General features: G+C 54.2%; 58 protein-coding genes and 1 tRNA gene. 29 read left to right on the top strand and 30 right to left on the bottom strand.

Annotated features, from left to right (window positions below; translation table 11 throughout):
* Positions 1-260: 260 nt before the first annotated feature.
* From proS to AC16KF_RS00840, 11 genes are all read left to right on the top strand, one after another.
* The gene (gene proS, locus AC16KF_RS00790; protein WP_484035375.1) at positions 261-1,700 is read left to right on the top strand and encodes a proline--tRNA ligase; all 1,440 of its coding nucleotides are present in this window, start codon (positions 261-263) and stop codon (positions 1,698-1,700) included.
* A gap of 131 nt (positions 1,701-1,831) precedes the next feature.
* Positions 1,832-2,632, top strand: a complete 801-nt coding sequence (locus AC16KF_RS00795; RefSeq protein WP_484035376.1) for a DNA alkylation repair protein — start codon at positions 1,832-1,834, stop codon at positions 2,630-2,632.
* 20 nt (positions 2,633-2,652) lie between these two features.
* On the top strand, positions 2,653-3,150 hold the full coding sequence (locus AC16KF_RS00800; protein ID WP_484035377.1) for a hypothetical protein: 498 nt from the start codon (positions 2,653-2,655) through the stop codon (positions 3,148-3,150).
* A 19-nt stretch (positions 3,151-3,169) separates the two neighbouring features.
* Positions 3,170-3,652 carry an alpha/beta fold hydrolase gene (locus AC16KF_RS00805; RefSeq protein WP_484035378.1) on the top strand — a complete coding sequence of 161 codons (483 nt, stop codon included), beginning with the start codon at positions 3,170-3,172 and terminating at the stop codon, positions 3,650-3,652.
* 64 nt (positions 3,653-3,716) lie between these two features.
* Complete coding sequence (locus tag AC16KF_RS00810) at positions 3,717-5,000, top strand: NAD(P)/FAD-dependent oxidoreductase (protein WP_484035379.1); 1,284 nt, start codon at positions 3,717-3,719, stop codon at positions 4,998-5,000.
* Positions 5,001-5,055: 55 nt separating this feature from the next.
* Complete coding sequence (locus AC16KF_RS00815) at positions 5,056-5,499, top strand: universal stress protein (protein WP_484035380.1); 444 nt, start codon at positions 5,056-5,058, stop codon at positions 5,497-5,499.
* 51 nt (positions 5,500-5,550) lie between these two features.
* Positions 5,551-6,024 (top strand): hypothetical protein, encoded by a 474-nt coding sequence (locus tag AC16KF_RS00820; RefSeq protein ID WP_484035381.1) that lies wholly within the window; start codon positions 5,551-5,553, stop codon positions 6,022-6,024.
* A gap of 34 nt (positions 6,025-6,058) precedes the next feature.
* On the top strand, positions 6,059-8,011 hold the full coding sequence (gene acs / locus AC16KF_RS00825; protein WP_484035382.1) for an acetate--CoA ligase: 1,953 nt from the start codon (positions 6,059-6,061) through the stop codon (positions 8,009-8,011).
* Between the two features lie 111 nt (positions 8,012-8,122).
* Positions 8,123-8,347: a hypothetical protein gene (locus AC16KF_RS00830; RefSeq protein ID WP_484035383.1), complete on the top strand. Its 225-nt coding sequence runs from the start codon at positions 8,123-8,125 to the stop codon at positions 8,345-8,347.
* A gap of 39 nt (positions 8,348-8,386) precedes the next feature.
* Positions 8,387-8,602, top strand: coding sequence for a type II toxin-antitoxin system RelE family toxin (locus AC16KF_RS00835; RefSeq protein WP_484035384.1), 216 nt, complete (start codon positions 8,387-8,389; stop codon positions 8,600-8,602).
* Between the two features lie 82 nt (positions 8,603-8,684).
* On the top strand, positions 8,685-9,503 hold the full coding sequence (locus AC16KF_RS00840) for a DUF1684 domain-containing protein (RefSeq protein WP_484035385.1): 819 nt from the start codon (positions 8,685-8,687) through the stop codon (positions 9,501-9,503).
* 168 nt (positions 9,504-9,671) lie between these two features.
* Here the strand turns inward: AC16KF_RS00840 and AC16KF_RS00845 are convergent, their stop codons facing one another.
* From AC16KF_RS00845 to AC16KF_RS00860, 4 genes are all read right to left on the bottom strand, one after another.
* Positions 9,672-10,550, bottom strand: coding sequence for an energy-coupling factor transporter transmembrane component T family protein (locus AC16KF_RS00845; protein ID WP_484035386.1), 879 nt, complete (start codon positions 10,548-10,550; stop codon positions 9,672-9,674).
* A 4-nt stretch (positions 10,551-10,554) separates the two neighbouring features.
* Complete coding sequence (locus AC16KF_RS00850) at positions 10,555-11,103, bottom strand: ECF transporter S component (protein WP_484035387.1); 549 nt, start codon at positions 11,101-11,103, stop codon at positions 10,555-10,557.
* Between the two features lie 86 nt (positions 11,104-11,189).
* Complete coding sequence (locus AC16KF_RS00855; RefSeq protein WP_484035388.1) at positions 11,190-12,830, bottom strand: ABC transporter ATP-binding protein; 1,641 nt, start codon at positions 12,828-12,830, stop codon at positions 11,190-11,192.
* An 8-nt stretch (positions 12,831-12,838) separates the two neighbouring features.
* Positions 12,839-13,636: an SAM hydrolase/SAM-dependent halogenase family protein gene (locus AC16KF_RS00860; protein WP_484035389.1), complete on the bottom strand. Its 798-nt coding sequence runs from the start codon at positions 13,634-13,636 to the stop codon at positions 12,839-12,841.
* Positions 13,637-14,071: 435 nt separating this feature from the next.
* Here AC16KF_RS00860 and AC16KF_RS00865 point away from each other — a divergent pair, with 435 nt between their 5' ends.
* Positions 14,072-14,566 carry a ferritin gene (locus AC16KF_RS00865; RefSeq protein WP_484035390.1) on the top strand — a complete coding sequence of 165 codons (495 nt, stop codon included), beginning with the start codon at positions 14,072-14,074 and terminating at the stop codon, positions 14,564-14,566.
* A 43-nt stretch (positions 14,567-14,609) separates the two neighbouring features.
* Here AC16KF_RS00865 and AC16KF_RS00870 read toward each other — a convergent pair whose 3' ends face one another.
* Together AC16KF_RS00870 and AC16KF_RS00875 are read right to left on the bottom strand one after the other, a co-directional pair.
* Positions 14,610-14,834, bottom strand: coding sequence for a YbbN family protein (locus AC16KF_RS00870; protein WP_484035391.1), 225 nt, complete (start codon positions 14,832-14,834; stop codon positions 14,610-14,612).
* A gap of 15 nt (positions 14,835-14,849) precedes the next feature.
* On the bottom strand, positions 14,850-15,146 hold the full coding sequence (locus AC16KF_RS00875) for a hypothetical protein (protein WP_484035392.1): 297 nt from the start codon (positions 15,144-15,146) through the stop codon (positions 14,850-14,852).
* Positions 15,147-15,300: 154 nt separating this feature from the next.
* Here AC16KF_RS00875 and AC16KF_RS00880 point away from each other — a divergent pair, with 154 nt between their 5' ends.
* From AC16KF_RS00880 to AC16KF_RS00915, 8 genes are all read left to right on the top strand, one after another.
* A complete protein-coding gene (locus AC16KF_RS00880; RefSeq protein WP_484035393.1) occupies positions 15,301-16,956 on the top strand; it encodes an aldehyde dehydrogenase family protein in 1,656 nt (551 codons plus the stop codon).
* 145 nt (positions 16,957-17,101) lie between these two features.
* Positions 17,102-17,860 (top strand): methyltransferase domain-containing protein, encoded by a 759-nt coding sequence (locus AC16KF_RS00885; RefSeq protein WP_484035394.1) that lies wholly within the window; start codon positions 17,102-17,104, stop codon positions 17,858-17,860.
* A gap of 2 nt (positions 17,861-17,862) precedes the next feature.
* On the top strand, positions 17,863-18,117 hold the full coding sequence (locus AC16KF_RS00890; RefSeq protein ID WP_484035395.1) for a hypothetical protein: 255 nt from the start codon (positions 17,863-17,865) through the stop codon (positions 18,115-18,117).
* Positions 18,114-19,016, top strand: coding sequence for a CoA transferase subunit A (locus tag AC16KF_RS00895; RefSeq protein ID WP_484035396.1), 903 nt, complete (start codon positions 18,114-18,116; stop codon positions 19,014-19,016). Before AC16KF_RS00890 ends, AC16KF_RS00895 begins: the two co-directional genes overlap by 4 nt.
* A 140-nt stretch (positions 19,017-19,156) precedes the next feature.
* Entirely contained in the window at positions 19,157-19,936 is a 780-nt protein-coding gene (locus AC16KF_RS00900) for a CoA-transferase subunit beta (RefSeq protein ID WP_484035397.1), read from the top strand.
* Entirely contained in the window at positions 19,933-20,835 is a 903-nt protein-coding gene (locus AC16KF_RS00905; RefSeq protein WP_484035398.1) for a lysostaphin resistance A-like protein, read from the top strand. The genes AC16KF_RS00900 and AC16KF_RS00905 overlap by 4 nt, the downstream gene beginning before the upstream one ends.
* A 146-nt stretch (positions 20,836-20,981) precedes the next feature.
* The gene (locus tag AC16KF_RS00910; RefSeq protein WP_484035399.1) at positions 20,982-21,794 is read left to right on the top strand and encodes a hypothetical protein; all 813 of its coding nucleotides are present in this window, start codon (positions 20,982-20,984) and stop codon (positions 21,792-21,794) included.
* A 255-nt stretch (positions 21,795-22,049) separates the two neighbouring features.
* Positions 22,050-22,508: a GNAT family N-acetyltransferase gene (locus tag AC16KF_RS00915; protein ID WP_484035400.1), complete on the top strand. Its 459-nt coding sequence runs from the start codon at positions 22,050-22,052 to the stop codon at positions 22,506-22,508.
* Positions 22,509-22,715: 207 nt separating this feature from the next.
* On the opposite strand, the gene AC16KF_RS00920 is transcribed toward AC16KF_RS00915, so the two are convergent.
* The 14 genes from AC16KF_RS00920 to AC16KF_RS00985 all read right to left on the bottom strand — a co-directional run bounded on the left by AC16KF_RS00920 (position 22,716) and on the right by AC16KF_RS00985 (position 33,949).
* Positions 22,716-23,027: a DUF167 domain-containing protein gene (locus AC16KF_RS00920; protein WP_484035401.1), complete on the bottom strand. Its 312-nt coding sequence runs from the start codon at positions 23,025-23,027 to the stop codon at positions 22,716-22,718.
* 2 nt (positions 23,028-23,029) lie between these two features.
* Complete coding sequence (locus tag AC16KF_RS00925; RefSeq protein ID WP_484035402.1) at positions 23,030-23,290, bottom strand: YggT family protein; 261 nt, start codon at positions 23,288-23,290, stop codon at positions 23,030-23,032.
* Positions 23,278-24,033, bottom strand: coding sequence for a YggS family pyridoxal phosphate-dependent enzyme (locus AC16KF_RS00930; RefSeq protein ID WP_484035403.1), 756 nt, complete (start codon positions 24,031-24,033; stop codon positions 23,278-23,280). The genes AC16KF_RS00925 and AC16KF_RS00930 overlap by 13 nt, the downstream gene beginning before the upstream one ends.
* 202 nt (positions 24,034-24,235) lie before the next feature.
* On the bottom strand, positions 24,236-25,006 hold the full coding sequence (gene pgeF / locus AC16KF_RS00935) for a peptidoglycan editing factor PgeF (protein WP_484035404.1): 771 nt from the start codon (positions 25,004-25,006) through the stop codon (positions 24,236-24,238).
* A 35-nt stretch (positions 25,007-25,041) separates the two neighbouring features.
* Positions 25,042-26,055 (bottom strand): DUF2085 domain-containing protein, encoded by a 1,014-nt coding sequence (locus tag AC16KF_RS00940; RefSeq protein WP_484035405.1) that lies wholly within the window; start codon positions 26,053-26,055, stop codon positions 25,042-25,044.
* 11 nt (positions 26,056-26,066) lie between these two features.
* Entirely contained in the window at positions 26,067-26,792 is a 726-nt protein-coding gene (locus tag AC16KF_RS00945) for a cytochrome c biogenesis CcdA family protein (protein WP_484035406.1), read from the bottom strand.
* A 17-nt stretch (positions 26,793-26,809) separates the two neighbouring features.
* Positions 26,810-27,976, bottom strand: coding sequence for a L,D-transpeptidase family protein (locus tag AC16KF_RS00950; protein WP_484035407.1), 1,167 nt, complete (start codon positions 27,974-27,976; stop codon positions 26,810-26,812).
* A gap of 94 nt (positions 27,977-28,070) precedes the next feature.
* A complete protein-coding gene (locus tag AC16KF_RS00955) occupies positions 28,071-28,766 on the bottom strand; it encodes an alpha/beta hydrolase (protein WP_484035408.1) in 696 nt (231 codons plus the stop codon).
* Positions 28,750-28,977, bottom strand: a complete 228-nt coding sequence (locus AC16KF_RS00960; protein WP_484035409.1) for a hypothetical protein — start codon at positions 28,975-28,977, stop codon at positions 28,750-28,752. The genes AC16KF_RS00955 and AC16KF_RS00960 overlap by 17 nt, the downstream gene beginning before the upstream one ends.
* Positions 28,958-29,851 carry a patatin-like phospholipase family protein gene (locus tag AC16KF_RS00965; RefSeq protein ID WP_484035410.1) on the bottom strand — a complete coding sequence of 298 codons (894 nt, stop codon included), beginning with the start codon at positions 29,849-29,851 and terminating at the stop codon, positions 28,958-28,960. The genes AC16KF_RS00960 and AC16KF_RS00965 overlap by 20 nt, the downstream gene beginning before the upstream one ends.
* Positions 29,848-30,732, bottom strand: coding sequence for a patatin-like phospholipase family protein (locus AC16KF_RS00970; protein ID WP_484035411.1), 885 nt, complete (start codon positions 30,730-30,732; stop codon positions 29,848-29,850). Before AC16KF_RS00970 ends, AC16KF_RS00965 begins: the two co-directional genes overlap by 4 nt.
* A gap of 203 nt (positions 30,733-30,935) precedes the next feature.
* Positions 30,936-31,778 (bottom strand): NBR1-Ig-like domain-containing protein, encoded by an 843-nt coding sequence (locus AC16KF_RS00975; protein ID WP_484035412.1) that lies wholly within the window; start codon positions 31,776-31,778, stop codon positions 30,936-30,938.
* 426 nt (positions 31,779-32,204) lie between these two features.
* Complete coding sequence (locus AC16KF_RS00980; protein ID WP_484035413.1) at positions 32,205-32,789, bottom strand: hypothetical protein; 585 nt, start codon at positions 32,787-32,789, stop codon at positions 32,205-32,207.
* An 11-nt stretch (positions 32,790-32,800) separates the two neighbouring features.
* Complete coding sequence (locus AC16KF_RS00985) at positions 32,801-33,949, bottom strand: aminotransferase class V-fold PLP-dependent enzyme (RefSeq protein WP_484035414.1); 1,149 nt, start codon at positions 33,947-33,949, stop codon at positions 32,801-32,803.
* A gap of 281 nt (positions 33,950-34,230) precedes the next feature.
* Here AC16KF_RS00985 and AC16KF_RS00990 point away from each other — a divergent pair, with 281 nt between their 5' ends.
* The 3 genes from AC16KF_RS00990 to AC16KF_RS01000 all read left to right on the top strand — a co-directional run bounded on the left by AC16KF_RS00990 (position 34,231) and on the right by AC16KF_RS01000 (position 36,839).
* Complete coding sequence (locus tag AC16KF_RS00990) at positions 34,231-35,487, top strand: MFS transporter (RefSeq protein ID WP_484035415.1); 1,257 nt, start codon at positions 34,231-34,233, stop codon at positions 35,485-35,487.
* Between the two features lie 47 nt (positions 35,488-35,534).
* Positions 35,535-35,996: an SsrA-binding protein SmpB gene (gene smpB / locus AC16KF_RS00995; RefSeq protein ID WP_484035416.1), complete on the top strand. Its 462-nt coding sequence runs from the start codon at positions 35,535-35,537 to the stop codon at positions 35,994-35,996.
* A 66-nt stretch (positions 35,997-36,062) separates the two neighbouring features.
* Positions 36,063-36,839 (top strand): hypothetical protein, encoded by a 777-nt coding sequence (locus AC16KF_RS01000; protein ID WP_484035417.1) that lies wholly within the window; start codon positions 36,063-36,065, stop codon positions 36,837-36,839.
* Positions 36,840-36,878: 39 nt separating this feature from the next.
* Here the strand turns inward: AC16KF_RS01000 and AC16KF_RS01005 are convergent.
* Positions 36,879-36,950, bottom strand: a tRNA-Met gene (locus AC16KF_RS01005).
* A 217-nt stretch (positions 36,951-37,167) separates the two neighbouring features.
* On the opposite strand from AC16KF_RS01005, the gene AC16KF_RS01010 reads away from it, so the two are divergent.
* Positions 37,168-37,452: a hypothetical protein gene (locus AC16KF_RS01010; protein ID WP_484035418.1), complete on the top strand. Its 285-nt coding sequence runs from the start codon at positions 37,168-37,170 to the stop codon at positions 37,450-37,452.
* Between the two features lie 57 nt (positions 37,453-37,509).
* Positions 37,510-38,139: a response regulator gene (locus tag AC16KF_RS01015; protein ID WP_484035419.1), complete on the top strand. Its 630-nt coding sequence runs from the start codon at positions 37,510-37,512 to the stop codon at positions 38,137-38,139.
* 119 nt (positions 38,140-38,258) lie between these two features.
* Here the strand turns inward: AC16KF_RS01015 and AC16KF_RS01020 are convergent, their stop codons facing one another.
* From AC16KF_RS01020 to AC16KF_RS01030, 3 genes are read right to left on the bottom strand one after another with little or no spacing between them, the layout of a single operon-like run.
* On the bottom strand, positions 38,259-38,411 hold the full coding sequence (locus tag AC16KF_RS01020; RefSeq protein ID WP_484035420.1) for a hypothetical protein: 153 nt from the start codon (positions 38,409-38,411) through the stop codon (positions 38,259-38,261).
* 7 nt (positions 38,412-38,418) lie between these two features.
* A complete protein-coding gene (locus AC16KF_RS01025; protein WP_484035421.1) occupies positions 38,419-39,105 on the bottom strand; it encodes a peptidoglycan DD-metalloendopeptidase family protein in 687 nt (228 codons plus the stop codon).
* Positions 39,106-39,153: 48 nt separating this feature from the next.
* Positions 39,154-39,675: a TrmH family RNA methyltransferase gene (locus AC16KF_RS01030; RefSeq protein ID WP_484035422.1), complete on the bottom strand. Its 522-nt coding sequence runs from the start codon at positions 39,673-39,675 to the stop codon at positions 39,154-39,156.
* Positions 39,676-39,822: 147 nt separating this feature from the next.
* On the opposite strand from AC16KF_RS01030, the gene AC16KF_RS01035 reads away from it, so the two are divergent.
* A complete protein-coding gene (locus AC16KF_RS01035) occupies positions 39,823-43,731 on the top strand; it encodes a tetratricopeptide repeat protein (RefSeq protein ID WP_484035423.1) in 3,909 nt (1,302 codons plus the stop codon).
* A 4-nt stretch (positions 43,732-43,735) separates the two neighbouring features.
* Here AC16KF_RS01035 and AC16KF_RS01040 read toward each other — a convergent pair whose 3' ends face one another.
* Positions 43,736-44,125, bottom strand: coding sequence for a hypothetical protein (locus AC16KF_RS01040; RefSeq protein WP_484035424.1), 390 nt, complete (start codon positions 44,123-44,125; stop codon positions 43,736-43,738).
* A 51-nt stretch (positions 44,126-44,176) separates the two neighbouring features.
* Here AC16KF_RS01040 and AC16KF_RS01045 point away from each other — a divergent pair, with 51 nt between their 5' ends.
* On the top strand, positions 44,177-44,743 hold the full coding sequence (locus AC16KF_RS01045) for a pseudouridine synthase (protein ID WP_484035425.1): 567 nt from the start codon (positions 44,177-44,179) through the stop codon (positions 44,741-44,743).
* Positions 44,744-44,851: 108 nt separating this feature from the next.
* A complete protein-coding gene (locus tag AC16KF_RS01050; protein ID WP_484035426.1) occupies positions 44,852-45,742 on the top strand; it encodes a formate/nitrite transporter family protein in 891 nt (296 codons plus the stop codon).
* 51 nt (positions 45,743-45,793) lie between these two features.
* Here AC16KF_RS01050 and AC16KF_RS01055 read toward each other — a convergent pair whose 3' ends face one another.
* The 5 genes from AC16KF_RS01055 to AC16KF_RS01075 form a co-directional block, all read right to left on the bottom strand.
* A complete protein-coding gene (locus AC16KF_RS01055; RefSeq protein WP_484035427.1) occupies positions 45,794-46,333 on the bottom strand; it encodes a GNAT family N-acetyltransferase in 540 nt (179 codons plus the stop codon).
* Between the two features lie 111 nt (positions 46,334-46,444).
* Positions 46,445-46,699 carry a Smr/MutS family protein gene (locus tag AC16KF_RS01060; protein ID WP_484035428.1) on the bottom strand — a complete coding sequence of 85 codons (255 nt, stop codon included), beginning with the start codon at positions 46,697-46,699 and terminating at the stop codon, positions 46,445-46,447.
* Between the two features lies 1 nt (position 46,700).
* Complete coding sequence (locus AC16KF_RS01065; RefSeq protein ID WP_484035429.1) at positions 46,701-49,442, bottom strand: adenylate/guanylate cyclase domain-containing protein; 2,742 nt, start codon at positions 49,440-49,442, stop codon at positions 46,701-46,703.
* Between the two features lie 24 nt (positions 49,443-49,466).
* Complete coding sequence (locus AC16KF_RS01070; RefSeq protein WP_484035430.1) at positions 49,467-50,093, bottom strand: histidine phosphatase family protein; 627 nt, start codon at positions 50,091-50,093, stop codon at positions 49,467-49,469.
* Between the two features lie 72 nt (positions 50,094-50,165).
* The gene (locus AC16KF_RS01075) at positions 50,166-51,572 is read right to left on the bottom strand and encodes an AAA family ATPase (protein WP_484035431.1); all 1,407 of its coding nucleotides are present in this window, start codon (positions 51,570-51,572) and stop codon (positions 50,166-50,168) included.
* Positions 51,573-51,662: 90 nt separating this feature from the next.
* On the opposite strand from AC16KF_RS01075, the gene AC16KF_RS01080 reads away from it, so the two are divergent.
* Positions 51,663-53,231 (top strand): IS1182 family transposase, encoded by a 1,569-nt coding sequence (locus AC16KF_RS01080; protein ID WP_484035432.1) that lies wholly within the window; start codon positions 51,663-51,665, stop codon positions 53,229-53,231.
* The last annotated feature ends 54 nt before the right edge of the window (positions 53,232-53,285 follow it).

Raw genomic sequence — 53,285 nt, forward strand, 5'->3', positions numbered from 1 at the left:
CCCATGCGCCAACGCGATGATTTGTTGTTCGCGGAGGATGCACGGAAAGCAGTTCATAGTTTAGATAGTTTGTTAGTAGGATAGTTCGGTGGTCGAGTAGTCCTGAGCGGAGCGATAGCGAAGACGAGGGACGTATCGAGACCACCACGCCGTAAAGCAACTCATGTTGCAAAATTACATTTGAACACCTGTGGTCTCGATACGGGCGAGAAAAACACTCGCCCTACTCGACCACCGAGGTAAACATAAAAGAGGACAAAATGGCTGAAGATAAACTACCCACCCGCGCGGAAGACTTTTCGGAATGGTACAACCAACTCGTTGTAAAGTCTGACCTTGCAGATTATTCTCCCGTGCGCGGATGTATGGTCGTCAAACCCTACGGCTGGGCGCTGTGGGAGAACATCACATCCTGGCTTGATGGCGAATTCAAAAAGACGGGTCACGTCAACGCGGCATTCCCCACGTTGATTCCGCTGTCGTTCTTTGAAAAAGAAAAAGAACACGTGGAAGGATTCTCGCCTCAACTCGCGGTCGTCACGCACGGCGGCGGCGAAGAATTGGAAGAGAAACTGGTCGTGCGCCCCACGTCCGAGACCATCATCGGATACATGTATTCGAAATGGGTCAAATCGTGGCGCGACCTGCCCATCTTGATCGTGCAGTGGGGTTCGGTGATGCGCTGGGAAATTCGCACGAAACTTTTCCTGCGCACGGCAGAATTCTATTGGCATGAAGGTCACACCGCGCACGCGGACGCGGACGAAGCGCTGGAAGAGATGTATCGCATCCTCGACATCTACGAGAAGTTCTGTCTCGAGGAAGCCGCGATCCCCGTGTTCAAAGGTCCCAAGAGCGAATCGGAACGTTTCCCCGGCGCGCAGATCACCACATCCATCGAAGCGATGATGTGGGACAAACGCGCGTTGCAGTCTGGCACGTCGCATTATTTCGGCACGAACTTCGCAAAGGCGTTCGACATCAAATTCCTCGACAAGGGCAACGAACTCCAATTTGCCGAAACAACTTCATGGGCGATCTCGAGCCGCATCATCGGCGCGATGATCATGGTGCACGGCGACGATCAAGGTCTCGTCCTGCCTCCCCGCCTCGCGCCCATCCAAGCCGTTGTCGTTCCCATTTTCAAGAACGACGCCGAGAAAACCAAAGTGATGGAAGTCGCCGACCGCGTCTTCACCGAACTCAAAGCCGCTGGCATCCGCATCAAAATGGACGACCGCGACAACGTCAGCAGTGGATTCAAGTTCAACGATTGGGAGATGCGCGGCGTCCCCGTCCGCGTGGAGATCGGTCCCAAGGATGTGGAAAAAGGATCCGTCGCGCTTGCCCGTCGCGACAAGCCCGGCAGGGATGGCAAGACCTTCGTCTCGCAAACGGGTCTTTCCTCGACGGTCATCCTGCTTCTCAGTGAGATACAGGATTCGCTCCTCAAGCGCGCCACGGAGTATCGCGATGCGAACATCCACGAGCCCAAGGATTACGAAGACCTCAAACGCATCGTCGCCGACGGATGGGCATTCGCCTACTGGTGCGAGTCGCTGGAATGCGAGGCGAAAGTGAAAGAGGAAGCCAAAGCTACCACGCGCAACATCCCCATGAACCAACCTGATTCAGAAGGGACGTGTATCGTCTGCGGCAAGCCTTCCAAGAGGAAAGTGTATTTCGCACGCGCATATTAGTGTTTCAAGTTTCAAGTTCTGAGTTTCAAGTTACGAGTTACAAGTTACGAATCGCACAGGCGCAACCCGTAACTTGTAACTCGTATCCCAATCGTCAATCGCAAATCGTCAATCGTAAATCGTAAATCGCCATGCCCGCCATAGACCTCGCCCGCCTCAAAAAACAGACCGCGCAACTGGCTGACTTGTTCGACCAGCCAGCGGATTTTTTGCGCGAACTGAAAGAGATCCTCGATTTCTACGTCAACCGCACATTGCGGAGTCAGGGCGTGGCGCCATCGTCAGTCTTGCCGACGTATCGAACACCCGCAGTCGTCCTAAGACAAATTGAAACGGAATTAAGTTCTGTTGCGGAAAAGAATCCAATTCAAGCGCTGGAACTTGCCGACGCGCTGTGGGATGAAGGCTGGCTCGAAACGCGCCTGCTTGCCGCATTTCTGCTGGGACGAATCCCGCCGCAAGAAGAACGCCTGCTCGCCCGCCTCACCGCGTGGACGCAAGCCATCCGCGACCCGTCGGTGCGAGCCGCCTTACTGACGACCAGCCTCACCCGTCTAAGAAAAGAAACGCCGGGTCTGTTTCTGGTGTTAGTCAAAGAGTGGTTGTATCCCACGCGCCAACGCATGTGGTCGAACGGATTGCAAGCGCTCGTGCCGCTCATCGCTTCACCAGATTTCGACAACTTGCCGCCCATTTTTGAGATCGTGGAGCCGGTCTTCAAAGCCTCGCCAGCCGCGTTACAATTCGACTTGCAGGAACTCCTGATCGCGCTCCACAATGCGTCACCCGATGAATCGCTGCATTTTATCCAACAAATATTGAAAGAGACCAAGAGCCCACTACCAGCCATCGCCTTGCGGAGAATGTCGCCGGACCTCCCGCTCGATTTGCAATTACAGATCCGCGAGATACTACGCAACATCAAAAACTAAAGCACAATGAAAGGAACGCCATGTTGGTTTTGCGAGGCGTGATCGGCGCGATCATTTTATTTCTCGGCCGCGAACTTAACTTTCTTTTCGCCGCAGGCATGGCGGCGCTGGTCGCGCTCCGCTTTACGCCAAAGCTACCGGCTACTCTCCCCGCCTGGTCGGGGTATGCCTTCATGGCTGGGGTTGCGATCCTCGCCGCCTGGATGGTGATCGTCAACAAACCTGTTGGGTTTTATATTTCAGGTTTTTTTGCGGGCGGGTACGCGCTCATGGAATGGTTCGAACCGGGCATATTAACGTTTCCCATCCTGCCTTTTTTTGTGGGGTCGGTTATCGGCGCGATTATCATTGGCGTGTTTACCGATTGGGCATTGATCGTCATCTCGAGCCTGATCGGCGCCATCTACGCCACCACGCTCTTTCGCCTCAGCCAAACCGCCGAAACTCTCGTTGCGGGAGGGTTATTCGTTCTCGGCGCGATTACGCAAGCCATCCTCATGCGGATGGAAAAACAATAGCGCTGGACGCCCACCGACCATGGATAACACAAGCCTCATCTACCTGCACGGCTCCGAAAGCGACAGCAACAGCGGCAAAGCGCGTCAGTTCCGCGAGTGGTTCCCCGGCATGATCACGCCCGATTTCAAAGGCTCATTCGAGGAGCGCATGATTCAACTTCAACCGATCCTTGTGAACAAATCGGATTGGACGATCATTGGCTCCTCGTACGGCGGCCTCATGGGGACTGTGTACACATGCAAGAATCCGACGCGCGTGCGGAAGTTGATCCTGCTCGCCCCTGCCCTCCTGCGCGAACCCTTCGGTTCTTTCCTCGACGTTCAGCCTGCTTCAGTTCCCGTCACCGTGATCCACGGGACGCGGGATGACGTGGTTCCGCTGGAAGCGGCGCGCGAGGTTGCGCAGACGTTGTTCACAAATCTCAACTACATCATCGTGGACGACGACCATCGCTTGCACAAAACATTGCACCAGTTGGATTGGAAGAAAATTCTAAACTAGGAATGCGGACTTGAGTCCGCATCTTGAAAATTAGCGGACTGAAGTCCGCGTTCCGGGAGTCTGCGTGAATCAACAAATCTACTGGCACACCACCACAAAAATGCCCGGCGAAGAACATGCCGCGACACCGCTTCTCTCCAAAGTGGATGTGGCGGTCATTGGCGGAGGGTTCACGGGGTTATCCGCCGCGCGAACTTTGGCAAAACGCGGCATCAATGTTGCGGTACTCGAGGCGGAGACCATCGGCTGGGGGGCGAGTTCGCGCAACGGCGGGATGACATTGACCGGACTCAAGCCTTCGATGCAAAGCGTGATCAAAAAATATGGGCGCGATCTGGCGAAGCAATTATTTCAAGCCTCGCTCGACTCGGTAGATACGGTTGAGCAAGTTGTGCAAGAAGAAAACATTGACTGCGGTTTCAAACGTTACGGTCATTTGTACGCGGCGAGCAAGCCTCATCACTTCGATTCGTTTTACGATGAGGTGGACTTCATGGCGAAGGAGTTCAACCACAATGTGCGAATCGTCCAGCCGAATGAGTTGAGGGATGAGATCGGCTCGGCGATGTATCACGGCGGCATCGTGGACGAGGTCAGCGGCGGGCTGAACCCGGCGCAATACGTGGCGGGCTTGGCGCGCGCGGCGGAGAAGGCCGGGGCGTCGCTCCATGCCCGCGCGGGCGTCACCAGTCTCACCCGTCGAGGGACGCGGTTCTTCATCCAGACACAAAGAGGCAACCTCGAAGCGGAAAAAGTTTTAGTCGGCACGTCGGGCTACACGGGAAGCGTCACAAAAAAACTGCAACGGAAAATTATCCCAATCGGGTCGTTCATCATCGCGACTGAAAAATTATCCGACGCGCTTACGAGTGAACTCAGCCCAAAGAACCGCATGATCTTTGATTCACTGCACTATCTGAATTATTTTCGGCTGTGGGATAACCGCATGATCTTCGGCGGGCGCGCGGCGTTCTTCCCTGAAAATAAAAACTCAATCGCGCGCAGCGCGGAGATTCTGCGGCGCGAAATGATTCGCGTGTATCCGCAATTGAAAAACGCGAGCGTGGAATTTGTTTGGGGCGGCACGCTCGATTTCGCGTTCGACATGATGACGCACGTCGGCGAAATGGACGGCGTATTTTATTCGCTGGGGTATGCGGGACATGGCGTGGCGATGGCTTCGCATCTCGGAAAAACTGTTGCGGAGGCGATGATAAACGGGAACATCAAAGAGCATCCGTTCGCGCAATTCGATTTCCCCGGTGCGCCGCTGGGATTGTACGACGGCTTCCCGTGGTTCCTTCCGCTCGCCGGCGCGTGGCAAAAAGTTTTGGATTGGGTTGAATAACAGCGAGGTTTATAATCGCAGGTACAGAGTCTCATGAAAGGAATTGCTGTATCGAATGTACAGTAGGATTCTTGTTCCGCTCGATGGATCGCCTTTTGCCGAAGCGATCTTGCCGCATGTGAAAATGATCGCTGGAGGGTTTGGGAGCGAGTTAATTCTGCTCTATGTTATTCCAACCGCAGTACCTGAATTCGCGCCCCCGTCGCGGCCCCTCGGAAAGGAACACGCGCAGGATCAACAACAGAGAAAGAAACTCGCAAGGTATTTGAAGAATATGTGCGCAACACTGGAAGCCGAAAATCTGCGGGCAAACTATTTGTTGAGTCAAGGCGGCGTTGCCGAGACCATTCTTGAAGTTGCCGAATTAATGGAAACGGATGTGATCGCCATGACCACGCGGGGACGGTCGGAGGCGAAAATGTTATTATTGGGCAGTATCACCTATCACGTTGTGCGTCATTCGCCCCTGCCGGTATTGTTGATCCGCGCGAACGAGTAGACGGATCGCGCGCCTGCCGGTGATAAAATCATCCTATTCAAAGAGAGAAGCATGGATACCGACACGTTTTACGCAGTGACCTCAGCGACATGCTTTGCCCTCGTGGGTCTATGGTGGACCGTTGTGAAGGATAGACCTCAATGGTTCAAAGACGAAACGATGAAGCGCATGGCTGGCGGCGTGTATGCCTCTTTCCTGATTCCCGCCCTCATGAGCATGGGCGCGCAAGTCGGAGGCGACAACCCCTTCGTTTGGCAACTCGTGTTCGTGCTGGCGGCTGGAGCGGGAGTCTACTTTTCAGCCCGACTCATGAGCGCGGCAAAGAGATCGAATCCTACCGGCGCGTATGGAAAGAACGGCTGGATCGTACCGGTCATTTATGCGCTCGTTTTGTTCTTTGCCATTTTCCCCGGTTTCGCAGGCTTTCTCGGGCTTCAACCGCTTCAACTGGAAGGATTGTTGTTGACGATATTGATCCTCGCTGGGAACATGCTGGCATGGGAGTTCATTTTTACGCCCGAGTAATGGCGTATGAAAATCTTAATCAGAGGAGTTTGAAATGGCTGTAAAAAAAAGCAAACCTGTCAAGTCAAAAGCGAAGAGTCGCAAACCTGCTTCCGCGAAGAAGAAATTGACAGGCGAGGTTTTCTATCCTTCCAAGCAAGTGATCGCCGAAGCGCGGCTGAAAGATTGGGATAAACTCAACCGCTCCGCGAAAAAGGACTTCCGCGCGTTTTGGGAAGCCGAAGCGAAAGAACTCGAATGGTACGGCAAGTGGAAGAAAGTGCTGGACGATTCCAAAAAGCCATTCTTCAAATGGTTCACAGGGGCGAAAGTTAATATTGTCCATAATTGTATCGATCGCCATCTCAAGACCTATCGCAAAAATAAACTCGCCCTCATCTGGGAAAGCGAAGACGGCAAAGACCACCGCACGTATTCGTATTACGCCATGAACCGCGAGGTGACGCGCATGGCGAACCTCATCAAAGCGATGGGCATCAAAAAAGGCGACCTCGTCACCATTTATATGGGACGGGTTCCCGAAATTGTTTTTGCCATGCTGGCGTGCGCGAAGATCGGCGCGATCCATTCGGTGGTGTTCGGCGGATTCTCCGTCGATTCGCTCGCGGGCCGCATCGAGGACAGCCAGTCGAAACTGGTCATCACCTGCGACGGTTCGTTCCAAAATGGGAAGATCGTGCAACTCAAACAGATCGTGGACGATTCGCTCAAGCGTTGTCCATCCGTTGAAAATGTGATCGTGGTGAAACGCGTCAACAATGATGTGAACATGGAGACCGGGCGCGACCATTGGTATCACGAACTGCTCGAACAGCCGGTTGCCGAAGGCAAATGCGAAACCGAAGTGATGGATGCGGAAGACACACTTTACATCTTGTACACGAGCGGCTCCACCGGCAAGCCCAAAGCCATCGTCCACACGCACGGCGGATACATGGTCGGCATCTATTCAACGCTGAAATATGTTTTCGATGTGCGCGACGATGACCGCTGGTGGTGCACTGCCGATCCCGGCTGGGTGACGGGACATTCGTATCTCGTCTACGGGCCCATGCTCAACGGCGCGACCTCCTTCCTCTTTGAAGGCGGACCCGCGTACCCGGAACCGAATCGCTGGTGGCAGTGCATCGAACGTTATGGGATCACGCTCTTCTACACCGCCCCCACCGCCATCCGCGGACTGATGCGCTTCGGCGAATCGTGGCCCGACAAGCACGATCTTTCGTCCTTACGTCTGCTCGGCACTGTCGGCGAACCGATCAACCCCGAAGCGTGGAAGTGGTATCACCGCGTTATCGGCAAAAATAAACTCCCCATCATTGACACATGGTGGCAGACTGAGACCGGCGCGTTCATGATCACACCGACGCCGGTCGTGCCGCTCAAACCCGGCTCCGGGACGCGTCCCTTCTTTGGGCAGGAAGCCGAGATCGTGGATGAGCAAGGCGCCGTTGTTCCTGACGATACTGAAGGCTACCTCGTGTTGAAGAATCCGTGGCCCGCCATGCTGAGGACGATCTACGGCGACCCGGATCGTTACGTAACTCAATACTGGTCCAAGAACCCGGGCAGATACACCACCGGCGACTCTGCCAAGCGTGACCGCGACGGCTACTACTGGATCATCGGCCGCGTGGACGATGTGCTCAAAGTTTCAGGCCACCGGCTCGGCACCGCCGAAGTTGAATCGGCGCTGGTGAGTCATCCCGCAGTCGCGGAGGCGGCGGCAATTGGTCTACCGCACGACATCAAAGGTCAGGGTATTTACACCTTCGTGATGCTCCGCGCGGGTCAAGTCGCTTCGCCGGAACTGGCGGAGGAATTACGGCAACACGTCGCCACCCACATGGGACCTATCGCCCGCCCGGAGGAAGTCCGCTTTGTGGATAAACTCCCCAAGACGCGCTCAGGCAAGATCATGCGCCGCGTGTTGAAGGCGAGGGCGCAGGGACTGCCGGAGGGAGATATTTCTACGTTGGAGGAATAGAAGAGCAGAGATTAGAGATTAGAGACCAGAGATTAGAGACTGAACAGGCTGAGATGAAAAATCCCAGCCTGTTTTTGTTCGGTGTGATGTAAACTGGAAGCGAGGTGAAACATGCTTGGAGATAAAGTTTCCGATTTGACAATTGACGAATTACGCTCCATCATTCGAGAGACCGTCCGGCAAACTCTGGCTGATATTTTGTCTGACCCTGACGAAGGGCTGGAGTCGCAGGATGGGATTGAAGCATCCTTGCGTCAATCACTCAAAGCCGTTCGCGAGGGCGCATCTACTTATGACGCCAAGGAAGTTGCTGATAAGTTGGGGCTAAATTGGTGATGTACTCCGTAAAATTTTCACAGGAATCCACCGACCAACTTGCAAAACTCGACAAATCAGGCGCACAACAAGTGTTGGAAAGGCTCCGCTGGCTGGCTCGACCAAACAACGCATCATCCATTGACCGGTACTCTCAAGGGGATATTCAAGTTACGCGCGGGGGATTATCGCGCGCTTTACACATTCGACGGCAAGGAGCAAACCATCACAGTTCATATGGTCAAACATCGGCGAGAAGTGTACAAAACCAAATAAAGCAGAGGATGCTCGGAGAAAGGCGATTTTTATAACAAAATTGCAAATTTACTCAGGGATGTCTCACAGTATAATTTCCCGCATGGCAGATACAACCTATGAAAAAGAAGTCCTGCAATGGCGCGCAGAAAAATACAACGCGCTGACCGGCGAAAACGGCTGGGTGGCGCTGGCGGGTTTATACGAACTCAAACAAGGCAGGAACCTGGTCGGTTCGACTACGATGAGTGAAGTTGTTCTCCCGGAACATGCGCCAACCTATCTCGGCGTGGTGGAAGTTTCAAGCAAAACCATCCGTTTTCAACCCGCCAACGGAATCCATGTGAGGGTCAACGGACGCGCGGCGCAGAAGGCAATCCTCAAGCCAGCCCAAGATCCCAAGCCTAGTTTCATCACATGGAATAACCTTCGCATGGTCGTGCACCAACATGGGGAAAAATACTCCATGCGGATTTGGGATAACGACCGCGAGGAGCGTTTCAAACTTCCGCCCTTGAAATGGTTTCCCATTGAAAAAAAATTCCGCTTCAACGCCGCCTATACCCGCTACCCCCAGCCGAAAGCCTCCCCGCAAGATAACTCATTGGGCGACGTGGTTAACGACCAGATACACGGGTTCGTGTCGTTCCGCTTCGAGGAAAAAACCTACAAACTCGATGTCTCCGAAACAAGCGCGAAGAAACTATTCGTCAAATTTCGAGACGGCACCAGCAGTAAAGAATCCTATCCGCCCAGCCGGTACCTTTACACTGACGCGCCGAAAAACGGGAAATTAATTTTGGATTTCAATTACGCCTACAGTCCGCCGTGCGCATTCACGCCGTATGCAACCTGCGTGTTCGCCTCCGCGCAAAACACGCTCCCCTTCCGCGTGGAGGCGGGGGAGATTTATCGAGGTTGATTCCTCTGTGAGGATCAACAATTATTTTCAGTGAATGTTGATTCGCGCAGTTTCGTGGGCGCCAACCATAATCGCGCAAGAAACTCTCTCCGCCAAAAAAATCTTGCGTAACGCGGCTTAAGGGAGTGAAAAAAACGACCTTGCAAGGTCGTTTTTCGTTTTCTAGATTTACCCCAAAATAAACTTCGTGAAAAAGTCCGGAACGAAGAACCCGCCGATTCCAAAACCCCACTTCAAGATACAACATGCCAGAAAGATCGCAACCCCCAGCCCGATCATGAAGTAATCGCGGGGGGCGTAGCGCAATTCCTTGAGCCATGTGCGCGGAGCCGTGTTGAAGGCGCGCAGGTCCATGGCGTCGATCACCTCCTCGCCGGTCACCGTCGACTGCATGGTGACGGGAATGATCAACGGCGCAAGTTTGCGAATTTTCTCGACCACGCCGCCTTTGAGCTTCTCCACCTCATAGCCTCGCGCGCGCTGGGCATCCACTGTGATGGTGAGATCGTGCGAAAATGTCGGAAGGAAGCGGAGGGCTAAATCCATGGTGAAAGACACTTTATCCGAAACGCCCATGCGCTTGAACGCAGTCCCATAGATATTCGGGTCAAGGGTATATGGGATTGCCATGGCGGGCAAAGCCATGGCAAGAATGCGAAGCACCTGTGTCAGGGCAAACCATAACTTCGAAATAGTGATCGTAATACCCCAGTCTGTGCCCGGAATTAACGCCTGATAAATGATTGGCGAATTGGGGTCCAGCGCCGCGGAAGGACCGCCGCGCCCTGAGAGCAAACCATTCAACCCAATAATAAAGAATACCAGAATGAACACAAAGAAAAGGGTCCGCCGTATATCCTTCCACTCGATCCGAGCCAATAAGAACTGGGTCAGCGAGAACAGAAAGAGCGGGACCATAAAGCGGTAATCCCAAATTTCCGGTATTGTCAATGCGAAGATCGTGCACAGAAGGACGATAAACCTGGTGCGAGGATCCAAACGCTGGATGAATGTGTCGCGCGGGCGGTACTTCCACGTTACGAGCATTCTGTTATCTGCCTCTGCGAGCCGCCATCCCGGCGAACGCGATCATCAGGATCGGCAACAAGATGGCAACGTTGACGGTGTTGCTGATCAAGGTCGGCACAAAGTAGCCCGTTATGGCAGTGGTGAGGTCGATTCCGCTGGTAATCATTTCGGTCAGCGACGCAAATAACATTCCGACGATAATACCCAGCACGCCCCAACCGACAGCCTTGATGATCTGGCTCTGCGCTTTGAAATCGGTAATAGACGCCATGATCAAGCCCGGCACCATGCCCATTAAGCCATTGCCGAGGCTCCAATTCCAGTAGAAGCCATAGCCCGAAGCCTGGTCGCCGATCGTATTCCCGATAAAGCCCGCCAGCAAACCAACGATCGGACCGTACGCCACGCCGAAAAAGATCAACACCGCGACAGCCGGCCGAAACGAGATATTTCCAGCGGCGGGAATGGCGAGGAAATTCGTAAACCACGAAAGCGCGCCATAGAGCGCCGCGCCGATGGCGCCGTACACCACTTGCCTGGTTCCGAATTCCCAAGTTGAATTGTTGTTCATTTCTTTCTCTCCTTTTGATTAATTTGGATAACGGACTGACCCGCTCATATTAACCCAGCACATGGGCAAACGTTGCAGGGAACGCCTCAAGCGTAAGCGGCGAGCGCCTCGGCGGTGAGAAACTGCTTGGTTTTGGAAAGCAGGCTCAGGTTCATGCGAAGAAGCGACGTGGGTCGCACACGGTAGCGCGTCAACAAGTCGAAATCCTTCAACACCTCTTCTGGTTGCCCGTCGGCGGCTATATGCTTATCGCCGAACAACAACACGCGGTTGGCATACGTCACCGCGAGATCGAGATCATGCGTGATGAACAGCGTCGCCGCGAAATTTTCGGCAACCAGCGATCTCCTCCCTTCCGACGGCTTGCACAGCGCTTCCATGAAATGCGTGTAATTCGAATAATCCTGCCCGGCGGTCGGCTCGTCCATGATCATAATCTTCGATTGCATTGCCAGCACTGCCGCGATCGTCGTGCGCTTTTGCTGACCAAACGAAAGCCCTAGCGGCGGGTACTCCTCGAACCCTTTCAAATTCATCGTAAGAATACTTTCAGCAACCAGCCGCGGAATCGAAAGACTGTCTATCTCCAGATTCTTCGGTCCAAACTCCAACTCCTCGCGCACGGTCGGCGCGAACAGCATGTGCGTGGGGCTTTGAAACACAAACCCAAGCGAATGGGCGATCTGCGCAACGCTCATACTGTTTGTATCTTTGCCTTCCACGAGCACGCGTCCGCTGGTCGGCTTAAGCAACCCGATGGCATGTTTGACCAGCGTAGACTTCCCCGCGCCATTCGGACCCAACACCGCGATCAAGTCGCCGCGACGGATCTGGAGATTGACATTGTGCAAGATCAGAGGCGATTCGTCGCTGTAGCGAAAATCCACGTTCTCGAACACGACGAGCGGCTCGCCTCGCTCCTCCCGCGCGGCTGGTTCAACCTTCGGCGGCATTTTCTCCGCCTGCCGCACCCGCTTCACTACCCATTCGGCCGGGAGTTTCACCTCGCGATGATCGATCACGGTCGGCAAACTGGTAATTGGTCCGAGATACTTCACCTGTCCCGCTTCCAGGTACATCAACCGATCAGGCTTGGCAACAATGGCGTCTTCTACGCGGTGCTCGATCAACACGACCGTCTTTCCCTCGTCTGCCAGGCTTCGGAAAACTTCGAGGGCTTCGTGAGCAGACGCAGGGTCGAGAGATGCGAGCGGTTCATCCAGCATCAGAATGGAGGGGTTCATCGCCAGCAATCCTGCCAGCGCGACCTTTTGTTTTTCTCCGCCTGAGAGATGGAAGGTTTCGCGCTCGAGCAGGTATTCGATTTTCAACCGCTTCGTCGCCGCATCTACGCGAGCGAGGATTTCCTCGCGCGGCAAGCCGAGATTTTCGGGACCAAATGCGATCTCATTGAACACATTGCTCGCCACGATCTGTCGTTCGGGGTCTTGCAACAATGTGCCCACCGTCTGCGCCACATCGGCGATCTGCATCTCGGAAACATCCCTGCCATGCAAAAGGACTTTGCCCGCGCGCTCTCCTTTATAGGAGCGCGGTATCAAGCCATTGATGCAACGCGCCAGGGTGGTCTTGCCGCACCCGCTCGACCCGGCAATTAACAGCATTTCGCCGGGTTTCAGATCGAATGAAATATGGTCGATCGCCTTTTCCGGGCGGGTCCGATATTGAAAGGATAAATTCTCGATCACCAGTGGAGATTGACTCATCGCATCACCTAATACGTTACCATAATTTTTTCGCCAAGTTTTATGCCGAGGGCGCGTTCCGCGCTGCCATGTACCACAGAAATGAGCAAGGCGCCTGAGATGCCCATCAAAGCGATCGCTTCGCCTGCCGGTCTATCGCCAAACGTATTCACCATGCCTTTGATCTCAATATCCAATACTTTGACTGTAATGGATTCTTTCCGTTCCAGCGCGGTATCCAGATGCTCGGCGTGAATGTTGGTCGAGATATTTCCGAAATTGTCGATGTAAATCGCCTCGCCTTGCCAGCCATGTTCTGTGCGGAAGGGTTTGGGCAGGTCAATCCGTACCGGGTCATTCAACGGCGTTCCCAAGTCGCCAATCGGCACTCCGTTTGCCAGGTGGGCGGCGATTGGGGAGAAGATATCGCGCCCATGGAACACAAAACTGATGACCGGCAGCCAATATCGAATCCGATTCAGTTCCACAAATTTGGTTTTCCAGCCGGAATCTTCTGCGCGATCCAGCAAACCGGAGATGACGCCGTTGTCGGGTCCCACGTAGAACCAGTCGCCGATCTGCGCCGCCATTGGTCGGCGTTTTGTGCCAACGCCTGGGTCGACCGCAACCAAGTGGATCGAACCCTTGGGAAAGGATGGAACGGAACGCTCCAAAATATACGCGGCTTCGTGGATATTTAGAGCTTGAACCATATGACTCAGGTCAGAGATTTGCGCTGTCGGGCACATGCCCCAGATCACGCCTTTCATCACTCCCACCGTGCCGTCTTTGATTCCATAGTCGGTCATCAGGCTGATAACTGTCAACGGTCTCTCCCAGGAGATTGTCAGGACTTACGCAGTTGGCGGGCAGTTGTACTGCCGCCGCCGCAGTGCTGGTTGTAAGTCCTACGATTATAAAACATTGTAGATGCCGAAACGCCTCGAGTATGCGACCATGGCTTTCATACAGTCGCAGTGAGCAATCTCTTTGGACACAGATCGCACGGATGTCATGGATTTTCCCCGGAATCAACGGAAGAAAATCCGTCTACTCCGCGAAACTTGCGCTGAGCCTGTCGGGATATCCGGTACAAAAATGGGCGCAAGTTAACTTGAAAAAGACTCAGTGTACTGATTATAAGCAATGTTGTATACTTTGATTACAGATTTGGGCTCATGGAATCAATGAGAAAATCTGGAGCAGCCGATTTCAAATCGTCGAGATTGGCGGCGTTATACATCCCTGGAAAAGGAGAAACCATGTTAATCAGTCCTGAATTGGCGAAAGCCATCAACGCCCAGATCGGCAACGAGTTCGGCGCGAGTATGCAATATTTGAGTATTGCGAGTCACTTCCACGCGCAGAAACTGACGCTGTTGTCAAAATTGTTTTTCGAACAGGCGGAAGAGGAAAAAACGCACGCGATGAAATTCGTGCATTACATCCTCGACACGCAGGCGGAATTGCAAATCCCTGCCATTGCATCGCCGAAACCGAAGTTCGCCTCTGCTGAGGAAGCAGTGAAAGCCGCGCTGGCGTGGGAAACAGAAGTGACCGAGCAGATCAAAGCCCTCATGGACATGGCGGTTTCGCAAAACGATTATCTGGCGCAGAACTTCCTGCAATGGTTCATTGACGAGCAATTGGAAGAGATCAACAAAATGGATCAGTTATTGAGTGTGATCCAACGCGCGGGCGAGAAAAACCTGCTCATGGTGGAAGCGTATCTGGTTCACATGGAGAAAGCAGGGTAACTAAAAAAGAGACCGTCACCTTGAAGATGACGGTCTCTCTTTTTCATTGTACATATTGAGCGAATAGCGCCTCAAAATCTTCTTCTGAGGTAAAGCCAACCCATTTTTTCAAAACGATCCCAGCGGGGTCGAGAAAATAGACTTCGGGTTGGTAGTAAAAGCCCAACGCTTGTTGAAAACCATGTGTGTTGGGGTCGTCGGCGTCGAGATAGGTGAACTTGATCCTGCCGAAATATTCCGCTTCAAGCCCATGAACCATGGGCGCCATGGCGCGGCAGGTACTTCAGGTAAAGCGAAAAAACTCGACAAATTGATATTCGCCCGAAGCCAGCGACACTGTGGCTGGATCGGTGGCGTGGAGTTCGGGCCCGCGCGAAGTGGCAATGGGCAAAACAGCCTGGGTCGGCGCTTCGTTGGCGACGGGAGGCTGGGTTGCGCTACCCTCGGCAATGATCGCCGGGGTGGCGGAGGGAAGTTCCACGCTGGGCGGCGCGGCGGAGGGTTGGGTCGCTTGGGCTGGGGAACAAGCCGCAAGAATAACCGCAACCAGAAGTAATGGAAGAAAGAGGCGGGTTGTCATCGGCAACTCCTTTTCTGGGTTGTTCATCTGACAATTTGTACCAGAAAGTCCTTACACAAAGATTACAAACGCCATCTTTGACGAGTGTCACGTCCTACGCTATACTACGCTCAGTTCCAAACCAAATAACGATCAAACAATTTATGGAGGAAGTATGGCTGGTTTCAAACTTACCTACGGCACGATGTTCAATCCGCCTGAGGCGCTGCATGAGGGATTCGACAAAGCGGTCGCAAAACTAAAACAAAATCTCGGCAAAGAATATGGGATGTTCATTGACGGCAAAGATGTGTTCGCGGATGAAAGGTTCGACGACCACTCGCCCGTCAACACCAGTTGGACGCTGGCGCGTCTGCAAAAGGGTAACGCGCTTCACGCCCGCATGGCAATTGAAGCGGCGCGGAAGGCATTCCCCGCATGGAGTCACACACCGTGGCAGAAGCGCGTGGCGTTGGTGCGTAAAGCGGCGTCGTTGATCGAGAAGCGCATCTTCGAACTCGGCGCGGCGATGGCTCTTGAGGTGGGCAAGAACCGCATGGAGTCTCTTGGCGATGTGCAAGAGACCGCCGACCTGATGTATTGGCCCGCGCAGATGATGGAGGAAAATAAAGGCTTCATCAAACCGATGGGCAAAGACCCGCTCACAGGATTCGATTCGACGAACGTCTCTGTGCTTCGCCCGTATGGCGTGTGGCTGGTGATCTCGCCGTTCAACTTCCCGTTCGCGTTGACCGGCGGACCGACCGGCGCGGCGCTTGTGGCAGGAAACACAGTTGTCATCAAGCCCGCATCAGACACCGCATGGATCGTGCGCTTGTATGTGGAATGTTTGCGCGACGCGGGCATCCCGAACGGCGTGGTCAACTTTGTGACCGGCCCCGGCTCGACGGTTGGGCAGGCGTTGGTAGACAGCCCCGACGTTGACGGCGCGACCTTCACCGGCTCGTTCGACGTGGGCATGAAAATGTATCGCGATTTTGCGAATCGCAATTACGTCCGCCCGATCGTGCTGGAACTCGGCGGAAAGAATCCCGCCATTGTTTCGCGCAATGCGAATCTCGAAGATGCGGCGACCGGCATATATCGCTCGGCGTTCGGTTTGCAAGGGCAAAAATGTTCCGCCGCTTCGCGCATCTTTGTCGAGGAGCCGGTCTACGATGAATTGCTCGCCAAACTGAAATCAAAAGTGGACTCGCTGGTGATTGGCGACCCAACCGAACGCGCCACCTATATCGGACCTGTGGTCAACCAGAATTCATACAACGAGTTCAAAAATTTCACCGAGGAAATCAACCAGGCGGGTGGGCGATTCCTGACCGGCGGAAACGTCAAGTCTGGCGGCATGTACGATTATGGCTATTACTGCGAACCGACCCTCGTCACCAACCTGCCGTTCGAACATCGCTTGTGGAAGCATGAGATGTTCCTGCCGATTGCTACGATCGGCAAGGTGAAGAATCTCGATGAAGCGATGGGCATTGCGAACGATGTCAATTACGGTCTCACCGCCGGGTTCTATGGTTCGCCCAAAGAAACTTCGTGGTTCTTCGATAACATCCAAGCCGGTGTGACGTACGCGAACCGTCCGCAAGGCGCGACAACCGGCGCGTGGCCCGGCTTCCAACCTTTCGGCGGCTGGAAAGGCTCCGGCTCAAGCGGCAAAAACGGCGGCGGATACTATTACGCCCAGTTGTATATGCACGAACAGATTCAAACGCTGGTAAAACACGCGGCGGTTAAGAAGGCAAAAGCAACTGCGAAGAGAAAAGTTGCGAAAAAGAAAGTTGTCAAAAAGAAATCGCGCAAGTAAGAACGATCCACGCCTTACTTTCTTGAACCGCTAAGCCCGCCAAGGGCGCCAAGTTTTAATTCTTTCTTTGCGTTCTTGGCGCTCTTGGCGGTAAATTTTGAAACCCGTCCGCCCTCAAACCCTTTCAGGGAGAGAGGAATTGCTTATGCCTTGGAATCCCGATCAGTATCACAAGTTTCAAACTGAACGCGCCGCGCCGTTTTACGACCTGCTCGCGCTCGTGGATGCGCGCCCGAATCTCAAAGCAATTGATCTGGGATGCGGCACCGGCGAGTTGACGAGTCAACTGGCAGACCGGCTTCCCAACTCCGATGTGACCGGGTTGGACTCATCGCCGCAAATGCTCGACAAAGCCGCTTCTTTCGCGCGGGGCGGGCTGGTTTTCCAAGCGGGAGATTTATCCGCCCTTTCTGGCGACTGGGATTTGATCTTCAGCAACGCCGCGTTACAGTGGAGCGCGAATCATGCCGCGTTGATTCCGCAGTTGTTCGCGCGGCTCAACCCCGGCGGACAGATCGCCATTCAAGCGCCGTCGAATCACAATCACATCTCGCATCAAATCTATCGTGAAACGGCCGATGAAGAAAAGTTCAAATCCATCTTGCAGGGATTTCAACGCATCGCCCCCGTGCTGACCATTGACGAGTACGCTCAAATCCTGTTCGATTGCGGCGCGGAAAAAATCGTCGTGTTCGAAAAGATATACGCCCATGTGTTGGAAGACGCGGACGCCGTCGTCGAATGGATCTCCGGCACCGCGCTCGTCCCCTATTTTGAACGGCTGGGTGAACACAAAAATGAATTTATAAACTCGATCCGCGAGAAGATGCGCGCGGCAATGCCGGGTAGTCCCGTGTTTTACCCGTTTCGCAGGATTTTATTTTCTGCAAGAAAGCCGTTCTAGCGATGGGCGAGCCTGAGAATTACAACCGCAAGGAACTCATCCACCGGATCGGCACGTTTTTCCTCATGATCGCGGTGGGGATGCTGGTCTATTTCATCCTGTCCGACAGCGTCGGTCAACCTCGCTTCGATCTGTTTTGCCTGGGCGTGCTCGTGGCTGGGATCGGGTTTTTGTTTCGTTCACAACTCAAGCGCCCATCCCCTTCCAGCGGACGATTCGGCTGGATGAAGCGCTTCTTGAAAGGTAAAGAGGAATGACAAAAGTACTTCCGCTATCCGATGCCATCGCAAAATTCGTAAACGACGGCGACACCGTGTATGCCGCCGGGTTTACACATCTTATCCCGTTCGCCGCAGGGCACGAGATCATTCGGCAGGGAAAAAAGAATCTCACTCTCGCCCGCGCCACGCCAGACTTGATCTACGACCAAATGGTCGCGGCGGGATGCGCAAAGAAAGTCATTTTCTCGTACATGGGAAATCCCGGCGTTGGGTCGCTTCGCATTGTGCGTTCGGCGATCGAGCAGGGAAAACTCGAATGGGAGGAATACTCGCACTTCGGGATGATCACACGCTTGCAAGCCGGGGCGGCTGGCTTGCCCTTCCTGCCGATGAATCAAACCGGCGCGGCTGACCTTGAAAAAGCGAACCCAAATATCAAACGCATCGCCGATCCATTCGGCGGAAAGGATGTGATCGTTGTGCCTGCTTTGAAACCCGATGTAGCCATCGTCCACGTCCAGCGCGCAGACGCGAACGGCAACGCGCACTTGTGGGGAATCATCGGTGAGCAGAAGGAAGCCGCGTTCGCCGCGAAGAAAGTCATCGTCACCGCCGAGGAGATCGTGGACGAATCCGTCATCCGCTCCGACCCGAACCGCACGATGATCTCCGAGATCGTCGTCAGCGCGGTGTGCCACGTGCCGTTTGCGTGCCATCCCAGTTACGCGCAGGGATATTATGACCGCGACAACGAGTTTTATCTCGCGTGGGATAAGGTCAGCGAATCGGCTGAATACACCAAACAATATTTGGATGATTGGGTGTACGGCGTAAATGATCGAAACGAATATTGGCAAAAACTCGGCGCGGAGACTCACAAGCGATTGGAAGTTCCAGACTTGATGAGCGAGCCAATCAATTATGGGAAGTATTGAGTAAACAGGTAGACACGGAAACAGGTAAACACGTAGACAGGCATTCATTTTCACCATGTCATGCTGAGCGTAGCGAAGCATCTCTACCACGATAGTAGAGACCCTTCGCTGCCGCTCAGGGTGACATGCCAGAGATAACCATGAGCGAAATAAAATATTCATCATCCGAATTAATGATCATCAACGCCGCGCGGTTGTTGCGCGATGGCGATGTTGTATTTGTCGGTGTTGGTCAACCGAATCTCGCGTGCAACCTTGCCAAGCGCACTCATGCGCCGAACCTCGTGATGATCTATGAAGCGGGCGTGATCGGCGCGGAGCCTGCGCGACTGCCGCTGTCCATCGGCGACCCAACCCTCGTGAGCGGCGCGTTATCTGTGGTGAGCATGTACGACATTTTCACCAACTACCTCCAACGCGGCAACGTGGACGTCGGCTTCATGGGCGGCGCGCAAATTGATAAATTCGGCAACATCAACGCCACCGTCATCGGCGGATACGAAAATCCAAAAGTGCGTTTGCCCGGCTCGGGCGGCTCGCAAGAGATCGCGGCGTGGGCGAACCGCTGTTACATCATGACCCCGCATCAAAAACGCCGCTTCCCCGAAAAAGTGGAATTCATGACCTCGGCTGGATTCATCGGCGGGCGCAGCGACCGCGAGAAAGCCGGTCTGCGCGGCGGCGGGATGCTCGCCGTCGTCACCGACATCGGCATCCTGGAACCGGACGAATCAGGCGAGATGATCCTCACGCAATTGCACCCAGGCAAAACGTTGGAAGAAGCGAGAGCGAACACCGGCTGGGATTTGAAGTCCGCTTCGCTCGTCGGGACGACTGATCCAGTCACCGCGAACGAACTCCGCATCCTGCGCGACGAACTCGACCCGACCGGTATCTACCTGAAAGGCGCAAGCGCATGACGCAAGAAGCCCAACCGAAACGAAATATATTTTCTTGGATCTTCATTGCATCCGATGAGCCGCGCTTGCGCGCAGGGTGGAGACTAATCCTTCAAACTCTGTTGCTCATGATTTTTAGTGTGATTACCCTTATCGTTGCCGGGATTTTGAATATAGACTTTCAATCCTCTGATTCGATCTGGGGGCAAATACTCAACCTCGCCGCAGTGACGGCGTCCATTTATGTTGCCCGTCGCTGGCTCGATAAACGATCTTTTGAAAGCCTCGGGCTGAAAATCAACCATCAAACGCTGACAGATATTCTCGCGGGCGTCGGCATCACATTCGTCCAATTCATCTTCATCTTCGGAACGCTGTTCGCATTCGGCTGGCTGACCTTCGAGGGCTTTGCGTGGCAATTCGACCCGATCAACGCAGTCATCGCCAACACATTGACGTTCCTCATGGTGTTCATCTTTGTCGGCTGGAACGAGGAACTGCTCTCACGCGGCTACCATCTGCAAACCATCGCCAGCGGATTCAATCTTTTTTGGGGCGTGATCATTTCCTCCGCCGTGTTTGGCTTGCTCCATCTTCAAAACCCCAGCGCAACGTGGGTCAGCACGGCGGGAATCTTCTTTGCGGGAGTTTTTCTTGCCTATGGCTACATCCGCACGAAACAACTATGGCTCCCCATTGGGCTACACATCGGCTGGAATTTCTTCGAGGGCGTTGTGTTCGGTTTCCCCGTCTCAGGCTTGGATATTTATCCCCTGACGCGCATCGAGGTCACTGGGCCCGAGTTGTGGACTGGCGGCGCGTTCGGCCCCGAAGCAGGGTTGATCGTTTTGCCATCATTGGCAGTGGGTGGAATTTTAATCTACTTGTTTACGCGAAACCGTCTTCACAGCTCGGTGTGATTCGAGGGTTTTTCATCGCGGTACGGTAGTACCATCGTCTCAATTTGTTCAAAACCAATCGCGCAAATTAGGAAGCGCTTATCATTCCATGATATAAGGCTTGTTGCGCTTTCTGTAACAAGACCGATTAGATTTAAAGGAGACCTATGAATCGAAAGAACCTGGCGTATCTCATCATGCTCTTTACCTTAATCCTTACGGCGTGCGCCGCGCCTACCAGCGAACCTCACATTGAACCCACCCCTGGTCCCGACCTGGCATTGACCATCACCGCGCAAGCAAATCTTCTTCAAGCGTTGACACAAACCGCCCTCGCGCCGACGAACACGCCCGAACCGACCTTCACGCCTGCCCCCGCTTTCACGGTAACGCCATCCAAAGTAACGATCACCGTCAGCGCAGATACGAACTGCCGCTCTGGTCCCGGCGTGGAGTACGATATCGTCGGCGCGTTGACCATCGGTCAACAGGCAGAGGTGGTAGGGAAAAGTTCAACCGCGAATTATTGGGTGATCGATAATCCCCTCGGCGCGGGCACATGCTGGCTGTGGGGCGAACATGCCAACCTCACCGGAGACGCGGCTGGTCTGCAGGAGGTCGCCGCGCCTCCAACCGTCACACCGCTTGCCGCGCTTGCTCCCATCATCGACCATGCGACAGTTCGATATGATGCGTCCTCGGGCGGCTTGGTCGTTTACATAGATGTTTATTTCTACGACGGCGAGGGCGACGCGAATTTCCTCGATCTACAACTGGTCAGCGCTTCGGTGGCGGTCACCGGAAAGCTCAAAGACGTTTCATTTGCCCCGTCTGCCAACCAAAGAAAAGGCGCTGTCGTAACCGGTCAATGGAGTTGCGGCACAAAACAATATGACATGACGGTAGGGGTTGTAATTACCGACCAGGCAGGGCACACAAGTAACACGATCGGGGTCAATTTTTCGTGCAATAAGAATTAACGTAACAGGTCACGACCATTTTAGAAGAACTGTGTTATGAGGAGCAAGATACCAGACATGACCAAGGATCGAGGAAAAATCGCGGGAAGAGATGATCGCGCTCATCTGGACGAGATAATGCACTCAAGAAGTGATCACAGACGATCCGTCCACGAATAAAAACCACAAATTCACGAAACACATTCGTTTACGTGTGCCCGTCAGGGTATTCGTGAAAAATTCGTGGGTGGTTTGCCCACGACAGGAACCCAAACCATGATCGCCATCGCCTTCCTCGCAGACCATCCCGAAACCATCCCCGCATTGGCAACGCTGTTCCGCGCCCAATGGTACAAGCATTATGCCGATTGGACTCAAGCCGAGATAGAGCAGGATTTTCTCGAAGACACATCGCGTGACCGTCTTCCCTGCCGCCTGGTTGCGTTCGAGGATGACCAACTCGCTGGCACGATCATCCTGCGCGAGCAAAACCACGTTGCTCCAGAATATCAGCCTGAGCTGGGAGGATTGCTTGTCGTTGAGTCCCATCGAGGTCACGGCATTGGGACGGAATTGGTTCGCGCGGGGATGAAGTTAGCGTCCGATCTTGAGTATGAGACCGTCTATGCGACGACCGTGTCTGCGGTGGGGATATTGGAACGCTTGGGCTGGGAGTTTGTCAAAACGATCAGTCATGATGATGAACAGTTGGCGTTGTATCGCTGTACATTGTGAGCGCAAACAAAACGGTCGGTAAGCCAATTTCGCGCCGCTTTTGCTCAAGTCCGCCCTGAATGGCGAGATAAATCTCGCCTTACAACCCGGGTTGCGCGCGAGCTTTCTCAAAGGTCTCCGCGGACTCTGTGGCAGAGCAAGAGTCGCTTAGCAAGAGGACAATAAAAAAGACCTCGCAGGCAAAACCTGCGAGGTCTTTTGATCGCATTATCCCAGATGCGCCACGATGCGCGAATGGGCGGTCTCGGTATCCATATCGAGCACCGTGATCAGTTTATCGCGCCCCGCAAACCCCGCCACAATATCAAGGCGCGTTTTTGCCACCCCGAGAATATCGGAGAGAAATTCGATCAACGCCTCATTGGCTTCGTTATCGGCGGGCGGCGCGGCGATGCGCACTTTGATCGTCCCGTCGTCCAACAACTCCACGATCTCATTGCGGCTGGCGCGCGGCGTGACCCGCACCGCCAACGCGGAGCCTTTCTTACCATCGTGCAGTTTTATTTTTTTATCAGACATGGCTACCTCAGCGAAGTGAGAATGGCAACGATAAAGCGCGAAGCAAACTGGATCAAGAGCATCAGGATCATCGGGCTGAAATCGAACATACCGGCGGCAGGCACCACGCGGCGGATGGGCATGAGCATCGGCTCGATGATGTTGTCGATGCCGCGCCGCACCGGGTGATAAGGGTCCATCACATAAGAAAGGATGACGGAAACAAAGATCAGCAGGGTTAGGAGTTGGGATAATAATTCGACGATATCGATCAAGGTGTCCATGACGCGTCAGCCTCCGATGTATGCCTGCGCTCGCCAACGATAGCCGTGCCCACGCGGACGAGGGTGGCGCCCTCCTCCACCGCCACAACGTAGTCCATGCTGGTGCCCATGGAGAGTTCGCTCCAATCCGCGCCGGGGAGTTGGTCCGCCAAATGGTCGCGGAGCCGCCGCACTTGGCGAAAGAAGCGGCGCGAGTCTTCCGCGTCTTTTCCCAACGGGGGCATGCTCATCAGTCCGCAAATCCGCAAGTGAGGCAAATCGAGCAAACCGGCAAGTTCGGGAAGGAGGGAGTCCCATGTTGATTCGTCTGAGGCGTTCCAACCGGATTTGGTCTCTTCGCCGCCCACGTTGAATTCGAGCAGGACGGGTAATATGCGCTCCGCTTCGCCGGCAAAACGGCTGAGGCGTTGGGCAAGTTTGAGGCTATCGAGTGAGTGTAAAAGTGCGAAGTGATCTGCCACCAGGCGGGCTTTGCGGCTCTGCACGTGACCGATCATGTGCCATTCTACACCAGTTTGATTGCCGAGGGATTGAATTTTCGTGACACCTTCTTCGGGATAATTCTCGCCCAGAATGCGCGCGCCCGCTTCGATGGCGGCTTGCGCCACTTCGAGCGGTTGTGATTTGGTGACCACCACCAGGCGCGCTTCAGCCGGGTTGCGGTTGCTTTTGCGCGCGGCTGTGGCGATCTGGTCGAGCGCGTGAAGGTATTTTTCGCGGATGGTGGAAACTAAAGTGTTCATAGAGTCACAATATTGTCTACCGCGAAGCGCGCGAAGAATGCAAAGAAAAATATTCTTAGCGGGTTTGGCGGTTAATTTTTTTCGAGAGTAGACGTGATCGGAAATAATTTCTCGGACGCGGATTTCTTTCTTCTTTATCAGCGTTAATCCGCGTTCCTCTGCCTCCTATCAAAGAACTTGGGCTTATTACCGATAAAGTCTATTATAAAGCGATCAACGCGCCGAAGCGCCCGGTGCGACCTTTTTCTGCGCGATGCGAGAACCAATCGTCGGTGTGACAGGCGGTGCAAATGCCGGCTACTTCGATGTGTTGCACGCCCGCCTGTTCGAGCAGGATTCGGTTCGTCTTCCACAGGTCGAAATGGATCTTGCCGTTAACCGAGCGTAGCACCATTTCGGAATCGTCGCCGAATTTTTGCATCACTTGCAGGATCACATCCGCGCCGATCTCGTAATGGTCGGGCCCGATGGAGGGCCCGATGCAGGCGACGATATCGGCGGGGTTGGAGTTGTAATTCGTTTTCATGGCGTTCACCAGCGAGCCAGCCACGCCGCGCAGGGTTCCCATCCAGCCGGCATGAGCGACACCGACGACTCCCTTGCGCGGATCATGCGCGAGGATGGGCACGCAATCGGCGAAGCGCATGAACAGGCTGACCTCCGGCTTGTCGGTGAGGATCACATCTGCCTGCCGGACCGATTCGCCTTCCGGGCGGGGGGCTTTGGCGCACACCACGTCGGCGCTGTGCACCTGCCAGACATCAAAGATGGATTCGGGGGCGCGGTCTAAGGCGCGGAATGACAATTGGCGATTCTTGCGGACCCGGTCGAGGTCGTCGCCCACAGTCCCCCCCACATTGAGCGAACCCCACGGTTTCGGGCTGGCGCCGCCGTGGCGCGTGAATACGGCGTGACGAGTATTCAGCGATTCAAATTGATAATAGCGAAGCCCGTTCATTTCGGCGAATGGCATGGCGAATCACTTCCCTCCATGGTTTGCATGGTCGATCATTTCTGCGACTGCTCGATCGAGTTGAATTTTTTGATGAAGAATTGCCGCGTTTCAGCCATCGACTCTTCCATGTAGGGGTAGGCAAACCAGGCGGTCATCAAACCAAATAACGCGCCGGTGAGGATGCGAAGGATAGGCGTGCTTTCGCGGTACGGCAGAAGGTTGGCGAGCCATTGCCACTCGATCTGGCTGAAGAGTTGCGAGAAACCATCCAAGCCGATGGGTCCCATGCCGACGAGGATCCACACGATCCAATGGATGGGCTTGATGCGGCGTCCTGTGGCGGCATAGATCACGCCAAACAACAAGATCGCGCCGTAGATCGCCACGTCGCGTTCGCATAATGCGACTTTGTAGCCGACAGATTCATTCCCAATGTAGGCGCGCGCATCGTAGCGGGCGAAACTGGTCGCGTCGCGCAGGCCGACAATGCCGGTGACCTCCTCGAAGGTTCGGACGCCGGACATGCCCGCCTCTGCCAGCGGATAGTAAGGCTGTTCTCCATATAGAAAGAAGGATCGAAACCCAAACTGATGGCATAGCGGTTTGTAAATGGTGTAAATCACTTGCGCCGGAACAGGCGCTCCGATTTTCATAAACGTGGGGGCAAGGAAGGGCAAGCCCACATACAACAGGATGAAGGTGTTCAACATTGCCAGATAATGGCGCGAGATCCAAGCCATCACCCGGTCGGCTCCGCTGATGGATTGCCCGCGGCGGAGGCGGTCGTGGTGGTCTTCGCGTCCAAGCCGGTCCAGTTGTCCCCGTCGGTCTGAGGCGGCGCCGAGCGTCATGCTGAGTTTTTGTTTGTCGAAGGGATGTTTCAAACTGTACGGACCCACTTCAACGACCGGCGCGTTCTCTCCGAAATTCTTTTGGAGCGCGGGGTCTGAGTCCACGTTCACTTCTACCAGCCGGTGCGGGAATTTTTCCTGAAGCGAAAGCAAGTCGGCTTTTGCCGCGTTGCTGTGTTCGTCGTCTTTGCGAAAGTACAGGGTGACTGTGAGCATGAATGGAATCTCTATAAACCGAAATCGATCCAGAAGAATTGCCCTGCCGCGGCGATGCGTTCAAAAATGCCTGTAAACAGCATCACGCCAACAATGATGAGAATGACGCCCATGACAATTTCCACGTAGCGCATCACCTTGCCGTATTTTCGCAATGTGAGCGATACCCAGCCGACGCCAAGCGCGGCAATGAGAAATGGAATGCCCAGCCCGGCAGAGTAAGCGCTTAACAGTGAAACTCCCTGCGAAACCGAACCGCCGTTCAGCACAAGCGTGAGGATCGCGCCGAGCACGGGACCAACGCACGGCGACCAGCCCGCTGAAAAGAATACGCCCATTAACGCGGAGGAAAGATAGCCTAATTTTCGATCGGGCAATTGTTGGACGCGCGTGTCGTATTCTAAAAACGGGATGCGGAAGACGCCGATCATGTGCAAGCCGAAGATGACGACAACGGCGCCGCCGACTTTGGAGAGGAGGAAACGCAGATCGTACAACAACCGCCCGGCGGCAGAGGTGGCGACGCCAAGGGTGATAAAGACGAGGCTGAAGCCGAGCACGAACGCCAAGCCGTGCGTGAAGGTGATGAAGCGGTTATTGTCTGTTGCTTCGCCGCCTGCCGCCCGTCCGCCCAGATAGCCGACATACGCCGGCACCAGTGAAAACACGCACGGCGAGAGGAAAGACGCCAGCCCGGCGAGAAATGCCAGCCCCATTGAGATTTGTGTAAATTCCATTGAATTCCTTGGTTGGTTCAGAACGTCAGTTTTGTGGTGACGACGATCGTGCCGTGATCGGGGAGCGAGAGGCGTTGTTCGCTTTGAGCGAGCGAAACGTATGGCGTCGTCCAGCGGAAGATCCACTTGGCGTCTTCCGGCGTAACGTTGATACAGCCATGCGAGCGTTTTTCGCCGAACGAGTTATGCCAGAACGCGCCGTGGATGGCGATACCGTCGCCGCTGATCATGGTCGACCATGGAACCGCCGGCGTGGAGTAGCCCGATTGAAAACTTCCCGCGGTCATGTTCAACGAGATGATCTTCCAGTGCGTGAGCAGGTTGCCCACCGGCGTTGCCAGTTTATCGCTGATCTGCCCGGTCTCCGGGTCGTAGGCGATTCCGGTAGAGACTCGGCAATAGAAGACCTCGGTGGCGCCTTCGTAGCAGGATAATGTTTGCCGGTCTAAATCCACGTCGATGCGTTTCTGATCCGCCGCAACCTCCGGGCTGATGGGCGCCACATCCTCGTCTGTCAGAATTTTGAATGCCGCGCCGTCTCCCCAGAAAAACTCGCCGTACGCGCCGTAGCCGTAGCCATGGCCGTTCGCGTCTTCGTTCCAGCGATATTCGGCAAAACCGTTGCTGGCGCGCACCTGGTCGATCCACACCACTTGCCCATAATACAAGCGCGGCGGGAAGTTGTAGGCGATATGGTCGTTCAACCACGGCGAAGCGACTGCTCCTTCATGGGCAAGGTCTACATACGGCACGGTTACTTCCGCCCAAAAACCATTTTGCCCGGCGGGCATTTGAGTAACAGGCGTGTTGGGGAAGTTGCGGGTCGGCTGAAGCACCGATGAGTAAATGTATCCGTTGGGCGTTTCGACATAGCGTTGGTTGTTCAGCCCGCCGATCACGCTCCCGATCACCTCGCGGTTCCACTCCACGAGCGTATCGGCTCCGAGTTTGGCGATGGACGAGTTCAGGTTTGGGTCGTTCGTCGGGCGGCTTCGCAAGTCAATATCCGGGTCCACCACCCTGCCGATGATCTCGCTGGCGGGAAATTGCGGCAGGCGTTTGGGTCTCAAAAGATCGTCAAAAAGTTTATCGAGGTTGATGCCCATGCGCGGCATGAACGCCAATGCGCCCAAGCCCGCGCCGGACAATTTTAGAAAATCGCGTCGTGAAATTTTTTGTGTCATTTGTTTTGTTTACTCTTTCAACAAGGATAATCACAAAGGAAGGCATCGTCAACGGGCAGATGAGAGATGATTAAGCCGGGCGTACTCTTACCGTTCACTCTCTGAAGAAATTCTTAAGCGCCACCACGCAATTGGCGCTAACCTTGTGACCCACCTCATCTTCGCAATAGGTCACGCGCGCGCCGGCCTGTTCGAGCAACGCCACCGAATGGCGGGCGCGGTCGATGGTCACCGTTTCGTCTTTGACGCCGTGCGCCACAAAAAAATCTTTTCCTTCCAATGGGCGATTCGGAACCAACGCTTCCAACCCGCTGGGGATGAAGCCGGCGAGGATTCCCACCTTGCGGATCCTCTGCGGGTACAAAAACGACAGGATATTGCACATCACCGCGCCTTGACTGAACCCCATCATGTCGATCGTTTGACGGTGATCGGAATCCGCGTCGATCCACGTGGAGGCTTGATACTCGTCCACCAGCCGCATCAACGCCTCGGCAGACGGGCGGAGTTGCTCGAGGCTGGGTTTGCCGAAATCCTGTCCTGAGTCGAGCACAGAGTCCTTGCTGTGGAGGGGCCGCCACGTGTAACCAGACGTCCCGGTGGAAAGAGGCGCGCGCGGAGCGATCATCCAGTAATCGAACGAAAGACTGCGGGCGAAGACCCACATCGAGTTTTCGTCGCCGGTGAATCCGTGGATCAACAGCAGTAAGCGCTTCGGTTTTTTCGCCTGGCGGACGCGCATCATCCAGCCTTGAAATTTGATCAGTTCGGTATCAATCAGGGTTTGCACGTTTTTGAATCCACTCCAAAATCCACAGAGATAAAAAGATGAGCGCGATGGGAACGAGCGCGCCAAACAGACAGGTGAGCGCCATGAGCGCCGCGCCCGCGCCGTAGATGAGATAGATCAAGCCCACGCCCACGATCACCAGCAGGAGGAACGCGCCGACGCCTAAACGGACGTTGGTTTGCTTTGCATACTTACGCAGGTCGCGGCTCATGGTGCATTTCTTCCTCCGCCGAGGCGGGAAATAATTTCAACAATTCAGGCAAGGCATGGCGTACTGCCGAGTCGCCTTCGAGCGCGATTTCGGTCACGTAGCCGGTATCGAGCGTGTGCAAATGCGCCACGTTTGGTCGCAGGATGAGATCGGGTTTTGAACGGTCGAGGTTATGTTTTGTAATGGCGCGGTTAAGCATGTCTTGCGAGAGCAGAAAGATATCGATGGCTTGAACGGAGCGGAGGCGTTTGATCCGCTGAGCCAGCCAGCGCGGGATGAAGCGCGGCAGGACGATGCGTTCCATTGTGGCAGGGACACCGAGCGGCGCGGTTAAAACCACTGCCACAACCGGGGTCTTCGCATCGACCAGCGAACGCGCCGCTTCGACCGGCACCGGGTTTAGCGCGCCTCCGTCCACCAGGTCCATATCCATCATGCGCCGGGCGGGGAAGATGCCGGGCAATGCCACCGAGGCGAGCAGGGCTTCCACCAGCAAACCTTCGCGGATGAAGATCTCACGCCCATGTTTGATCTCGGCGGCGGTGACGATCAGCGGGGTTTTCAGATCATGAAAGGTTTTCTTGCCGAAAAACTCGCGCGCAAATTTTTCGAAGCGGCGCAACCCAAGAAACGCCGGCTCGCTATTTTTGTCTCGCCCCGAATATCCTGTCCGTTTGAGTTGATGGAAGACCTGCTCCATTTCGTTGGGCGAATATCCCAACCCAAACAACATGCCCACCAACGCCCCCATGCTTGTCGCGCCAATGGCTTGAATGTCAAACCCATTTCGCGTCAACGCGCGCAAGACGCCGATGTGCGAAACTCCCTTGACGCCTCCGCCTCCCAACGCAATCGCGATGCCTTTTTTCGTCACGGTTGGCTCCAGGAGTTCAACGTCCGCGCCAGTCGTTTGTGCCAGGCGAACAGGCTCATCAACTCGGGCAGAACATCGTCGAACGCCTTTTCGCCGCGTTTCGCAATTTCGCTAATGCTTACTTGTTCCAGCGTATCCACATCCGACACAGCAGGGCGAATCAAAATCTCCGGTTTATCCACTTCAAGGCGATATTCGCTGACGGCACGGTTCATGATGTCCACCGAGCGGAGCACAACATCGATGACTTGCGCGTATCGCGTTTTGCTCAAACGATCTGTAATAGACTGCGGGATATATTTTGGGCGCGGCAGACCCCATGATTGGGCTGGCTCGCCCATTGGGGTATTCAACGCCACCGCGACCACTGGCAAATTCGGCGCGAGCGCCCGGGCCGGCGCAACAGGGACTGGATCGAGCGTTCCCCCATCCACTAATTCCATATCGCCGATGCGGCGCGCCGGGAAAATACCGGGGATTGCCGCAGAGGCAAGCACGGCATCCAACAAGTTTCCTTCAGAGAGGAGGGCTTCTTTTCCCGTGTTCAAGTCGACAGCAGTGAGAGCGCAGGGAATGTTCAAGTCGGCAAAGGTTTTGCCTCCCAGCCGGATCTCCAGCCATTCCGCGCCGCCAGAGATGCCCATGAACGACGGTTCATCCTCCGGCGCGTGACCGAATATTTTATTTTGATCGAACGAGGAAAAAATCGCTTCGATCTCATCCGGTGGGTAGCCTAACGCGTAAAAGGCGGAGACCAACGCGCCGAAACTCGTCCCCGCAATGGCGCGAATTTTGAATCCGTGCTGGTCTAATCGGCGTAGGACACCGATGTGCGCGTTTCCTTTCGAGCCGCCGCCGCCCAGCGCAAGTGAAATTTCCATAATTATCTCGTCCTCATTATACACAGGGACGACCCGATGGGTCGTCCCTGTTGATGAAATTTTTGTGATGGGTGTTTCTCAAGTTCTACAGCGCAAAGGCACAGTCTTTATAAGTAATCCGTGTAGGGCGCTTTCTTTTACGCTTATCTTGGCAGAGGATGTCCGATAGTAATCTCTTTTGTGGCGAGGCACATTCCCGTTAATTATGGGGGCGTGACTGTAGTGGCAGTTGCCGTTGGCGCTGGGGTGTCTGTGAATGTGGCAGTCGGCGGCGCCACTGTAAATGTCGAAGTGGGTGGTTGTGTATTCGTTGGCGGGAGAGACGTATTCGTCGGCGGGAGAGGCGTATTGGTCGGCGCGGCAACCACAATAGAGACGGTGAGCGTCGATCCAAACACGGTTCCCGTTTGAGTCGAGAGTTGCCATGAGCCTGTATATGTGCCGGGCTTTTTCGGGGCGATCAACGCGACGGAAAGTTGCGTCCACTTTTGCGGGGGAATCACTTTGCCCAACCCGCTGGGGTTGCCCTCCATTTGATTGCCGCCGGCAAACACCAACCTGAACTGCAACGCCCAATCGCACGTCCCGTTGTTTTGCACCTTCCATGTTTTTGTGAACGGCTCACTCGGCTTCAACACCGTGCCGGCAGGGATGCTCGCATCGCTGATCAACAGCAGGTTATTGCACCCCGACCCCAAAGACGATGGATTTGGCGTGGGCGTGAATAGCGTGCCTGTCGGCGTGGGCGACCCGCTGGAAAGCGCCGGCACAAACACAAGCCCCTGTGTGGAGGATGGGGCTGGCGACGGCAACGGCAACGCAGTATTCGTCGATGTGGAGGTTGACGGCAGTGACGTATCCGTCGAGATGGGCGCCAGAGCGGTTTGCGTTTCAAAGATCGACGCGGCGAGCGTCCCCACCCCGGCGGTTAGGATGGCGTTTATATCCGCTTCTTCGCTTTGCTCTGTGGCAGTACCGCCGCAGGATGCGAGCAAAATACCACCTAACGCAACAATGGAAATCAATCGTTTTCGCGCAGAAATCATGTAACCTCTCATTGGTTTTATCGTTGACCCTATTGGCAATAACTTGTAGAACGCAGATGAACGCTGATTCACGCCGATGAAAAGAGAGTGAAAATCTGCGTTCTCCGCGTTTTTCAGCATTCAACTAAGATTTTGTGGCTCTACCGTTTTTAACGGGAAACCTTTTTTTCAAACACTAAGGACACGACGGTCACAAAGGAAAACCCAAGGAATCTAGGCTCTTTTTTTGCCTTTGTGTCGCTTCGACGAACTCAGCGCAAGACTTTGTGTCCTTCGTGGTGAGGCTCTTTCCCGTTCATTATGGGACACCCGATTTTGTCTTATTACCGCTACAGTCTATTCTTCACGGGATGCCTCGCATTATAACCAGTATCGTTTTCATCCGATCAGCCCGCAACCCACAATGCCCCTACGAAAAGCATACGGTCAGCGGGGCGGGGGCGGCAAAATCATTTCCGAAGCATCGCGGGCGATGATCGCGTCCAGCATGTCGAACGAGGGTCCCGCGGGATAATCGACGCGAACAATGCCTCCGCCTGCCACGCGCAAGATCACGCTGGAATCATCCGCGCGGATCAGCACGATCCCATACTCGCCGGCGGGGTAATAGGCATCGGAATAGGCGCTCTCGGAAATCTCAAAGATGGCATAGAGGCTTTTCACATCCAAGCCCTGCCAGTTCGAAATTTCATCTTTTCGAAAATAACTCCCCTCCGAAAAAAGCGCGGGCAATACCTCCACGGGGGTATTTTCCGCTTCGCCCTCGCGGCACTGCGGCGGTCCGCCCAATGCGCTGGTCGCAGCGCACGGGATCGTGGAATACTTGAACAATGCCGCCACATTCGACGCGACCCCGGTTTCGACGGCGCTCAACACCGCATCCACATCGTTCACCTCAACGCGCGCGGTTAACGGATAATATCCCTGCTCGTTCACTGCCACTTGCGGCGAAGGTTGGCAGGCAGAAAGCAATAACACCGCCAGCCATATCGGCGCCATCCAGAATTTCATATTTTGTTTCCTCATGCGAGAAGCGACGCTAACGCGCGAAGAAGAATGTCCAAGTCTTCTTCGGTGTTGTACCCTTGAACGGAAACGCGGATCAATTTGTTCCCATTCCACTCCAGGATGGGAACCTCGATTCGGAACTTCTCGTACAACTGATTCTTCAACTCAGCCGTGTTCACCCGTGAAGGGAGCGGCGCGGCGAACAATTGGCGAAACCAGTTCCCCGTCGGAGGGTGAAGCGGGGCAAGCCCGGTCAGTTCGCAGATCCGCCGCTGGGCATCCTTCGCAAGGTCGTGGCACGCGTCGCGGACAGCGTCCCAGTGATATTTTTCTTGAAAGTCGATCGCCGCAGGGACGGCTAAAAACGCGGCGTGATCGCGCGTGCCCCACCACTCATGATGGTCGATGAATTCAGAGCCGCTCGGGGTCTCCGATTCATAGCCCCACGAAACAACCAAAGGTTTCAGCAAATGCTGAACGACGGGAGAAGCATATAAAAAACCCGCGCCCTTTGGCGCGCACAACCATTTATGCAGGTTGCCGCCATAAAAATCCGCGCCTAGTGAATCGAGATGAAGCGGAACCTGCCCCGGCGCGTGAGCCCCATCCACAATGGTGAGAATACCGCGTTCGCGCGCGCGATGGATGATCTCGCGGATGGGCAGAAGGATCGCCGTCGGCGAAGTGATATGACTCACGCAGATCGCCCGGGTGTTCGGCGTTGCGCCCGCAAAGAACTCTTCGATGAATTTCTCTTCAGACACAATAGGCGTGGAGGTCGGCTGGTTGATATAGTTGAAGCCGCGTTCCCTCGAAAGAAATCGCCACATGCGATCGACCGCGCCATATTCGTGATTCGTAGCCAGCACTTCATCGCCCGCGCCCAATTCAAGCGAGCGGGCGATGATATTCAGGGAGACCGTCACGTTTTGGGTATACACGAGATGATCGGCATGAGCGCCGAGATATTTTCCAAGCCGCGCGCGAGAGTCTGCCAACAAGGAAGTGATCCGCCTCCCCAAAAATTCGACGGGCTGTTTTTCCATCTCGTGTTGCCAGCGTTGGTAATCGTCCATGACCGGCTTCGGGGTTGCCCCGAACGAACCATGATTGAGGAATGTGACTGAAGGGTCGAGTTGAAAGTGAGTGTTCAGGTTATTCATGCGGCAATCGTACTCGAAAACGGACTTTTGCGTCGCGCGAACGCTGAAAAGACTCTTTGCCGCAGAGATCGTCCAGCAAAAAACCTCTTTACCGTACATTGGCGCTAAAGTGTCGCCATGGCGTCATGCGACACCCGCAAAGAACACAAAGAAAACCTTTTTAACTTGGCGACCTTAGCGCGCTTTGCGGTAAAGATCTTTCATGTACGGTAGAGAACAAAAAACTGAAAATCTCGCGGCACACCTTGTTGCCAAATCCGTGTGATAATCTGTGAAAATCCATGCTTAACCAAATTTTTCGTCTCCACGATATTCCTTCTGATCACCATTCGAATTTCAAACATCTTTATTTCGACATCGCCTGGTTTGGGCTGTTAAGCGGCTCGGCGGTCAACTTCCTCAGTGTCTACATCACGCGCATCGGCGGCACAGGTTTTGAAATCGGTCTGATCAGCGCCATGTCGGCGGTGGTAAACCTTGTCCTCGCCATTCCAGCAGGCAAATGGCTCGAAAAACGGGATACCAGCAAAGCCATCTTCTGGACTTCCGTCGTATACCGGATAGGCTTCTTCCCGTTCATCGTCCTTCCCATCCTATTGTCTGAAGAAAGTCAGATTGCCGCATTCATCCTACTGACATTTTTCATGTCGATCCCCTTGACTCCGCTCGGCGTGGGTTTCAACGCCTTATTTGCCGAAGTTGTCCCGGTCGAATATCGCGCCCATGTGGCTGGTATCCGCAACATCATGTTTGCTCTCGCCTACATGCTCTCGTCGGTCGCAAGCGGATATCTGCTCGACACCGTTTCATTCCCGCTTGGATATCAGATCGTCTTTGCCGCTGGCGCGATTGGCGCGGCGATGAGCAGTTATCATCTCTATTTTGTCGCGCCGATGCATAAGGGACAAACCCCGCCGCCTCCCTCAATTCAACCTGCTTCGCCCGCCCCGGCGAGTTCCGCCGCCCGAAATTTCCTCTCCGCTTTGCGTTTCGATATCTGGAGGTCTCCGTTTCGGAACGTGCTCATTGGCTTATTCGCGTTTCACGCATCGCAATATCTGCCCACTCCTTTATTCCCGCTCTACAATATCCGCGTGCTGGGGTTGAACGATAACAACATCGGCATTGGCACCGCGCTGTTCTACCTAACCGTCCTGTTGGGGTCCACGCAACTCCGAAGAATGGCGCATCGTGTTGGCAACAAAGTATTAACCGGCTGGAGCGCCGCGCTCATGGCGTTGTATCCGCTGTTACTGGCGGGTTCCACGAACGTCTGGCAATACTATGGAATCTCCCTGATCGGCGGGTTGAACTTCGCCATGGTCTCCGGTGTCTATGCCAACTATATGCTCGACCACATTCCTCCAGACGACCGTCAGGCGCACCTGGCGTGGTACAACATCATCCTCAACGCCTCGATCCTGATCGGCTCGCTGGGGGGACCTGTGCTGGGCGAACTTATGGGTTTATCCGCCGCCCTGCTGTTGATCGCTGTGTTGCGCTTTCTGGCAGGAATATTAATTTTGAAGTGGGGATGACCGTTGCGCGATCGAAAAAGTCACGCCGGGGATTGTGGTAATATCCAATGATGACCGATGACGTTAAAATCGTAGCTAACAACCGCAAAGCCGGTTTTGAATATTTTCTGCTTGAAAAGTTCGAAGCGGGGCTCGTCCTTCAAGGAAGCGAGATCAAATCGATACGAGCGGGGCAAATGAGCATACAAGAATCCTATGTGGATATCGAAAACGGCGAACAGGCATGGCTGGTCGAGGCGCACATCGCGCCATACGAGCAAGCCAACCGCAACAACCACGAGCCAAAACGCAAGCGGAAACTTCTCCTCCACAAAAAGCAGATCCGCGAACTGTGGAATAACGTCCGCATCAAAGGCATGACGGTCGTGCCGACGCGCGTCTACCTCAAAAACGGACGCGCCAAGATCGAGATCGCGCTCGCCAAAGGTAAAAAGGCATACGATAAACGAGCGACCATTGCCAAGCGAGACGAGGCGAGAAGCGCGGAACGCCAAACCCGCGTACGATAAATCTCATCTTTCTTCGTTCGTCCCATCGTTGGAGCGAAAGGAGAAAGAGGAAAGAACTTAACCCACGTGCAACCCTTCACCATCGGCGGCATCAACAAACTCCCCGAAGCGGAGAAGCGGGACATGTATTCCCGCTACATTCCAGCAGAACTCACCGAAAAGTTTCATCTCGAAAACGTGGCGGAAAACCGCGATCTTCTGCGCTTCCGTTTTGCGGAAGGTTCCAGCGATGTAGAAATGATGCTGTATCACCAGGCAGACTTCCCCGACCCAATTCTCTACGCTCATCTCGCCGATTCAATGAACGGGCAGATCTTTATCCTGCTTTATATTTTGAACGATCCCGCCTCGCCGCGCTTCGATGTGGACAAAATGCCCGATGGAAGCCCCACCGGCTTTGGGATTCGAAAACGAAATATGGAAGCCGAACAAGCCGCCATGTTCGCGGGGCTCGCCCCCGGTCAAGTCCGACGCGGCTTGCGTTCCCTGCGTTCGGCGATTCGCGCTTTCGAAGAGTTCATGACCTATCTCAAGCATGACATGTATTACATCGAGCCGTTGTACTATCATAACGCGGTCATCTTTGAACGGTATGGGTTCAGCTATCAGTCGGGGAAAAAGTTAATGAGCCAGATCCACGACGGATTCGCGGAAGGAGGCATTCTGCGTGAACGCCTGAATGATTCAAGTCCGTTTCGTTCTCGCGGCGCGGCAAATAGCATCCGACTTCGCTCCTGGGCGATCCACGATGGGATTCTCGGAGAACCGTTTACCAAGGTCACTATGTACAAACGTGTGGGAACTTCTGCAACGATCAGCACCACGCCAGGCTGTGAGTGGTAAAAGAAAACAGCACAACGCAAATCGCATTGTGCTGTTAAGTAGCGGGGGCAGGACTTGAACCTGCGACCTTCGGGTTATGAGCCCGACGAGCTGCCACTGCTCCACCCCGCATCGGGTACCAAAGCCCGCCGATAGTACCACAGGCAACAATCAACGTCAAGCAAGAGGAAGAATATGCGGATGGCTTTCCCAAAGTCAGATGATTCTTACGCGAACGAGCGAAGAGCGCAAATAACCTCAGGAAAATTCGTGAAATTCGCCTATTCGCGCCATTCGCGCTCTTCGCTAGACTTTATCCATTCGGAGATTAGCAAAAAAGCAGGTCAGGATGAAAGATATTAAGATCGTCACATCGGGTCGTCACGGAAGAATCCAATATGTGGAAGGCTGGCTGAAAAAGAATATCTGCGAGTTCTACTGGGAATTTGGAGGCGGCGATACGGTCGCCATGGTCTGGTTTCCAGCCGAAACGGAGTGGGATGCGCTGTATCCATGGGCAAAAGGACGCAGGCGCGAGATTCTCGATTACGTGGCGGAACAAACTCACCGCCGTAAAGCGCCGTCCACGCGCGTCAAATGGGATGGGGATTGTCTACTTTTCGTGGAAGGATGAATTTTTTGCAACCATCGTACTATTTTTCAATTCAGTCGTAATGGTAAAATTGTCGCTATGTCTGAGGAGACAAAAGGTTACCTGCTCGTAGTAGACGACATCCCCGATATTCTCAACCTGCTCGATACTACCCTCAAGTTCAAAGGGTATCGAGTGGTGACGGCGCGCAATGGGGAGGAAGCGCTGGAGGCGATCAAGCAAGAACGCCCGCTGCTGGTGATCGCCGATATCTTGATGCCGAAGATGGATGGGTTTAGTCTCGTCCATCGCCTGCGCATCGACCCCGCCACGCGCGACCTGCCGGTGGTCTTCCTCTCCGCAACGTACGTCACGCCTGAAGATAAGGATTTCGCGCTTGCCATTGGTGTGACGCAATTCATCGAGAAGCCGGTCGATATTGCGTTGTTCCTGCCGGCCATCTCCGATATTCTGGCGCAAAAGATCAAGCCCGCCCACCCAACCGTGAGCGACTATGAGTTCTATGAAGGCTATCGCAAGAGACTCGAAATCAAGATGAGTCACAAGCTGGCGCAGATCACCCGTTCGGAGCATTTGCTCAATACCACCCAATCGGAAGACGAACGGAATACGATCGCGAAATCTCTACAAGATGCCCGCGACGAGCGTGATGAGATCGCCCACTTTCTCGAGCAAGTGCTTGATCGGATCGATAATTCGAAAAAATAACGCCCCGAAAATTCGGGGCGTTATTTTTTCATCTTTTATGACTTATGCAGTTGCACTGCCTGCCGTCATAGCGCAACTTCAACGAAACAGGCTCAACTGCGTAATTCCTGTCTTTGTATTTACTTCCACACAAAAACCAGATCGGCACGGTTTTTCCCCTGCTCGAAAGCAAAGCCGATTCCACGCACGGGCGCGCCAAGTTCGGCGGGCGCGCAGGCGGCGAGAACGATCGGGAAAAGGCAAAGCAGGCTGAGGGTCGGAAGGAAGCGCATTCGTCCGTTATTTCACTTTGAGATTCACGATCCCGTTGAACGCCAGCGCGACCCATTTCCCCTTTTCGTATTCGATCCACACGCTTTTCGATTGCAAACGTTTGCCTGAGACCACGGCTCCTTTTTGTAATTGACCGACGATGCTGAATTCGACGCCGGGTCCGTTGCGGACGTTGAGCAGGTCGGAGAGCACTTCAAACGAAAGGCTGGATGGAATTTTGACCGCGTCCGGAATGTCTGTGGTCACTGCCGATTCTTCGCTCCCTGTATCTTTGGAGAAATAAGGCGTCGGGTCGACGTATCCCTTGTACGGAGGGTTCTCGCCGTCGATCTTCAAGCCGAAGTGCAGATGTGGTCCTGTGCTTGCGCCGGTGTTGTTGCTTGTGCCGATGACGGCTCCGGCTTTTATCTTTTGCCCCGCCGCCACCGAGGCGTGGGCGAGATGGGCGTAGTAGGTGAAATACGTTTTACTGCCGTCTGCGTGGCTGAGTTTGACGTAGTTGCCGTAGCCGCCATTTTCGAACCCGACCAGCGCGACAGTGCCCGCCGTAGCCGCCATAACGGGCGTACCGTTAGGGATGCCGTAGTCGATGCCGTTGTGCCCGGGGAAGCCCCATTTCTTGTAAATATCCGGGTTCTCGCCGAACAGTTGGGTGATAGGTCCATTGACGGGTAATGATAATTTGATCGCCATATTGATCTCCTCTTGTATGCGGTATGGTTATGATAACACACGAGCAAGTCAGCCGGTTGCGCGAAGCGCGTATGCCGCGATGCCGAAAGCCACCGCCACGTTGAACGATTTCTTTTCGCCTTGCATGGGAATGTAGAAGACGCGTTTGCATAATTCAAGCAGGGAGGCATCCACCCCGGTCACCTCGTTGCCGACGATCAACACCGTTTGCCGGGCGGGGTCAAGATCGCGCCGGGCATTGGCAAGGGCGCTGGCGTTTTTTCCCTCCTCGAGAGAGAAAATGTCCCAGCCTTTGGTTTTCAAGCCTTTTGTCAGTTTCACCGCGTCTTTGTGATACGACCATGTAACCGATTCGTCGGCCCCCAGAGCGGTTTTTTTGACGGCATCGTTATCAGGCGTTGGCGTAATACCGCACAGGTAGGCATGCGAGAAGCCGAATCCCTCCGCGCTTCGTATGATCGACCCAACGTTGCCCGCCGAGCGGATATTGTCGAGCAATACAGAAATTTCGCCCGCGTTTTGTTTCTTCTGTAGGAGAGGGGCTTCAAAGCTCGCTTTTCTTTTCGCCACCAGGCGGGTTTCGCCTAAACACGCAGGACACCGAAGCCCAACCGCATACCCGCCCGCGAGCGGATACCGCAACCCGCAAGAACGGCAGACCCTGACCTGAACGATACCTTCTCGCATGACGACATTATACATGCTACAATATTTGAGATGCATCGCGTTGTCCCTCAGATCATTATTGATAATTATCGGGCAGGCAAATACGCCGGGGAATTTTCGGCGGTTGGCTTGTTCCTTGATCTGTCCGGCTTTTCTTCCATGACCGACACGCTCATGCAACATGGCCAGCATGGCGCAGAGGTACTGGCGGGGTTGATGCATGGCGTGTTCGACCCTCTTGTGGAAAGTATTTTCGAATACGGCGGGAAAGTGGTCGGCTTTGCCGGCGATGGCATCATGGCGCTGTTTCCTCTGGAGGAGGATCCGCCGAAGGAGGTCGCCTTGCGCGCGCTTGCCGCCGCGTCTGAAGTGCAGGCGCATCTTTTCGAAAACCCAGTCCGGCAAACCCCGTATGGAAATTTTCAATTCTCAGTCAAAGTGGGTCTGGCTGTGGGCGATGTGGCATGGGGAATATTACGTTCAGCCGATGAGCAAAGCGCCACCTATTATTTTCGCGGCGCGGCGGTGGATGAGTCTGCCAAGGCGGAACAGCAAGCCATCGCCGGCGAGATTCTCTTTACGCGCGCCATGTTTGACTTGGTATCCGACTCGGCGCTCACCCAGCCCGCCGGGTCTTTCCACCGTTACGGCGGGTTTCGCCATGGGAAACCATCACCCAGCCCGACGAACTTTCCGCCGGTCGATTTCGAAACGTCGAAGGTATTCTTTCCGGAGGAGATCGTCTCGCAAGATGTGCGCGGAGAATTCCGCCAGGTGGTCAATCTCTTCATGCGCTTCCCGGAGTTGGAAGGCGAGGAACTCGAGGGATTCTTCCGTGTGGTGTTTGAACTCCGTCAAAAGTTTGGCGGGCTGTTAAATCGATTGGATTTTGGCGACAAGGGATGCAACATGTTGATGCTATGGGGGGCGCCGGTGGCGTATGAAAACGATATCGGCAGGGTGCTGAATTTCATCCTTGAGTTAAAGTCGCGGGTGAAATTCCCGATCACCGCCGGGATCACGTATTACATCGCTCACGCCGGCTACCTCGGCAGTAGCATGAGCGAAGATTACACCTGCTATGGGTGGGGCGTAAACCTAGCCGCCCGGTTCATGATGTCGGCGAACGCGGGGCAGACCTGGGTGGATGACCGCATTGCGCGGCGCGTTTCAGCATGGTTCGAGATCGAATTCCTGAGCGCGCAGAAATTCAAGGGGTTCTCCTCCGAACAAAAAGTGCATGTGCTCAAAAGCCGTCGCGTGGAGGCTGGCTCGATCTATCAGGGTGAGATGGTCGGGCGCGGCGAGGAATTGTCCCGCTGTTTGAAATTTGCCGAACCCTTGTGGAAATGGCAATATCCCGGGGTATTGCTATTATTAGGCGACCCCGGCACCGGGAAAGGTCGGCTTCTTCATGAATTCAGAACGATGGCGCTGCGCGAGAACCCGAACATGCGCTGGGGCGTTTTGCAGGCTGACCAGATTCTGAGGCAATCGTTCAACCCGATCCGTTACTGGCTCCTTCGGTATTTCGATGTTGCCGCGACGGAGGACGTTGAGAAGCGCATTGAAAATTTTGAAACCCGAATGCGGAGGGTGATCGAAACGACGCCGGACCAGGACTTGGCGTTGGAACTGGATCGCCTGCGGTCTGTGTTGGGAGCGTTGATAGACCTGTATTGGGAAGGGTCGTTGTACGAAAGTCTCGATGCGAAGAGTCGCTACAATAGCACGCTTGCGGCGCTCATTTATCTGATCGAGGCGGAAAGCCTGATCCAGCCGCTGGTTCTTGTGCTTGAAGACGCCCATTACATCGACGAGGACACGCTTCAATTCCTGCCGCGTCTGAAGCGCGCCCTGCAAACCGGCAAAGCCCCATACCCGGTGGCATTGGTGATCGCTTCGCGAGTGCAAGGCAACCCCTTCGCCGCCGATGAATGGCTGGCAGACGTAACGATCACACTGGGGAGACTTTCGGAAGAGGCGGTGGCGCGTCAACTGGATGTGCTATTAGGCGGTCCATCCGCGGCAGGGTTGACTACGTTGGTCCTGGACCGTTCGGAAGGCAACCCGTTTTTCATTGAACAGATCGTTCGTTACCTCCAGGAAGAGAGCTTGCTCGAAACGCGAGGGGATGGATGGGCGTTGTCGAATCGCGTCCGCGATCTGTTCCTGCCGGGCGATATCCGCGCCATGCTGGTGGCGAGACTCGATCAATTGGAGATGAGCGTGAAGGAGATCGTGCAGACCGCCGCGATTCTTGGCAGGGTATTTTCAATGCCGGTCCTGGCGGAGATGAGCGGCAATACGTCTATGGTGAAAGAGAGCGTGCAAGAGGCTGAACAGCACGCGGTCTGGAAGTTCGCGGGCGAAAACAAGTATATTTTCTCTCATGGATTATTGCGCGACGCGGCGTATACCATGCAAATGCGCGCGCATCGGCAGGAACTTCACCGCCTGGCGGTGAACGCGCTCGAAAATAATTATGGCGCCGATGTTCAATTCCATTATGCCGAATTGGCGTATCATGCCGAGTTGGGCGAACTGAAGCCTAAGGCGCTTCAGTTTTACACCCTGGCGGGGAAAGCCTCCGCCGAAGCCTACCAAAATAACCAAGCCATTGACTATTTCACGCGAGCATACTCGTTCGCCGCGTTTGACGATTACGATACTCAATATCACTTGTTGCATGAGCGGGTCAGTTTATATGGTCGTATTGGGAACCGCTCCTTGCAGGCGAAAGACCTTGAGTTGCTGGAAAAACTTGCCGTTCAATTGCGCGATGATCGGCGGCTGGCAATCGCATGGAAGTTATACGCGCACTATTATTTCACGATCGGCGATTATCCAAACACGCTTCAAACGTCTGAGCGGGTCATCGAAATGTCGATGCGGCTGGAAGATCCCGAGATCGCGTTGGGAATTTACCTTGTGCAATCTCAGGCGTTTTTCAGGCTGGGCAGGGTGAAAGAAGCCATTGCCCGCCAGAGCGAGGGATTGGACTTGGCGCGGACGTTGAAGAATCGCGTGGAGGAGGGCAGGTCGCTCACTGCCCTTGGGCTTATCTTGCTGGAATCGCACCAGCCTGCCCGGGCAGTGGAACGCATGGAACAGGCTGTGGACATTGCGCGCGAGGTGGGAGATCGTGTCTTGGAATCGCGGGCGCTGGGCAACCTCGCCAACGCGGCGGCGTATGTTTTGCGGGATTACATCGCCGCCCGGGAGTATTACAAACAGGCTGAACGACTGGCTGTGGAACTTGGCGACCGGTTCGGCGAGGGTGTTGAGAAGGCAAATATCGGCTGGGTGAATATGTTGCTTGGCGATTATGAAACTGCGCGCGCCGAACTCGAAGGAGCTCTGTCTATTGCCCGCGAGGTGGATCATTCGTATCAGGAAATTTATACCCTGCTGAATTTAAGCGCGGTCAATGAGGCGCAGGGAAATGTTGAAGCGTCTGAACAATACGCCGCGCAGGCAATGACTCTGTCGCTTGAAAAAGGCGATCGATCGGGCGAGGCTTGGTCTTACTATTATCTCGGAAATGCGTTTCTCGGCGGCGGAAAACTGGAGGAGGCGCGGAGCGCATTTGCCCGGGCGTTGGAGATGCGCGCGGAACAGAACCAGCCATCCCTTGCGAAGGAGCCGCTGGCGGGATTGATCCGCGTTGCCCTTGCCGATCACGATCCGGGGCTGGCGATCCAGTATGCAAATGAAGTAATGGAGTATTTGTCGAATGGCGGAACGCTCGACGGCGCCGAAGAACCGTTGAGGATCTATCTTGCCTGTTTCAACGCATTAAAAACCAAACACGACCCCCGCTGTGATGATATTCTTGCTGTGGCTCGCGACTTGTTAAACGCGCAAGCCTCCAGGATTTCTGTTGTATCCTCCCGTCGTCGTTTCATTGATAATGTGCCGTGGCGGCGGGAGATCATGGAACATGTTGCAAAGAAGTGATGCGCTACGGGACGCCGCCGACGGCGGGATCTCCCTCGCTGAGATCGACTTTTAATTTTCCTTTTTTGATTTTGTCGGTTATCTCGTAGGCGGTAATGACGCCTTCCTTGTTTGGATACGCGAGAAAGACGCGCTGTTTTTCATCGACGTCTAATTCGAACGAATAGCGTACCGACGCGTATTGATTATCTTTTTTATTCTTAACATTGAAACACGCAAACCAGTTGATGTTCAACGGGTTGTCGGCGGGAACTTTCATGTCGTCCCCATCCAGTTCCTCCACGATGTAGTCGTCAAGGTTTTTTGCGTTCAATGCCAGTTCGAACGATTTTTTGCCTCCTTTTCCGCCAATTTTATGCCTGCCGCCCGAATGTTTAATAATTTTCTTTCCCATAGCATCTCCTCTGGGGTATGACGTTAAAATATTATAGTCCCGATTGAACAAATGCGATACATTCTCTTCAACAAACCGTTTGGCGTTCTCTCGCAATTTACCGATGAAGGAACCGGTCATCCGACGCTTAAGCGATTTATTCCCGTGCCAGAGGTGTACGCGGCAGGGCGGCTGGATCGGGACAGCGAAGGCTTACTGTTCTTAACCGACGACGGCGCGCTCATCAAAACATTGACCGACCCGCGCGACCATGCAGAAAAAACCTATTGGGTGATGGTGGAGGGCGACCCATCGACGGAGAGGTTGTTGCGCTTAGAGCGAGGCGTGCAACTTAAAGATTATCGGACTCTGCCATGCACAGCCCGCCTCATTCCGGCCCCCAGCCTGCCTCCCCGCCCCAAGCCGGTGACACCGCACGGACCGACGGCATGGATCGAAATCAAACTCCGCGAAGGGAAGAAGCGCCAGATCCGACACATGACGGCGGCGGTCGGTCTGTTTACCTTGCGGTTGTTCCGTTCCCAAATTGGGCCCATCGCGTTGGGCGATTTGAAGCCCGGGGAATGGCGCGATTTATCCTCCGACGAAGTCAAACGGTTGAAAAAAAATTCCGCTTGAAGTTCACAGGCTCGCGGGGGAAGGTTGGGAAGAAAATCACGGTCGCTTGATGACAAGCCGGCGGCGCAAGTTTGTTATGATGAAGCAAGAGCAATCACGGAGGATGCCATGAGCGAAATCCACATAGATGCGCTGCTTCCGCCGGAGATGGCGGCGCGGGCTGAAGCGCTGGGCGTACGGAAAGCTGAAATGCCGTTATTAAAGATGTTTATGCTGGCTGTTCTGGCGGGCGCATTTATTTCTCTGGGCGCCATCTTTTCCACAACGGTTAGCGCGGGATCCATGACGTTCACCGCGCAAAGCGATGGTTTGGCGTATTCGGGCTCCATGCCGTTTGGCGTGACCCGCCTATTGGCGGGTTTAGTCTTTTGTCTCGGCTTGATTCTAGTAGTGGTCGGGGGCGCGGAGTTATTTACCGGCAATAACCTGATTGTGATGGCGTGGGCGAGTGGGAAGGTCGCCACACGCGCCGTGTTGCGGAATTGGGTTGTGGTCTATGCGGGCAATTTTGTCGGCGCCATTGGGACCGTGATCCTGATGTTCTTTACGAAACAATATACCTTCGGTGGGAACTCGGTCGGCGTTACCGCGTTGCGGATTGGCGCCGCCAAATCGGACCTCGATTTTTTGCAGGCTGTGGCGCTTGGCATTCTTTGTAACGGATTGGTGTGCCTGGCGGTCTGGTTGACCTTTAGCGCCCGCAGTACGCTCGATAAGATCGCCGCGATTATCTTTCCGATCACCGCGTTCGTGGCGGCTGGTTTCGAGCATAGCATTGCCAATATGTATTTCATTCCATACGCGCTGGCGATAAAAATATTCGACCCCGCCTTCACCGCGTCCGTCGCCGAGTCGATCCCGAACCTCGACCGGTTGACCTGGCGGGCATTCTGGTTTTCGAATCTATTGCCGGTGACCATCGGCAACATCATTGGCGGCGTGGTCCTTGTGGCGATTGTGTACTGGGCGATCTACCTTCGGCATACTTCGCCTTCGTAAACCGCAAGCGCGCCGGATGAGATGCGACTCGAACTGATCGAGTTGTTGATGTCATCTGTTGGGTTTTGTTCTCGCAATCGAATAAATATAAAACGGAATATTATCCCCTTCGTATCCGTCCACGGTCTTTTCCCACGCCATGCCCATCTTCTCCGCCACCCGCTGTGATGGGATGTTCGCGGGGTCGATCAAACAGATCAGGCGTTGTAAATTCAATGTCTCGAAACCGTATTGCAAAATTCCTTGCGCGGCTTCACTTGCCAAGCCTTGACCCCAAAAATCTTCCGTGATGGTGTATGCCACTTCCACATCGTATTGACCGCCAATCGTCCACGGAAGTAACCCGCACCGCCCGATAAATTTCCCAGTCTCTTTATGAATGGTCGCCCACAATCCCAGTTCGGGATGTTTGGGATGCCCGTTCATGTGCCATTCCAATTCCTCCTGCGCCTCTTCACGCGAGCGCGGCGCATCGGGAATGTACCTGGTGATGTTGGGGTTTTGATACAACGCCCAAAGATCATCCAAGTCCGAAAGGACTTGATGACGGAGTAAGAGTCGTTTTGTTTCTAAAATAATTTTATGAGTCATGCTGTTCTGATTAACCTCATGTCATGCTGAGCGGAGCGAAGCATCTCTACGGCTCAACAGAGACCCTTCGCTAGCGCTCAGGGTGACATATTGTAACGGGACGTTCTTTTTTCAAAACCTAAAATGAATAAAGATGCGCCCAAAGTTCTTATCATCCTTCTCCACGCGATGATACAACTTTTTGATATGTCCTTGATTCAAAAACCGCAAAACTTTTTTCTTCAACTGCCCACTGCCTTTGCCTGGGATGATCTCGACCAAATTGATTTTTCTGTCAATCGCTTCCTCGACGATACGATTCAATTCTTTGTCTATCATATCGCCCTTGTTGTAAATGTCGTGTAAGTCCAGTTTTAATTTCGCCATATCATTTACCTAGCGCCAACTCAATCGCCTCGTCCATCGTCAACTTCCTGCCCTTGTCCCATTCCTTCTTGAACTCCGCTTCGCCCAACAACTCTCGCAACCCTGAGAGTTCCTTCGCGTGTTCTTCCTTCTCCAACTGCGTCATCTCTGAATCAATCGCCTCGCGCAAGGCGTTCGCCGCGCCAAGCAAGCGAACAGCGCTTTCGGGCTCTTCCTTTCTAATGAGAATAAACGCGATACATTCCGTTACATGCGCCACCGCCGAGCGATGACCCAAATCCTTCCATTTGGGTAATACATCTTTATAGATCGTCAACGCTTCATCAAGTTCGCCGTGTTGGCGAAGAACATGGGCGAAGTCACTCTGGCTGGACAATTCGGCGCGTTTGTTTCCCAGTTGCTTTGCGGTCTCGCCGCTCCTTCTGAATGCCGCGCGGGCAGTTTCGAGATCTCCCATCACGGCGGCGATATGACCCATGCCAATATCCATAAACGTGGAAGCCCAAATAAAACCAGCCTTGCGGACGAGCTCAGAGGCTTCAAAAACAGAATTCCTCGCCTTGAGAAGATCGCCTGCTCCAATAAACTCCAATTGGGCGCGCGAAGATAGAATGAATGATAACTCTGCGATGAGATCATGCTCACGGGCAATTTGCTCCGCCTTTTCAGCCGCGGGCACTGCCGTGGGAAAATCACCTAAAAAGCATGAAGCTAACCCAACGATGGCGTAGGCGCGCGACATCGTATAGAAATCGTTCTGTTTCTCGCCAAGCGCGATCGCCTGCTCTGAAGCCGCGCGCGCCTTTTTGTGTTCGCCCAATGTCATGTACAGCCATCCCAGCAGGCTATATAAGCGAGCGCGATCTTCATCAAGGTCCGAAAGCGATTCTGTTTTCCTCAAGATCGTACTGCACCAAAATTGCGCTTCTGCGTTGAAATCTCGAATGGTCCAAAAACCTCCCGCGCCAAACGCCAGTTTCAACGCTTTGTCAGGATGATTCTCAGCTGCCCATTCGAGCGCGATTCGCAGGTTGTCGTGTTCCGATTCGATTTCGTTCAGTAACTCCAAACTTTCTGTTCCGAACATGCGCGTCGGAGAATATTGCGTCACTCCCAAAATGAAATCCAAATGACGGTCGCGAGTTTCTATCGCTTCACCCGACTCGACTAATTTCTCCATCGCGTATTGACGGATCGTTTCAAGGAAGCGATAACGGGATTTTCCATCCTGCTCCTCGACGATGACCAGCGACTTGTTGACCAGCCCCGACAAACCGTCCAACGCTTCATCCGCGCCGACAACTGATTCAGCCGCCTCGAGCGTCCACCCGCCTGAAAAAACGGACAGTCCGCGCAGGGCGCGTTGTTCCGTTGGGTTAAGCAGTTGATAACTCCAGTCAATGAGCGCGCGCAGAGTTTGTTGACGCGGCAATGCAGTGCGGACTCCGCCCGTGAGCAGTTTGAAGCGGTCGTCGAGACGCGCGGCGATCTGTTCGGGCGTGAGCAGTTTCACGCGCGCCGCGGCTAACTCGATGGCGAGAGGAATCCCATCGAGGCGGGAGCAGATTTGGGCGACGAAAGAGGCGTTCTCATCCGTGATGCGAAAACGCGGTTCGGCTTTCGTCGCTCGTTCGACGAAGAGTCGCGTGGCTTCATCATCCTTCAATGATGGGACTCGAAACACCGTCTCGCCATCCACGCCCAATGCTTCGCGGCTCGAGGCGACGATCTTGAGTTGCGGACACTCATGCAAAAGTTGATTCGCAATCCCCGCGCTGGCTTCGACGAGATGCTCGCAGTTATCGAGGATGAGCAGAATTTCCTTCGCGCGCAAATAATCGAGGACGAACTGAATGAGCGGAATATTTTGCACCGCGCGGATTTCGAACACGGTCGCAATCGCAGGGATGATGTACGCGGCGTCGCTTATGGGCGCGAGTTCCACCAGCCACACGCCATGTTTGAACTTAGCGAGTCCCTCCGCGCCGATCTGAATGGACAAGCGCGTTTTACCTGTTCCGCCTGGTCCGATCAGCGTCAGCAATTTTGCCGATGCGAGTTTATCGCACGCCTCTTTCAATTCGCGCTCGCGCCCAATGAACGAGGTGAGTTGTTGCGGCAAATTATTTGTCGCCGATGGAATTGAGTTGAGCGGGGGAAACTTTTCTTGCAGATTCGGCGCGATGATCTGATAAATTTTCTCCGCCTGCACGACTCCTTTGAGATAATGCTCGCCTAAATCAAGCAACGAAACGCCCGCTGACAAATGTTCTCGCGCCACTTGCGCGACCACATCCGAAATCAATATCTGCCCGCCATGCCCCGCCGACATGATGCGAGCCGCGCGGTTCAACGTTTGCCCGAAGTAATCGCCCTCGCGCAATTCGGCTTCGCCTGTGTGGAGTCCCATGCGGGATTTTAAAGAGAGACTAGAGACTGGAGACTCATCGTGAGATTGGTTATTAGTAATTGGTAATTGAGAGCTGAGAATTAGAGAATTGAGTTGGTGCTGTGACGTGATCGCCGCGTTGATCGCGTCAATGGCTGTCGAGAAGACCGCGTGGATTCCATCGCCTGTGGTTTTGACGATCTGTCCGCGATTCGATTCGACGGCTTCCTTCAGAATCGCATCATGCTTCGCCAACGCAGACTTCATCGCTTCGGGAAATTTCTCCCAAAGTTTGGTCGAGCCTTCGATGTCGGTGAAGAGGAAGGTGACGGTTCCAGATGGTAACGCGCTCATGTCTTGATTTTCCTCGTCAGCATTCTACTTTTTCTTCGGCAAAAGATCGAACGGCGGACGTTGATTCATTTTGACAAGACTTGCCCGCGACTCGTTCGCGTGGATTACAGTTACTGAACCCGTATCGCAACTCAACCGTTGAAAATGATCGAGCGGCATCCCCAGAAAATGCGCCACTGTGAGTTTGATGGGGTCGGCGTGAAAAACGACCGCGACGATATCTTTTGGGTTCTTGTGCTTGCCGATTATTTTTTCCAGCGCGGCGGCGCAGCGAGTCTGTGTTTCGATAAATGACTCGCCATTTGGAAATCTGAATCTCGACGGCGCGTTCTGCACGATCTTCCACACTTTTGTCAGCCCCAGCACACGCCACGAGCGTCCCTGCCAATCGCCGATGTCATTATCCATCAAATCGGGCTGTTGGATGATCTTCAACTTGTGCGATTCAGCGATGGGTTGCGCGGTTTCCATCGCCCTCTCCAGCGGACTCGCATACACGGCTTTCAGCGGCACATCCTTCAACGCGTCCGCCAACGCCTGAGCCTGCTTCTGTCCCTTTTCGTTGAGATGCACGCCGGGCAGTCGCCCTGCCATTTTGTGGGTTTTGGTGTAGTCGTTTTCGCCGTGACGGATGAGTAATAGGGTTGGCATGTTGAAAAGTTGAAAGTCGCAGGTTTGATGTTGAAGGATTTGACTTGCGACCTTCAACCTGCAACCTGTGATCTAACGAATCTTCCGCTTCATTTCGACGATCTGCTCCTCGCTCATGGCAGGGATGTTCTCCACTGTTGTGATGCCCAACGCTTTTCTCTGCGCGTCGCGCCACATTTCAAGTCTTGCGGTCACTTGCGCTTCGTAACCTTCTTGTGACGGGGAATAAAAATACGTTCCCAGCAATCTCTTCGGCAAATATTGTTGCGGCGTGAAGTGACCTTCATGTTCGTGCGGATAGACGTAATCTTTGCCGTGTCCCAGCGCAGCGGCATCGCGGTTGCTATCCATGAGGTGACGCGGCACGGAGACTTGTCCCTCGTCTTCGATCTTTTTCATCGCGGAGAAATATGCACCAGCGCTGTTTGATTTCGGCGCGGTGGCGAGGTACAACGTCGCTTCGACGATGGGATAGATTCCTTCGGGCAGCCCGATGAAGTCAAAGGCTTGGGCGGCGGAGGAGGCGACGACAAGTCCCATGGGGTCAGCCAAGCCGATGTCTTCGCCTGCGAGAATGATCAAGCGTCGGATGATGAATTTTGGGTCTTCGCCCGCGTAGATCATTTTGGCGAGCCAATACAACGCGGCGTCAGGGTCGCTTCCGCGCACCGATTTGATGAACGCGGAGATCGTGTCGTAGTGCGCATCGCCATCTTTATCATACAAGACCGCGCGCCGTTGAATGGACTCTTGCGCCACGTCCAACGTGATGTGAATAACCCCGTCTTTGTTTGCTTCGGTAGATTCAACCGCGAGTTCGATAGCGTTCAACGCGTTGCGCGCGTCGCCGCTGGCGGTTTCGATGAGGTGATTGCGGGCGTCGCTATCAAGCGTAACAACTGTATTTCCATAGCCGCGTTCTTTATCGGTCAATGCGCGGTCAATGAGGATGCCTGTCTCTTCTTGATTCAAATTTCGCAATTGGAACACGCGCGAGCGCGAGATCAATGCCTTGTTGACTTCAAAGTATGGATTCTCCGTCGTTGCGCCGATGAGGGTCACGACTCCCGCCTCGACGTGAGGGAGGAGCGCGTCTTGTTGGGCTTTGTTCCAGCGGTGGACTTCATCCACGAAGAGGATCGTCCGTTCGTTGTGCAGGCGGCGGCGTTCGATGGCTTCGTCTATGATGACTCGCAAATCCGCTTTGCCCGCGAGGATGGCGGAGATCGTTACAAAATAACTTTTGGTTGTGTTGGCGATCACTTGCGCGAGCGTGGTCTTGCCCGTGCCTGGCGGTCCCCACAAAATAATGGACGAGAATAACTTGTCCGTTTTGATGGCGCGCCAAAGGAGTTTCCCTTCGCCGACGATATGTTCCTGCCCGATGTATTCATCGAGCGTGCGTGGACGCATCCGCGCGGCGAGGGGCGCTTCACTTTTCATCCGTTCTTGCATGGCGTGGTCGAAGAGGTCGGGCATGAGAGGGATTATAAGGGAGAAAAGAGGGGCTGTCTAAAAAGGGGAGGACAGCCCCTCCTCAGTTGGGGAAAAGTTTAATACAATAGGGAGATGAACAACCGAAACCTCACCTTCAAGCCGTACGCAATGGAGCAGTTGAGTCTGCTGCCGCCGAGTTTGGAAGAATTGATCCCTGAAAAACATCTGGTACGGGTGGTCAATCGCGTCGTGGATGAGCTGGACATCGAGCCGCTTTTAGCAAAATACAAAGGGGGCGGGACGAGCAGTTATCATCCGCGCATGATGTTGAAGGTGATTGTGTATGCCTACACCCAGAAGATCTATTCGTCGCGGAAGATCGAAAAAGCGCTGTGGGAGAATATTGGCTTCATGTGGATCAGCGGGGGCAACCGGCCGGACTTTCACACGATCAACAACTTTCGGAGCGACACGTTGAAGGAAGCGGTGCGGAAAGTGTTCGCTTCGATGATGGAGCTTCTGGTGGAAGAGGGCTACGTGAAGATGGAGAATTACTTTGTGGATGGGAGCAAGCTGGGCGCCAACTCCAACCCGCACAAAGTGGTGTGGGCGAAGAAGACGCAGAAATACAAGGAGAAACTACAACAGCAAATTCAGGCGTTGCTGGATGAAATCGAGCAGGTGAACGAACGCGAGAATGCAGTATACGGGGAGGAAAACCTGGGAGAACTGGGCGAGCAAAGCGAGTTGACGGCCGAGAAGGTGAAGCGGAAAGCGGCGGAGATCAACGCCCAGTTGAAGGAAAAGCCGCTGACGCCGGAACAGAAAAAGGCAATGAAGAAATTGGAGCAGGAGGATGTGCCGCGTTTGGAGAAGTACGAAGAGCAAGAACGCATTCTGGCGGGACGCAACAGCTATTCGAAAACCGACCCGCAGGCCAGCAGTCTGCGCATGAAGGAAGACCGGGCGGCGCGCAAGCCGCTGGCGCGCCCGGCTTATAACGTGCAAATAGGAACCGAAGGACAGTTTGTGGTGGGCTATAGCCTCCACCAACAAGCCGACGATACCAGTTGCTTCATTCCCCATATGCAACAACAGCAGTTTCCGCAGGGCAAACAATTCAAAAACGTGTCTGGCGACGCAGGCTACGGCAGCGAAGAAAACTATGCCTATTTGGAAAAGCACGGCATGGGGAACTACCTCAAATACAACACCTTCCACCAGGAGCAACACCCGCCGCGCAAACCCGAACTGCTTGAGAAGATGCGCTTCAAGTCAACCTGCTTTCCCTACGATCAGGACAAGGATCAGTTCGTGTGTCCCGCCCACCATCGCATGGTCTATATCGAAACCAAACCCTACCAATCCAAAAACGGCTTCTTATCTGAACGGCGGGTTTATGAATGTTTGGAGTGTGCCGCCTGCCCTCTCAAACCCAAATGCACCAAAGCCAAAGGCAATCGCCAAATGCAAGTCGGATTTGAACTCCGCCGCTATCGTCAGCAAGCCAAAGACAACCTGCTTTCCGAGCAGGGTATGGCCTTGCGTAAATTACGAAGCATTGAACCCGAAACGGTCTTCGGGGACGTGAAACAGAACATGGGCTTCCGAAGGTTCATGCTCCGAGGGTTGAAAAAAGTGGATGTGGAGTGGGGTCTGGTGTGCATGGCGCACAATTTACGAAAACTGGCGATCCAATGACCGCCAGTTTTTTTGTCTCTTGCTCCGTTTACGCCGTTTTCTCAACTTGTTCTT

The organism is Candidatus Defluviilinea gracilis (assembly GCF_057138825.1).

Excerpts from the sequence above, each read along its gene's own strand:
- proS (WP_484035375.1), top strand. The coding sequence starts at position 261 with ATGGCTGAAGATAAACTACCCACCCGCGCGGAAGACTTTTCGGAATGG.
- AC16KF_RS00795 (WP_484035376.1), top strand. The coding sequence starts at position 1,832 with ATGCCCGCCATAGACCTCGCCCGCCTCAAAAAACAGACCGCGCAACTG.
- AC16KF_RS00800 (WP_484035377.1), top strand. The coding sequence starts at position 2,653 with ATGTTGGTTTTGCGAGGCGTGATCGGCGCGATCATTTTATTTCTCGGC.
- AC16KF_RS00805 (WP_484035378.1), top strand. The coding sequence starts at position 3,170 with ATGGATAACACAAGCCTCATCTACCTGCACGGCTCCGAAAGCGACAGC.
- AC16KF_RS00815 (WP_484035380.1), top strand. The coding sequence starts at position 5,056 with ATGTACAGTAGGATTCTTGTTCCGCTCGATGGATCGCCTTTTGCCGAA.
- AC16KF_RS00820 (WP_484035381.1), top strand. The coding sequence starts at position 5,551 with ATGGATACCGACACGTTTTACGCAGTGACCTCAGCGACATGCTTTGCC.
- acs (WP_484035382.1), top strand. The coding sequence starts at position 6,059 with ATGGCTGTAAAAAAAAGCAAACCTGTCAAGTCAAAAGCGAAGAGTCGC.
- AC16KF_RS00830 (WP_484035383.1), top strand. The coding sequence starts at position 8,123 with ATGCTTGGAGATAAAGTTTCCGATTTGACAATTGACGAATTACGCTCC.
- AC16KF_RS00840 (WP_484035385.1), top strand. The coding sequence starts at position 8,685 with ATGGCAGATACAACCTATGAAAAAGAAGTCCTGCAATGGCGCGCAGAA.
- AC16KF_RS00845 (WP_484035386.1), bottom strand. The coding sequence starts at position 10,550 with ATGCTCGTAACGTGGAAGTACCGCCCGCGCGACACATTCATCCAGCGT.
- AC16KF_RS00850 (WP_484035387.1), bottom strand. The coding sequence starts at position 11,103 with ATGAACAACAATTCAACTTGGGAATTCGGAACCAGGCAAGTGGTGTAC.
- AC16KF_RS00855 (WP_484035388.1), bottom strand. The coding sequence starts at position 12,830 with ATGAGTCAATCTCCACTGGTGATCGAGAATTTATCCTTTCAATATCGG.
- AC16KF_RS00865 (WP_484035390.1), top strand. The coding sequence starts at position 14,072 with ATGTTAATCAGTCCTGAATTGGCGAAAGCCATCAACGCCCAGATCGGC.
- AC16KF_RS00870 (WP_484035391.1), bottom strand. The coding sequence starts at position 14,834 with ATGGCGCCCATGGTTCATGGGCTTGAAGCGGAATATTTCGGCAGGATC.
- AC16KF_RS00875 (WP_484035392.1), bottom strand. The coding sequence starts at position 15,146 with ATGACAACCCGCCTCTTTCTTCCATTACTTCTGGTTGCGGTTATTCTT.
- AC16KF_RS00880 (WP_484035393.1), top strand. The coding sequence starts at position 15,301 with ATGGCTGGTTTCAAACTTACCTACGGCACGATGTTCAATCCGCCTGAG.
- AC16KF_RS00885 (WP_484035394.1), top strand. The coding sequence starts at position 17,102 with ATGCCTTGGAATCCCGATCAGTATCACAAGTTTCAAACTGAACGCGCC.
- AC16KF_RS00890 (WP_484035395.1), top strand. The coding sequence starts at position 17,863 with ATGGGCGAGCCTGAGAATTACAACCGCAAGGAACTCATCCACCGGATC.
- AC16KF_RS00895 (WP_484035396.1), top strand. The coding sequence starts at position 18,114 with ATGACAAAAGTACTTCCGCTATCCGATGCCATCGCAAAATTCGTAAAC.
- AC16KF_RS00900 (WP_484035397.1), top strand. The coding sequence starts at position 19,157 with ATGAGCGAAATAAAATATTCATCATCCGAATTAATGATCATCAACGCC.
- AC16KF_RS00905 (WP_484035398.1), top strand. The coding sequence starts at position 19,933 with ATGACGCAAGAAGCCCAACCGAAACGAAATATATTTTCTTGGATCTTC.
- AC16KF_RS00910 (WP_484035399.1), top strand. The coding sequence starts at position 20,982 with ATGAATCGAAAGAACCTGGCGTATCTCATCATGCTCTTTACCTTAATC.
- AC16KF_RS00915 (WP_484035400.1), top strand. The coding sequence starts at position 22,050 with ATGATCGCCATCGCCTTCCTCGCAGACCATCCCGAAACCATCCCCGCA.
- AC16KF_RS00920 (WP_484035401.1), bottom strand. The coding sequence starts at position 23,027 with ATGTCTGATAAAAAAATAAAACTGCACGATGGTAAGAAAGGCTCCGCG.
- AC16KF_RS00925 (WP_484035402.1), bottom strand. The coding sequence starts at position 23,290 with ATGGACACCTTGATCGATATCGTCGAATTATTATCCCAACTCCTAACC.
- AC16KF_RS00930 (WP_484035403.1), bottom strand. The coding sequence starts at position 24,033 with ATGAACACTTTAGTTTCCACCATCCGCGAAAAATACCTTCACGCGCTC.
- pgeF (WP_484035404.1), bottom strand. The coding sequence starts at position 25,006 with ATGCCATTCGCCGAAATGAACGGGCTTCGCTATTATCAATTTGAATCG.
- AC16KF_RS00940 (WP_484035405.1), bottom strand. The coding sequence starts at position 26,055 with ATGCTCACAGTCACCCTGTACTTTCGCAAAGACGACGAACACAGCAAC.
- AC16KF_RS00945 (WP_484035406.1), bottom strand. The coding sequence starts at position 26,792 with ATGGAATTTACACAAATCTCAATGGGGCTGGCATTTCTCGCCGGGCTG.
- AC16KF_RS00950 (WP_484035407.1), bottom strand. The coding sequence starts at position 27,976 with ATGACACAAAAAATTTCACGACGCGATTTTCTAAAATTGTCCGGCGCG.
- AC16KF_RS00960 (WP_484035409.1), bottom strand. The coding sequence starts at position 28,977 with ATGAGCCGCGACCTGCGTAAGTATGCAAAGCAAACCAACGTCCGTTTA.
- AC16KF_RS00970 (WP_484035411.1), bottom strand. The coding sequence starts at position 30,732 with ATGGAAATTTCACTTGCGCTGGGCGGCGGCGGCTCGAAAGGAAACGCG.
- AC16KF_RS00975 (WP_484035412.1), bottom strand. The coding sequence starts at position 31,778 with ATGATTTCTGCGCGAAAACGATTGATTTCCATTGTTGCGTTAGGTGGT.
- AC16KF_RS00980 (WP_484035413.1), bottom strand. The coding sequence starts at position 32,789 with ATGAAATTCTGGATGGCGCCGATATGGCTGGCGGTGTTATTGCTTTCT.
- AC16KF_RS00985 (WP_484035414.1), bottom strand. The coding sequence starts at position 33,949 with ATGAATAACCTGAACACTCACTTTCAACTCGACCCTTCAGTCACATTC.
- AC16KF_RS00990 (WP_484035415.1), top strand. The coding sequence starts at position 34,231 with ATGCTTAACCAAATTTTTCGTCTCCACGATATTCCTTCTGATCACCAT.
- smpB (WP_484035416.1), top strand. The coding sequence starts at position 35,535 with ATGATGACCGATGACGTTAAAATCGTAGCTAACAACCGCAAAGCCGGT.
- AC16KF_RS01010 (WP_484035418.1), top strand. The coding sequence starts at position 37,168 with ATGAAAGATATTAAGATCGTCACATCGGGTCGTCACGGAAGAATCCAA.
- AC16KF_RS01015 (WP_484035419.1), top strand. The coding sequence starts at position 37,510 with ATGTCTGAGGAGACAAAAGGTTACCTGCTCGTAGTAGACGACATCCCC.
- AC16KF_RS01020 (WP_484035420.1), bottom strand. The coding sequence starts at position 38,411 with ATGCGCTTCCTTCCGACCCTCAGCCTGCTTTGCCTTTTCCCGATCGTT.
- AC16KF_RS01025 (WP_484035421.1), bottom strand. The coding sequence starts at position 39,105 with ATGGCGATCAAATTATCATTACCCGTCAATGGACCTATCACCCAACTG.
- AC16KF_RS01035 (WP_484035423.1), top strand. The coding sequence starts at position 39,823 with ATGCATCGCGTTGTCCCTCAGATCATTATTGATAATTATCGGGCAGGC.
- AC16KF_RS01040 (WP_484035424.1), bottom strand. The coding sequence starts at position 44,125 with ATGGGAAAGAAAATTATTAAACATTCGGGCGGCAGGCATAAAATTGGC.
- AC16KF_RS01045 (WP_484035425.1), top strand. The coding sequence starts at position 44,177 with ATGCGATACATTCTCTTCAACAAACCGTTTGGCGTTCTCTCGCAATTT.
- AC16KF_RS01050 (WP_484035426.1), top strand. The coding sequence starts at position 44,852 with ATGAGCGAAATCCACATAGATGCGCTGCTTCCGCCGGAGATGGCGGCG.
- AC16KF_RS01055 (WP_484035427.1), bottom strand. The coding sequence starts at position 46,333 with ATGACTCATAAAATTATTTTAGAAACAAAACGACTCTTACTCCGTCAT.
- AC16KF_RS01060 (WP_484035428.1), bottom strand. The coding sequence starts at position 46,699 with ATGGCGAAATTAAAACTGGACTTACACGACATTTACAACAAGGGCGAT.
- AC16KF_RS01065 (WP_484035429.1), bottom strand. The coding sequence starts at position 49,442 with ATGAGCGCGTTACCATCTGGAACCGTCACCTTCCTCTTCACCGACATC.
- AC16KF_RS01070 (WP_484035430.1), bottom strand. The coding sequence starts at position 50,093 with ATGCCAACCCTATTACTCATCCGTCACGGCGAAAACGACTACACCAAA.
- AC16KF_RS01075 (WP_484035431.1), bottom strand. The coding sequence starts at position 51,572 with ATGCCCGACCTCTTCGACCACGCCATGCAAGAACGGATGAAAAGTGAA.
- AC16KF_RS01080 (WP_484035432.1), top strand. The coding sequence starts at position 51,663 with ATGAACAACCGAAACCTCACCTTCAAGCCGTACGCAATGGAGCAGTTG.